The organism is Ruminococcus sp. RTP21484sp1_RTP21281st1_A8_RTP21281_210402, assembly GCF_040914025.1.
GTDB classification, from domain to species: domain Bacteria; phylum Bacillota; class Clostridia; order Lachnospirales; family Lachnospiraceae; genus Blautia_A; species Blautia_A faecis.
The window spans coordinates 64,637-106,486 of the sequence record NZ_JBCPGE010000005.1 but is presented as its reverse complement, the minus strand read 5'-3'; the positions used below and the strand labels follow the sequence as shown (position 1 = coordinate 106,486).

The 41,850-nt window shown below is 37.3% G+C and carries 45 protein-coding genes, 1 tRNA gene and 1 riboswitch (1 of these 47 running past the window's edge); of the genes, 41 read left to right on the top strand and 5 right to left on the bottom strand.

The genetic code is table 11. The features are described 5' to 3' along the window. The 7 genes from leuC to AB5170_RS03715 all read left to right on the top strand — a co-directional run. The coding region (gene leuC, locus AB5170_RS03745) for a 3-isopropylmalate dehydratase large subunit (protein WP_368365042.1) at positions 1 to 1,044 on the top strand (1,044 nt) is incomplete at its 5' end. Between the two features lie 15 nt (positions 1,045 to 1,059). Then, positions 1,060 to 1,548, top strand: a complete 489-nt coding sequence (gene leuD, locus AB5170_RS03740) for a 3-isopropylmalate dehydratase small subunit (RefSeq protein WP_118578464.1) — start codon at positions 1,060 to 1,062, stop codon at positions 1,546 to 1,548. Between the two features lie 345 nt (positions 1,549 to 1,893). After that, positions 1,894 to 1,967 (top strand) — tRNA-Pro (locus AB5170_RS03735). A gap of 514 nt (positions 1,968 to 2,481) precedes the next feature. Next, positions 2,482 to 2,667: a hypothetical protein gene (locus tag AB5170_RS03730; RefSeq protein WP_148462920.1), complete on the top strand. Its 186-nt coding sequence runs from the start codon at positions 2,482 to 2,484 to the stop codon at positions 2,665 to 2,667. A gap of 202 nt (positions 2,668 to 2,869) precedes the next feature. Next, positions 2,870 to 4,225 carry a hypothetical protein gene (locus AB5170_RS03725; RefSeq protein ID WP_173770052.1) on the top strand — a complete coding sequence of 452 codons (1,356 nt, stop codon included), beginning with the start codon at positions 2,870 to 2,872 and terminating at the stop codon, positions 4,223 to 4,225. 12 nt (positions 4,226 to 4,237) lie between these two features. Continuing rightward, complete coding sequence (locus AB5170_RS03720) at positions 4,238 to 4,576, top strand: hypothetical protein (RefSeq protein WP_173770051.1); 339 nt, start codon at positions 4,238 to 4,240, stop codon at positions 4,574 to 4,576. A 455-nt stretch (positions 4,577 to 5,031) separates the two neighbouring features. Continuing rightward, positions 5,032 to 5,496: a hypothetical protein gene (locus tag AB5170_RS03715; RefSeq protein WP_173770050.1), complete on the top strand. Its 465-nt coding sequence runs from the start codon at positions 5,032 to 5,034 to the stop codon at positions 5,494 to 5,496. Positions 5,497 to 6,361: 865 nt separating this feature from the next. On the opposite strand, the gene AB5170_RS03710 is transcribed toward AB5170_RS03715, so the two are convergent. Beyond that, a complete protein-coding gene (locus tag AB5170_RS03710) occupies positions 6,362 to 7,060 on the bottom strand; it encodes a hypothetical protein (protein ID WP_173770049.1) in 699 nt (232 codons plus the stop codon). A gap of 184 nt (positions 7,061 to 7,244) precedes the next feature. After that, positions 7,245 to 7,320, top strand: a riboswitch (cyclic di-GMP riboswitch). A 73-nt stretch (positions 7,321 to 7,393) separates the two neighbouring features. On the opposite strand from AB5170_RS03710, the gene AB5170_RS03705 reads away from it, so the two are divergent. Beyond that, positions 7,394 to 10,027: a leucine-rich repeat protein gene (locus tag AB5170_RS03705; protein ID WP_173770048.1), complete on the top strand. Its 2,634-nt coding sequence runs from the start codon at positions 7,394 to 7,396 to the stop codon at positions 10,025 to 10,027. Positions 10,028 to 10,045: 18 nt separating this feature from the next. Then, positions 10,046 to 11,125 carry an Ig-like domain-containing protein gene (locus AB5170_RS03700; RefSeq protein ID WP_173770047.1) on the top strand — a complete coding sequence of 360 codons (1,080 nt, stop codon included), beginning with the start codon at positions 10,046 to 10,048 and terminating at the stop codon, positions 11,123 to 11,125. Positions 11,126 to 12,454: 1,329 nt separating this feature from the next. Here AB5170_RS03700 and AB5170_RS03695 read toward each other — a convergent pair. Both AB5170_RS03695 and AB5170_RS03690 read right to left on the bottom strand, forming a co-directional pair. Next, positions 12,455 to 13,300, bottom strand: coding sequence for an ArdC family protein (locus AB5170_RS03695; RefSeq protein WP_173770046.1), 846 nt, complete (start codon positions 13,298 to 13,300; stop codon positions 12,455 to 12,457). 143 nt (positions 13,301 to 13,443) lie between these two features. Next, positions 13,444 to 13,656: a helix-turn-helix transcriptional regulator gene (locus AB5170_RS03690; RefSeq protein ID WP_173767152.1), complete on the bottom strand. Its 213-nt coding sequence runs from the start codon at positions 13,654 to 13,656 to the stop codon at positions 13,444 to 13,446. Positions 13,657 to 14,024: 368 nt separating this feature from the next. Between AB5170_RS03690 and AB5170_RS03685 the strand changes: the two genes are divergently transcribed. From AB5170_RS03685 to AB5170_RS03620, 14 genes are all read left to right on the top strand, one after another. Further along, on the top strand, positions 14,025 to 14,303 hold the full coding sequence (locus AB5170_RS03685) for a hypothetical protein (protein WP_148462937.1): 279 nt from the start codon (positions 14,025 to 14,027) through the stop codon (positions 14,301 to 14,303). Between the two features lie 93 nt (positions 14,304 to 14,396). Continuing rightward, positions 14,397 to 14,564 (top strand): hypothetical protein, encoded by a 168-nt coding sequence (locus tag AB5170_RS03680; RefSeq protein WP_173770045.1) that lies wholly within the window; start codon positions 14,397 to 14,399, stop codon positions 14,562 to 14,564. Between the two features lie 65 nt (positions 14,565 to 14,629). Next, a complete protein-coding gene (locus tag AB5170_RS03675) occupies positions 14,630 to 14,950 on the top strand; it encodes a hypothetical protein (protein ID WP_173770044.1) in 321 nt (106 codons plus the stop codon). A gap of 179 nt (positions 14,951 to 15,129) precedes the next feature. After that, on the top strand, positions 15,130 to 15,372 hold the full coding sequence (locus tag AB5170_RS03670; RefSeq protein ID WP_173770043.1) for a hypothetical protein: 243 nt from the start codon (positions 15,130 to 15,132) through the stop codon (positions 15,370 to 15,372). Then, on the top strand, positions 15,369 to 15,530 hold the full coding sequence (locus tag AB5170_RS03665) for a hypothetical protein (RefSeq protein ID WP_173770042.1): 162 nt from the start codon (positions 15,369 to 15,371) through the stop codon (positions 15,528 to 15,530). Before AB5170_RS03670 ends, AB5170_RS03665 begins: the two co-directional genes overlap by 4 nt. A gap of 16 nt (positions 15,531 to 15,546) precedes the next feature. After that, a complete protein-coding gene (locus tag AB5170_RS03660; RefSeq protein WP_173770041.1) occupies positions 15,547 to 15,813 on the top strand; it encodes a hypothetical protein in 267 nt (88 codons plus the stop codon). 16 nt (positions 15,814 to 15,829) lie between these two features. After that, positions 15,830 to 15,985 carry a hypothetical protein gene (locus tag AB5170_RS03655; RefSeq protein WP_173770040.1) on the top strand — a complete coding sequence of 52 codons (156 nt, stop codon included), beginning with the start codon at positions 15,830 to 15,832 and terminating at the stop codon, positions 15,983 to 15,985. 104 nt (positions 15,986 to 16,089) lie between these two features. Next, complete coding sequence (locus AB5170_RS03650) at positions 16,090 to 16,428, top strand: hypothetical protein (protein WP_148462942.1); 339 nt, start codon at positions 16,090 to 16,092, stop codon at positions 16,426 to 16,428. A gap of 9 nt (positions 16,429 to 16,437) precedes the next feature. Beyond that, a complete protein-coding gene (locus AB5170_RS03645; protein WP_148462943.1) occupies positions 16,438 to 16,716 on the top strand; it encodes a hypothetical protein in 279 nt (92 codons plus the stop codon). Continuing rightward, entirely contained in the window at positions 16,713 to 17,225 is a 513-nt protein-coding gene (locus AB5170_RS03640; RefSeq protein ID WP_227199917.1) for an HNH endonuclease, read from the top strand. The genes AB5170_RS03645 and AB5170_RS03640 overlap by 4 nt, the downstream gene beginning before the upstream one ends. Before the next feature lie 12 nt (positions 17,226 to 17,237). Further along, a complete protein-coding gene (locus AB5170_RS03635; RefSeq protein WP_148462944.1) occupies positions 17,238 to 17,465 on the top strand; it encodes a hypothetical protein in 228 nt (75 codons plus the stop codon). An 84-nt stretch (positions 17,466 to 17,549) separates the two neighbouring features. Further along, the gene (locus AB5170_RS03630; RefSeq protein WP_148462945.1) at positions 17,550 to 17,786 is read left to right on the top strand and encodes a hypothetical protein; all 237 of its coding nucleotides are present in this window, start codon (positions 17,550 to 17,552) and stop codon (positions 17,784 to 17,786) included. 104 nt (positions 17,787 to 17,890) lie between these two features. Continuing rightward, positions 17,891 to 18,436, top strand: coding sequence for a Uma2 family endonuclease (locus AB5170_RS03625; RefSeq protein WP_148462946.1), 546 nt, complete (start codon positions 17,891 to 17,893; stop codon positions 18,434 to 18,436). Positions 18,437 to 18,450: 14 nt separating this feature from the next. Then, a complete protein-coding gene (locus AB5170_RS03620) occupies positions 18,451 to 19,257 on the top strand; it encodes a Uma2 family endonuclease (RefSeq protein WP_306797028.1) in 807 nt (268 codons plus the stop codon). 56 nt (positions 19,258 to 19,313) lie between these two features. On the opposite strand, the gene AB5170_RS03615 is transcribed toward AB5170_RS03620, so the two are convergent. Beyond that, positions 19,314 to 20,324, bottom strand: a complete 1,011-nt coding sequence (locus AB5170_RS03615) for a helix-turn-helix domain-containing protein (RefSeq protein ID WP_148462947.1) — start codon at positions 20,322 to 20,324, stop codon at positions 19,314 to 19,316. Positions 20,325 to 20,962: 638 nt separating this feature from the next. Between AB5170_RS03615 and AB5170_RS03610 the strand changes: the two genes are divergently transcribed. The 12 genes from AB5170_RS03610 to AB5170_RS03555 all read left to right on the top strand — a co-directional run bounded on the left by AB5170_RS03610 (position 20,963) and on the right by AB5170_RS03555 (position 28,758). Next, complete coding sequence (locus AB5170_RS03610; RefSeq protein ID WP_148462948.1) at positions 20,963 to 21,226, top strand: hypothetical protein; 264 nt, start codon at positions 20,963 to 20,965, stop codon at positions 21,224 to 21,226. A gap of 77 nt (positions 21,227 to 21,303) precedes the next feature. Next, the gene (locus tag AB5170_RS03605; protein WP_148462949.1) at positions 21,304 to 21,570 is read left to right on the top strand and encodes a hypothetical protein; all 267 of its coding nucleotides are present in this window, start codon (positions 21,304 to 21,306) and stop codon (positions 21,568 to 21,570) included. Then, positions 21,567 to 22,634, top strand: a complete 1,068-nt coding sequence (locus AB5170_RS03600; RefSeq protein WP_148462950.1) for a hypothetical protein — start codon at positions 21,567 to 21,569, stop codon at positions 22,632 to 22,634. Before AB5170_RS03605 ends, AB5170_RS03600 begins: the two co-directional genes overlap by 4 nt. A gap of 65 nt (positions 22,635 to 22,699) precedes the next feature. Then, complete coding sequence (locus AB5170_RS03595; RefSeq protein ID WP_148462951.1) at positions 22,700 to 22,891, top strand: hypothetical protein; 192 nt, start codon at positions 22,700 to 22,702, stop codon at positions 22,889 to 22,891. Positions 22,892 to 22,957: 66 nt separating this feature from the next. Further along, positions 22,958 to 23,227: a hypothetical protein gene (locus AB5170_RS03590; RefSeq protein ID WP_148462952.1), complete on the top strand. Its 270-nt coding sequence runs from the start codon at positions 22,958 to 22,960 to the stop codon at positions 23,225 to 23,227. Between the two features lie 99 nt (positions 23,228 to 23,326). Then, complete coding sequence (locus AB5170_RS03585) at positions 23,327 to 23,731, top strand: hypothetical protein (RefSeq protein WP_148462953.1); 405 nt, start codon at positions 23,327 to 23,329, stop codon at positions 23,729 to 23,731. A gap of 15 nt (positions 23,732 to 23,746) precedes the next feature. Further along, positions 23,747 to 24,619 (top strand): YkyB family protein, encoded by an 873-nt coding sequence (locus AB5170_RS03580; protein ID WP_148462954.1) that lies wholly within the window; start codon positions 23,747 to 23,749, stop codon positions 24,617 to 24,619. A 77-nt stretch (positions 24,620 to 24,696) separates the two neighbouring features. After that, on the top strand, positions 24,697 to 25,365 hold the full coding sequence (locus AB5170_RS03575; RefSeq protein WP_148462955.1) for a hypothetical protein: 669 nt from the start codon (positions 24,697 to 24,699) through the stop codon (positions 25,363 to 25,365). Positions 25,366 to 25,413: 48 nt separating this feature from the next. Then, positions 25,414 to 25,602, top strand: a complete 189-nt coding sequence (locus tag AB5170_RS03570) for a DUF5659 domain-containing protein (RefSeq protein ID WP_148462956.1) — start codon at positions 25,414 to 25,416, stop codon at positions 25,600 to 25,602. 4 nt (positions 25,603 to 25,606) lie between these two features. Next, the gene (locus AB5170_RS03565) at positions 25,607 to 25,759 is read left to right on the top strand and encodes a hypothetical protein (RefSeq protein ID WP_173769084.1); all 153 of its coding nucleotides are present in this window, start codon (positions 25,607 to 25,609) and stop codon (positions 25,757 to 25,759) included. Between the two features lie 149 nt (positions 25,760 to 25,908). Beyond that, on the top strand, positions 25,909 to 27,165 hold the full coding sequence (locus tag AB5170_RS03560) for a DEAD/DEAH box helicase family protein (protein ID WP_148462957.1): 1,257 nt from the start codon (positions 25,909 to 25,911) through the stop codon (positions 27,163 to 27,165). 978 nt (positions 27,166 to 28,143) lie between these two features. After that, positions 28,144 to 28,758 carry a hypothetical protein gene (locus tag AB5170_RS03555; RefSeq protein ID WP_173769085.1) on the top strand — a complete coding sequence of 205 codons (615 nt, stop codon included), beginning with the start codon at positions 28,144 to 28,146 and terminating at the stop codon, positions 28,756 to 28,758. 22 nt (positions 28,759 to 28,780) lie between these two features. Here AB5170_RS03555 and AB5170_RS03550 read toward each other — a convergent pair whose 3' ends face one another. Then, positions 28,781 to 28,945: a hypothetical protein gene (locus AB5170_RS03550; RefSeq protein ID WP_173769086.1), complete on the bottom strand. Its 165-nt coding sequence runs from the start codon at positions 28,943 to 28,945 to the stop codon at positions 28,781 to 28,783. A 476-nt stretch (positions 28,946 to 29,421) separates the two neighbouring features. Here AB5170_RS03550 and AB5170_RS03545 point away from each other — a divergent pair, with 476 nt between their 5' ends. The 6 genes from AB5170_RS03545 to AB5170_RS03520 all read left to right on the top strand — a co-directional run. Further along, positions 29,422 to 30,051: a hypothetical protein gene (locus tag AB5170_RS03545; RefSeq protein WP_173769087.1), complete on the top strand. Its 630-nt coding sequence runs from the start codon at positions 29,422 to 29,424 to the stop codon at positions 30,049 to 30,051. Between the two features lie 1,234 nt (positions 30,052 to 31,285). Further along, entirely contained in the window at positions 31,286 to 31,510 is a 225-nt protein-coding gene (locus AB5170_RS03540; protein ID WP_148462963.1) for a helix-turn-helix transcriptional regulator, read from the top strand. A gap of 1 nt (position 31,511) precedes the next feature. Next, a complete protein-coding gene (locus tag AB5170_RS03535) occupies positions 31,512 to 32,120 on the top strand; it encodes a hypothetical protein (RefSeq protein WP_148462964.1) in 609 nt (202 codons plus the stop codon). Continuing rightward, positions 32,099 to 32,485: a hypothetical protein gene (locus AB5170_RS03530; protein ID WP_148462965.1), complete on the top strand. Its 387-nt coding sequence runs from the start codon at positions 32,099 to 32,101 to the stop codon at positions 32,483 to 32,485. Before AB5170_RS03535 ends, AB5170_RS03530 begins: the two co-directional genes overlap by 22 nt. A gap of 215 nt (positions 32,486 to 32,700) precedes the next feature. Beyond that, positions 32,701 to 34,290 carry a DNA (cytosine-5-)-methyltransferase gene (gene dcm / locus AB5170_RS03525; protein ID WP_148462966.1) on the top strand — a complete coding sequence of 530 codons (1,590 nt, stop codon included), beginning with the start codon at positions 32,701 to 32,703 and terminating at the stop codon, positions 34,288 to 34,290. A 410-nt stretch (positions 34,291 to 34,700) separates the two neighbouring features. Further along, a protein-coding gene (locus AB5170_RS03520) for a phage tail tape measure protein (RefSeq protein ID WP_173769088.1) crosses the window boundary here: on the top strand, positions 34,701 to 41,850 show its 5' portion. The gene runs 2,078 nt beyond the window's last position; the window shows 7,150 of its 9,228 coding nt (coding positions 1-7,150); its start codon is at positions 34,701 to 34,703; its stop codon lies off the right edge, out of view.

Here is a 41,850-nt window from a genome sequence, read left to right as displayed (position 1 = left end):
GCTGAGCACTGTAAATGTGTTCGTGAATTTGCCTGTCGCCACGATATCACCAATTATTTTGATGTAGGACAGATGGGAATTGAGCATGCGCTCCTTCCGGAAAAGGGTCTTACAGTTGCAGGCGATGTGATTATCGGAGCTGATTCACACACCTGTACATATGGAGCTCTTGGAGCTTTTTCCACTGGTGTCGGAAGTACTGATATGGCAGCTGGCATGGCTACAGGAAAAGCATGGTTTAAGGTACCGTCTGCCATTAAATTTAACATCGTTGGCAAACCGAAAAAATGGGTAAGCGGTAAGGATGTGATCTTACATATCATTGGAATGATCGGCGTGGACGGAGCTCTTTATAAATCTATGGAGTTCGTGGGAGAGGGAATTAAAAACCTGTCTATGGACGACCGTTTTACTATTGCTAATATGGCAATTGAGGCTGGCGGAAAGAATGGGATTTTCCCGGTTGATGATCTTGCAATCGAATATATGAAAGAGCATTCCAAGCGCCCGTATACAGCATACGAGGCTGATGAGGATGCTGTTTATGAAGCTGAGTACACAATTGATCTTAGCACATTGGAACCAACCGTTGCGTTCCCTCATTTACCAGAGAACACTAAGACCATTTCTGAGATTGGAGAGCCGGTTGTTGTAGACCAGTCTGTAATCGGATCCTGTACGAATGGCCGTATTGACGACCTTCGTGTTGCAGCTCAGATTCTGAAGGGACGCAAGGTTAAGAAAGGGCTTCGCTGTATTGTGATTCCTGCGACTCAGGCAATTTATCTGCAGGCAATGGAAGAGGGGCTTCTTAAGATTTTCATTGAGGCTGGAGCAGTTGTAAGTACACCTACCTGTGGACCGTGCCTTGGTGGATACATGGGTATTCTGGCCGCTGGTGAGCGCTGCATTTCTACTACTAACCGCAACTTTGTAGGACGTATGGGACATGTGGAGTCTGAAGTTTACCTGGCAAGCCCGGCAGTAGCTGCAGCAAGTGCAGTAACCGGTTATATTTGTGCACCGGAAGAATTAGGATTATAAGGAGGAGTACTTATCATGCAGGCAAAAGGCAGAGCTTTTAAATATGGAGATAATGTTGATACAGATGTTATTATTCCGGCACGTTATCTGAATTCTTCAGACCCGGCAGAACTGGCAACTCATTGCATGGAGGATATTGATAATACTTTTGTAAAAAGAGTACAGAAGGGTGATATTATTGTAGCAACTAAGAATTTTGGCTGCGGTTCTTCCCGTGAACATGCGCCGATCGCTATTAAGGCAGCTGGTGTCAGCTGTGTTATCGCAGAGACATTTGCCAGAATTTTTTACAGAAATGCAATCAACATTGGACTTCCGATCATTGAGTGTCCGGAAGCAAGCAAGGGCATTGATGAGGGGGATGAGGTAGAGGTGGATTTTGATTCTGGTATGATCTACAATCGCACCAAAGGAACTGAATTTAAAGGGCAGGCCTTCCCGGAATTTATGCAGAAGATCATTAAGGCGGAAGGACTTGTTAATTATATTAATGCACAGCATTAATATAATTGTTAACAGGCAAAGTAAAATATCCTGTTAAAGGGCAAATTGCCCAATCAATAGAAATTTGTCCAAGCATAAAAACTGACCTTGATGGACTGGGAAAACCAGCTGTCAAGGTCTTTTGGCATATGGGAGAAATATGGACGAAAACTTTGATTTCTGTGATTTTTCTCAATAAAATTGTAGTTTTACCTACGTTCAAGGTTCTTTCATAATTGGATAGGGGCGTTATACATGGGTTACCCGTCTGCTCCGTTCACAGTAACACTTACAGACGATTTTAATTTGTTTTTTGAAAAAACTGTTGATTTTTATTATAACATTTGGTACAATATCAACTGTTCGCGGGGTATGGCGTAGCTTGGTAGCGCGCACGGCTGGGGGCCGTGAGGTCGCAGGTTCAAATCCTGTTGCCCCGATTAATGCAGTAAAATCAAGGGTTTGCGGACTTTCTGTTTTAATGAAAAATAGAAAGGTAATCAAAAAGGCAATCAAAAGTAAAAAAAGGTAATCATTTCTTATAAGTGACAAAATATATTTATAGGAGGATGAGCCTGCAAATGTGGTAAATTTAATAAGATTTCACAGAAAATTCACAAAATCACAGAGATTTTATCTGTGGTTATTTTTTTTGTTTAAAATTAAATATGAATACCTGAATAAGTCCATGAGTTTTTGATGTGTTACTCGTGGGCTTATTTTAGTGTTCATTTATGAGCACAAATATGTGTCATCCTCTTTTATTAGCCTATGCACAGTAAATAACGCTGTGTATGGGCTAAATTTCGTTTATTTCATTTCAGACAACAATTTCCCTACTATTAGAATTAAAATCGAAATTTGAGCCGTATAATGCGTTTTAAAGCATTGCTATAGAGCGAAATGTAAAATCGTGATTTTATGGGACAATTTCAGAAAGGAATAAGACCAGATATGGATAAAAATGTAATACGCCGGGGCGAAATCGTATCAGACTCTGGTAAGCTGTATTCTGTGATTGGTGTACTGGGAACAGTGATGTACATTCAAGAGACAGATGCAGGAAATAAAAAGGTGGACTATCAGCTGAAAGAGATAGAGCCACTGTTTAGAAAAATTGAATATGTGAAAAAGGCTTAGAGGGGTCTTTATTTTGGAGATACCTTACAAAGGGTGTCGAGGAAATAGACTTCCTTGTAATGCAAGAAATCGCAAGCCCTTAATTGGGGTATGTGTTTTTATATTATGTATCAGTGCCACCTGGCAGCACTCATAAATAAAGTCAGGGCAGAAGGGCAGTCAAGATATGACTGTCTTTTTTGCTTAGAACGAAAGGAGACTTATGTTAGATGATAAGACAGTTACAGAACATAATATTGAAGATAAGAGCGTACAGGAGGTTACAGCAGAAGCTACTAAGGTTTGCTGCCAGTGTGGGAAAGAATTACCTTTAAGCAGATTCCGTATGGAGATCAGACCAAATGGTAAGAAAGCATACAGATCAAAGTGTAAGTATTGTACTTGGTTGGATCACAGGGAGAAGAAATTACAGAAGAAAACAGTAACAGATACCTTTGATCCCAATATGGTTATATTACAGAAACGGCAGTATAAGCAGATTAAGCCTGAAAGAATTCTTGATTTATCTCAGACTGGGCTTGATATTGAATTACTGGGCGAGAATGAAATATTTGTAAAATTACTGAATTGTAAGGACACCTGGCTTTCCTACTATGGAAGAATGATACGAAAAAGTAAAGGTAAGTATAATTTGCTTAATGGTATCACGTATAAAAGAAGTAAAGATGGTGGTTTGGTATATTCTTTCAGCAAGAACATATTCAAAGACGGTAAATGGCAATTTCAACAAGTATTTATAGGTGCAGAACGTCTGATTGTTGATACTTTTATAGAAAATCCTGATTGCGTGAACAATACTTATATTTGGCATAGGGGCAATGATAAGTCAAATCTTTATTATAAAGACCTTTATCCACTTACCAGAGAGCAGAATGCACAGGTACGAGATCATTATAAAAGAACAGGTGATGATTCGGAAGAGTATATTGTACAGGTAATGAACGATATTCGATATAAAAATAAGGAATGGTCTGCTAAAAGGTATAAGCCGACTGTATGTGGAGTTGGTTATTGGGGCTGTGAAGATGTGGACACGGATTCTACAGCATATAATAAATGGCATGGTATGTTACACCGTTGCTATAGCACTAAAGTACATGAAAAATATCCTGAATATATAGGATGCATAGTTTCAGAAGAGTGGAAAAACTTCAGTAATTTTAGGTACTGGTATGAGAAGAATAATTATGGAGGCAGTAATCTGAATCTTGATAAGGATATTCTTTATAAAGGTAATAAGATATACAGCCCTGATACTTGTTGCTTGGTTCCAGGATTTATCAATACACTGTTTACGAATAGAAAAGCGAACAGAGGTGAACTTCCTTTAGGAGTATATAAAGAAGAAAAGAATGGAAAGACTTGTTATCGAGCAGGTATGGAGGTAAATGGACAGAGTATTAAACTTGGTACTTTCAAAACACCGGAAGAAGCATTCCAGAAGTATAAAGAGTACAAGGAACAATATATCAAGGACACTGCAAAGAGATACAAGGACAAGATTCCATACAGTGTGTATGAAGCTATGATGAACTGGAAAGTTGAGATAACAGATTGAGAGGGAGATATTATGGAACAAAATGATGAATTACAGGGCTGTGTATTTGCAGTACCGTCCAAGACACCCTGGATTACAAGTAAGCCACTTGTACATAAGAAAAATCAACATTCTGAAGAGTATTTGCGGATGAAACGAATTTTTAGAGAAAATGACTTTTCTGTGTATACCGATCCGGAAACAGGAGAAATTGTTTGCAAGGTGATTCCTAAAGACATGGATGCAGAGCGGAAGAAAGCCGAACGTGCAGCGCAGCTTACAGCTCTTGCGGATCTCATGGATTCCAATGGTTACACAATTGATGAGCTGAAGGAGCTTATATCAATGCCGAAGCCAACTATAGAAGAGTAACACACTATAAAAGCCTGGGCGAGTGCCTGGGCTTTTAACATTTCAATCTCACACAAAATCCACAAAATAGAGTTTACATATGCTTGAATTGGAAGCCTTTGGAATTATAAGCTTTAAAGGTTACATTGTATCATGCTAGGCTTAAGGATATATGGGGTCATAAATTATATGGGTCGTATGTATGATCCATGATATATGATCCAAGACTATATGCGCACTCTCTTTTATGGATTTTTTGGAAATATGCTTTAGGTGTCTGGGGTTACCGGAGCGTTGAAACTGGGTATAGAATAATAATAGGGTAGTTATGCAGGAAGCTGTGTAATTGCCCTATTTTTTCGCCTTTTGTGGATTGACTTCTGCATTGACCGGACGTAATATAAATCTTATAAAAGTCCTTTCAACAGGACTGATGATACATGCAAACGAAGTACCTTAAAAGGAGGCTGAAGCAGATGAAGAAATCAACATGGAAAGAAAGATTCAGTAAATTTATCCTCGCAGTGTTTGTAGTTGGTATCATATTTAGTTGCTCCAATATAGAGCAAGTACAAGCTGCATCAAAGAAGGGCACTTATTATTATGGAACTGTGCTTAACCGTACAAAGGGCGGTAAGAAATATGGTTCCTGGCAGCCTGGAACTAAAAAAGTGAAATACACCAGTAAGTCTATTACATTTTATGGCTCATTTATGAAGAGCAACAAAGCATCATTGAAATTTAACAAGAAAAACTTTGTGAAGTACGGTAAGAAGACGTTCAAATTAACATCTAAGACCAAATATTATTGGACAGATGAATATGGTAGAATACCTGCAAAAAAATATGAAGCTTTGAAATGCTGTAAGAAATTGAATGGTCTTATGGTGACTCTTAAAGTAACAAATGGAAAAGTTGTATCATTAACGTTCTATTCATAAGATATGAATGAAGAGGGATCAGAAATGGTCTCTCTTTTTTCGCCCTGCTGCCAGATTGGGAAATAATTTCTACGGTATATACAGCGGTGGATTTGATCGGGGCATGTAAAAATTCCAGAGTTTATAAGTACCCCCCCTGGGTAGCAGTAGTAGTTGTTTTATGGCTAGTAAAAAGTACCCCCTCCCCTTTAAATATATTGTTAAAAAAATAACAATATATTCACATTTTGAAGCGTTGAGATAGCAGTATTTATAAGGGATTGCATGTACTTGCAAGTGTTTCAAGGTATCGACCATGATATCGTATAAATCCTTATTTTTAAAGGGTTTGTGTAGGAATAGATTGTTAAATAAATAACAAAAATTGTACAAAATTTCACTGCTAAAATTCCGTAAACCCTTATAAACATTGACTTTTTTCGATACGGTTCGACTTTATTTTGACTCTCTGAGAAGCCAGTAAATATAAGGATTTGAAAGGGGCGATTTTTATACTGTATCGCCTTTGATTTATCGTGGCTCTGTGTGGCTGATATATAATATTCCTGGGAAGCTTGATCCAGGCAGAGTATCAACATTAGGAATTGCAGTAATTATTTCTTTGTTGGCTTCTTTCTTTTGTAAAATGGACAACGAGAAGAATCTATACATATTTTGCTGTCAAGTTTGCAAGATTTTTTATCTACTATATAATTTTCACAGTTGATCCCAGTCTTCCAGTTTTTCGTGTTTTATAGAAGTTGCATCCACTATCAGGCACATGCAAAACACTTTTCCTACCATCATACATGCGAGGCTTCTTCTTTTGGTAAACGGAATTGCTTTTCACGGTTGGAACCTCCATTATGTATTTTTATAACAGGTATTAATATTCGTTGTTTTCTTTCAGATGTTCAAAACAGTAATGTGTTCCACCATAACAAGGGGCACCGCATCTCCAGCAAGTGCTGTATTTTTGAGGAGATATAGTATATCTATTTTTTTTTCTGGATCGATGGATTTTCATTTTGGTAAAAGCATATTTAGGAGAAGTTGTTAATGTTCTTCCAACCGGTGAAGATGTATTGTTGCTTACGCTGTTATTCTTCTTTTTGTGCCTTTTTTTGCTTGGAGACAAATTTGGTTTAGGGGCAACGTTTGGCACAATTTTAGCATTCGGGTGACGTTCAAAAATATTAGAGCTTTTATGCGTAATAGCTGAAGGCTTAATACGAGCTAACTTTTTGGCCGTTTCAAGTTGTACTATGGGTTTCGTTGGATCAATTTTTTTTAGGTGTTCGACATTTGGACATTTCTTTTTACGCTTAATAATTGTTATTGGTTTATTTTCTTTTGCTTTAGATACAAGTGTAGTGTTGGAGCCTTCGCAGTAGGCAATATTTTCACCCTTTTTTGGGAACTGTTCAAATTTTAAAGAACACACAAAACAATTTTGATTGTATTTATGACAAAATCTTGTACTTTCTGTAAGCTGCTCGCAGGTAATACGATATTCTCGAAAAAAGCGTTTGGTTTCGCCATTTATATTTTGCTCAAATATTTTGGAGATTGTTATTTCGCCCATATAAGATGCTCCTTTTCATTAATAACGTTACCACAATCTATTTTCCTCAAGTATAACACCACCATCCCCAAAATACCATAAAAATTTATGAAAAACATCCAATATAAGACCAAACTGTACCATGTATTTGTTGACTTTCCCATACCATAAGCGTATAATTTTGCTTATATAAATCAAGCAAAAACCGAATATCAGGCAAAGTAGTCGAAAGGCTACGGCGCAAAGCTATAGGGCCTGTAAAATGGTAGCCAGTTGCAATTGAACGTGAAAAGCATTACTTGCCTGAAGTGTATTCCGGTGAGTAGTGCTTTTATTTTTAGGAGGAAAAGAAGTATGAGGAAGAAAAGGATTTTAGCAGTATTGTTATCATCTGCAATAGTATTTTCCGGAATGTCTGGTAATGTATTTGCAGCGGAAGAGATTGTGCAGGAAGATGGATTCTCTGATGGGGAAGAGATTACAGAAGATGTAACTGAAGAATCTGTTGAAGACGTGAAAGAATCTGTACCGGAAATAGATCAAGGCTCAGAGGATTTTGTAGGATTTTCAGATGGTGAGAGTGAAGATTTTGTTAATGAAGAAGAGATAGAAGATGAAACTGATCCAGAAACTCAGGTATTTGTTGATGACAAGAATACTGTGACTGAAGATACCGATCAAAGTAATATTAAATGGAAAATTGTTGATTCTAATGAGGATGGAATGGATGATACATTAGTTATTAGCGGCAATGGTGATATGGAAAATTATAATGGGGCGAAATATACGCCATGGTTTCCATATGCTAATAATATTTCAAGTGTAATAATCGAAAATGGTGTGACAAGTGTTGGAATGTGTTCTTTTGAAGATTTTAAAAATCTAGAGAATGTTAGTTTTGGAAATTCTATAAAGCTAATAGGACAGAGTGCTTTTGAAAATTGTGTTAACATTAAGAAAGTTACGATTCCAGATGGAGTGATAAAAATAAATGGATTTGCCTTTGAAGGTTGTAGTTCTTTGGAAAAGATTGCTATTCCAGATACTATAACAGACATCGGGATGCGAGCTTTTTATAATTGTAAGAAATTAACATATGTTAAAATGTCAAAAAATCTTGTTAATTTAGGAGAAAGAGCGTTTTATAATTGCACTGGATTGAAAAATATTTATCTTCCATTGACACTGGAAAAAATTGGTAAAAGGTGCTTTTTCCGTTACATATCAAATACAGAGGAGATATATATTGACGCAATTCATTATGAAGGAACGTTAGTTGATTGGAAAAAAATTAATGGATTCAATGATTCTGATAGATGGGGATCATTAACAGAAGAGGTTCACTATGTAGCACATCACATAACTAAACCAGCAACTTGTTTAAAATCAGGGTTTGAAGAGTATTGGAGTTGCAATTCTTGTGGTGGAAAAGCATATACTGATGAAATGTGTACTCAAAAATTAGACAGTATTCCGGTAATACCTGCACTGGGACATGATTTAGATAGTGGCATAATAACACTGGAGCCAACTTGCATTTCTGAAGGAGTTGCGACATATTCGTGCCAAAGAGAAGGGTGTGACTATACAGAAACAAAATCTGTGCCAAAATCACAGAATCATGTATACAACCAGCCAACATATGAATGGAGTAAGGATAATTCTCAATGTACTGCAAAAGAAGTGTGTTCTTTGTGCGGAAATGAAAACACTGAAGTTGCAAAATCAAAAATAAATATTATTGAAGAAGCAACTTGTTCAGAGAATGGAAAAGCGCAATATATTGTTGAGTTTAAAAATACAGATTTTAAAACAAAAAATAAAACAGATATTATTCCAATGTTAGAGCATAATAATATTGAAGTAAAGTATAGAAAAGAAGCAACTTGTGATGAAGAAGGATATACTGGCGATACCTATTGTAAAGATTGTGGAAAATATTTAAGCTCTGGAGATATTATTGACGCTTTAGGACACAAATGGAATAATGGTGTAATAAAAACGAAAGCAACTTGCACAGATAGTGGAGAAAAAATTTATACATGTTTTAGATGTAATAATATTAAAAGCGAAGAAATTCCAGCATTGGGTCATTCTTGGAATGGTGGAATAATAACAAAAGAAGCAACTTGTACCGAAGATGGAGAAAGAACATATACTTGTGCAAGATGTAACGATAATAAAGTAGAAGAAATACCAGCAACAGGACACAAAATTGTAATTGATAAAATGGTTTCTGCAACTTGTACGAAGCCAGGAAAGATAGAAGGAAGCCACTGTTCAGTATGTGAAGAAGTATTAGTAGAACAGAAAACAATACCAGCAACAGGACACTCATGGAGCGAGTGGCAAGTTGTACGTGAAGCAACGGTGACAAATGCAGGTGAAAAACAGCGTACTTGTACAAAATGTGGTGAGCTTGAAAAACAGAGTATTGCAAAAATAATTCCAGCAAGTACACCTACACCAGCTCCAACAAAGGCACCACAGCCAACAGTTGCATCACAGCCAACAAATACTCCAGCTCCAACTGTAGCACCAACAAAACCATCAACCATAACAGTTACGAAGGGTAAAACAACATCAGTTAAATCAGATTCATCTTGGAAGAACGTAAAATACTCTACATCCAATAAAAAAGTAGCAACAGTAGATAAAAAGGGTAAAGTAAAAGCGGTAGCTGCTGGAACTGTTAAGATTACTGTTAAGTCAGGATCTCAAAAAGCTGTCTATACAATTGTTGTACCGGGCACAACAGCTATCAAGGGTGTAAAATCTTCTGTATCAGTGAAAAAGGGCAAGAGTTATACTTTGAAACCGAAGCTGAGTTACACAGAAAAAGCAGATAAAGTTACCTATAAATCTTCAAACAAGAAGATTGCTACTGTTTCGAAAAAAGGTGTTATAAAAGGCAAGAAAAAAGGTACTGCAACAATTACAATCAAGTCTGGTAAAATAACCAAGAAGTGCAAAGTAAAAGTTAAGTAATGTATGGAGGAAAAACGCATGGAAAAGAAGCAAGGATTTCTGAAGAAGTTTTTGGTGGTAATGATCGCAGTATTCTCATTGACTTTATTATCACCAGAAGTAGCAACACAGTTAGGAACAATGCAAACAGTACAGGCTGCAGTAAAAATTAGTTCCAAGTCTTTGATAATGGTAAAAGGTCAGAAAAAGACTTTGAAATTAAAAGGGACAAAGAAAAAAGCAAAATGGAGCAGTAGTAAAAAATCTGTGGCAACTGTATCTTCTAAGGGTGTGGTTGTTGGCAAGAAAAAAGGTATAACAGTGATTACTGCAAAGGTTGGAAGTAAAAAGTACACTTGCAAAGTCACTGTTGAAACGCCAAAGCTCAATAAAAAGTCTGTTACAATAAATGTGGGTAAGACATACCAGCTGCAATTGACAGGAACTAGACAAAAGATAAGTTGGTCAAGTAATAATCAAAATATTGTAACAGTTTCTAATAGTGGCGTAGTATTAGGTAAAAAGGCAGGAAAGGCAACAATTTCTGCTAAAATTGGGGGAAAGGTATATTGTTGTACAATTACAGTAAAAAGCAATCCAACTGTAAATATAAATTTGGGAGAATTAACTGGAAGAATAGAAAATGTCAAAAGAAAACCTGACTATCAGGCTGAGGTAATTTTAATACCACTTAATGGTTCTGCTAAAGAATTGTATTTGACTGATACATGGGATTGGGCTGTTGCAGATTTAGGAGAATATAATAAATATAACATATATGCAGGAGATGTATATGTAGCAGGAACTTATACAATAAAAAATATTAATCCTGGTAAATATGTATGCTTAATTAAGTCAGATTATTATGATGGAAATAATGATACTGAAGATCCAGATCTATTCGACAGTTTTTTTGAAGAATGTTTATCTAAACAAAACATTAATTATTTACGCGAATATGTAAGCGGTTATGTATATAACATTTATCCTGAAATAGTAATTAATCCAAATAAAACAACAAAATTGGATGAGTATTTCTGGTATTATGATGCAATTCAGGATGATGACGATTTAGATGATGATGATTTGGATTATGATATAGATAATAAGTATGACTAAAAATATTAATTATATTCTATAAGAGATTGTTTATATCTAAAAGGGATGTAACCTCACACCGAGGCTGCATCCCTATTTTTTCGCTTCCAGAATCACCATAAAATTCGACTTTTATCTGCTTCGGATTCTGCTGCTATTTTTGTGCATAAAGAAATCCCCAGACTGCCTATATCTGGGGAAATCCGTGTTGTTACTCCTATACCGGTACGGAAAGGAGGTGTTCCGTTTGGATTTATTCTTTCATTCCTTTATAAGAATAGCACATACAGTTCTAAGAATCAATATAAGAAATGACGTTCCTAGTCCGTTATATCGTATCGGGCTATTTTTCCAGTCAGTGTGCAATTAAACCACATTCACCCCTTCAGACAAAACCGAAACGGCGCAAAGATTAAAAGTACCCCCACCCTACCTATACCATACTAAAATACTATGATATATCGGCAGCAACGCACACAAGCCCAATAACCACACAATCAAAGAACCATACACGACCAACAACATATATCAGGAAAAAGTGTTCTGCATAGCTTCAGGACTGGCAGACATAGAAAAAGACATTCCCACAGCTTACCCAGATATAACCCAGACTGTACAATATCAGCCCAGATCACCACAAACCAGATAACCATACATCCCACAGCAGACAAGAACCATATAACGTTATCATGTCAGAGCGGATCACAGTACAAGTCCCAGATTTTCACATAGTAAATCAATCCACCCAAACAATCACAGCCCAACACACCCACACAGCCCGATTATTACACAACCACATTCCCATTTTAGGAATCTGTGTCAATCTGATATAACATTCTGCACTACTCAGTAATAAGCTCTACAATCAAACAAGATCCCACTCTTAGCAGAATACCACATATCAAATCATCATATCGCACCACAGCCCCTTTTTCATTCACTAGGATTTTCTCAGTGAGTACCAGACAACCTGATATAACAATTCGTTCTGTCAGATCACATTATCAGACACAGCCCACGCCAGGTACACAGAACACCACACACCAGATCACAGCCCGACACAATAAAAAGCCCATAGGACAATATAAGCCTATGGACTGTATAACTCATGGATCATTATAGATAACACCGTGTCATTGTATTGTATATCTCTTGTTATGGTCTGCATTATATCAACAGTATATACCATAGCACTACACCACATTCACAGCAGATACCACAATCATTTTCTTCTGATCCGACACAGCGCAAGCATAACAGACCAGAAATGAACCATAGCCAACACAACCGGAAGCAACACCGGAAGCCATAACGCAAAAAAAGAAGCGGTATATTGCAACCGCCTCTTTATTACTCTATGCCTAATATGTAATTGACTGCTTTTTCTGCTTTACTACTTGCAGATACGATAAACTTGTTATCGTTCCTGAGAACCTGAAGCCAACTTTCAATGTATGAAGCACTGTTTTGAAATGTTCCTTTTGTTTCAATTCCCAGATGATTTATAAGGAATGCACTTCCAAGCTCTGCAACTAATTCTTCTTTGCTGTAGATTTCAGAACCAAATGGAGCGAGTTCTTTTATATCTCTATCAAGTCTTTTCTGAGCGCCTGTTGAATGTGTAATTTCATGGAATGCTACCTGATAGAATGAATTAATGTTCTTGTATTGTTCCTTAAGTGGTACAACTACTGTATCGGTCATAGGTCTATAAAAGGCTTTATCACTTATACACTCTTTGAATGTGATATGCTCCCGATCCACATAATTTTTTATAATTCTGTCTGCTTCCTCTATAGGTTCAATCTCTGTATTGAGCTTTTCTTTCAGTGGCTCAACGCCTTCAACTTGTGAGATGTGGAATACATTGTAATATCTGAGAAGTGGGAGCTTCTTCTTTTCAATCTCGCCTTTATCGTTTTTCTCTTCTACATCAATGATCTTCCAGAAGACTACTATTTCAGATTTAGCACCTTTTTTGATGTGACCGCCTAAATTTTTCCATTGATGAAAAGTGGCGTACTCTCCGGATTTTTCCAATATAGCTTGATTTATAAGGCTGTAAGGCTTTTTGCTAACTCTGTTGAATGCACCAGACCGAACACCAGTCCAAGGCTTTTGCCATGGAATTGTTCCCTGTTCTAACTGTTTAATGATTCTTTCTGTTACCATTTCGTATACGTTTAAGCTTGCCATATGCTTGACCTCCTATTGTGTGGTGCTGTAGTTCCTTTGTTGAGATCAATTATACACTCAATACGAGTGCATGTATATTGGCAATGGTTCACAAAATAAACACTTAAAAACAGTACATAATATACACAAGAAACAAGTGCATGTTATTCTGTGATATCTTCAATATATTCTAAAATATCACCGGGCTGACACTGCAATAATTTACATATAGTATTTAATGTTTCTTTACTGGCAATTTCACCATTTCTGATTTTCTGAATTTGTGCTTCGCCCATGATTTTGTCTTTTCTTAGCTTATAGGAAGTATATCCTTTTTCTTTTAATTCTTCTAATATATCAATCTTATATTTTAACATTGTAGAAACCTCCGTTTTTCTTATATTCTATCACAAATCTACACTTAGAACAAGTGTTTTGTTTTGCGTTGAAAACAACATACACTTATAACAAGTGCACAATATGCACAAAAAACAAGTGTATATTTTGGCTGATCCGTCAATAGACATACACCTAAAACAAGTGTATTATTAAGCCATAAACAAAACAGCAACACACAAACGAAGAACAACGGCGAAGGGTGAAAACGAAGTAGCACAAGCACACCGGAGACACCTACATAATACCGAAAAGAGATAAGCAAAGATGCCTAGCAGTCGAGATTGGTTTAAAGCTCACCGGAGCTGAGTTCTTCCAATAAGAATAAAAGGACATGGAGGAAAAACATATGTGTACAACAATGAACGAATTAGAAAAAGTCGTAGCTGATTACAGATCACTTAAAGCAATGAAAGAAGAGCTTGACGCACAGTTAAAAGACGCAGAGCGTGAGATGATTTCTTACTTAGACAATAACAACAAACTTTCAGAATCCGGTAAAGATTTCACTATAAAAGTTTCAACTTGCGAGCGCCGAACACTGGACAGTAAACAGCTTGAAGCAGACCTCGGAAGTCTTGCAGATTACCAGAGAGTAAGCCAGTACAGAAGACTATACGTCAGATAAGTGGTCACAGCCACTATAAACAGGGCTTCAGGCTGTGAGCGTTGACCGTCAGAAATGGCGGTCAGGTAGTCAGACAGAAGGAGGAACAACAACATGAAAGAAACAAGATATATCAGCTACGAGGAGCCATTAAAAGGCAGAAGTTTTACAATTAATCAACTTCACGAAGTGTACAGAGATCTTGCAGACAAAAAAGAATATCCAGATTTTGACTGTTGGTTTACAGATATGTTGAAATCGGGAGTGTTTGAAACAATTTAATAGTAGAACAAGAGGCTGTCAATCGGGCAGTCCCGACAATATAAAATCACAGGAGGAAAACAACAATGATGTATTGCGAGTTTATTGACATTTCCGAATACGGAGAAAACTATATCACATTCACAGAGTATCACGATTATATTGAGCCTATTTACATGGATGCAGACTTATCCAAACAGGACTTTGTGGCATTACTGAAGGAGACTATACACCAGATGGTTGAGCCAGTAGTACAGCGAGCAATCCATAATATACCTTTACCGGATAAGTTAGCAATCGCCTTTAGTGACGAAGAGCCGGTTGAGCTTCTGGATCGTATTGCAAAGATTGACTTTGAAGCGCGAAAACTTGTGTATCAGTATTTGAAGCTGATGTTGACAATCTAGTATTAAATAGCTGTCCTATCGGCTTATCGGGGAGAAAGGTGTAGCCCATGTACAGAGTATCATTTAGTAAGCCTGGTTGTGAATATACCAGATCTTTTGACACAGCCACAGAGCGTGATAAGTTCACTGAGAGTATGAGAAAAGCTGGATATCATGTTACGACTTGGGAGGTGTAGCACATGAAGGACGCAATAAAGACCTTGTATGAACACTGGATAAACGTACATACAACCACACCAGCAGAGAAGTCAGCTTTTGAAGTAATCAATGAAGCTGCTAAAGGTCAAGCAGAACATGATCCGTTGTACGCAGCCATTGTGGATTATTCAGAAGTAATCCAGTATGAGGCTTTTAAAGAGGGTGTGCTTACAGCCTTGAGCTTATTGCACCCATTACCAGAACAGGGGGACAATAATATATGAAGGAATACGGTTTATCTGATGAAGAATTAAAAGCACTTGGAGAAAAAACAGTAGCGAGCGGAAAAAATCTATTGTTGGGTGGAAAGTCAGAGCCTAAGCAAGAACCGCAGGAAATGTGGGATGGAGATTTTGATTTCTTGATGGACTTCTGGTTTTAGAAAGGGGGGCAGAGCAATGACAGACTTAGGAAATAAAGTAATGGAATCCATGTTTGACGCATGGTGTGATGATAGATGCAAAGAAATCACGCCAGATCACAATGATTACAGTCATAATTTGGATGATGTTGTGCAATACATATGTGAGCTAACCGGAGCTTCCAGAGAGCAGAAATACCGCATTGAACATGAGCTTGAAGATCTTGTAAATCGGACAGAGAAGAACACTTTTGCAGATGGCTTTTACATAGCTATGGCGGTAGCAACAGGAAAATTATTTTAATAGCGAGGTGGTAGATATGACGCAGAATGTAAATATTGCAGTAAAAACAGAGTCAGGACAGGTAAAGAAGATAAGCCATGGTGTGATCTTCCAGCCTGAGACACAGTTTAAGGGTGGATCTGTTAAATGGTTTGATGATTCTAAGCTTATTAAGCCAGAATACAGAAAATAGAACAGTCGTTTGAGCGACTATAAATAGGACTTTAGGCTCAAAGCGTTCCCATCTACATAAGGTGGGAGGTAGTCGGCTAATACATAAGTAGGAGGGAATTAAAGATGGAAGCGGTAAGAGAACCCGAAGTAATCCGGTTATACAGAGAAGATGAAGTTGTTGAGCTTGTTGCAAATTATCTTCTGTCAAATAAGAAGCATGAGCAAGAGAGACAGCGTAAACAGAAAGTAAAGCAGATTGTAAGCAGACAACGTAAACGTCAGCTATTAAGGGAATTGTTGATCTCATTTCTGAAGCAGATCATAGCTATTGTTTTTATTGCACTGTTTCCGTGGGTTATCTGCAAAGTAACCGGCGATTCAGAATATTACAATATGTATTTGATGGCTGCGCCGATTGCGCTAGGAATGATTTATCAGTTAATCAAGGGAAGTTGGAGGTAATAAGGCAAAATGAGAAGATTACATTGTGTATTTCAGGACGGATTGATTCTTGGAATCTGGATGTGTCCTGATGAAAGATTCTATTACCATATTGCAGAGGCAGACGCAACAGAACCACTCACAAAAGAAGAGATATGGGAAATGCTTGATTATGCAGTGGCATTCCACAAGGGAACTGGTACAGTCAACTATTTCTGGGATATGATGGCAGAATTGGTTAAGCCTGAAGATTTACAGATATTAAAGGAACGAGCAGAAGCAATTGTTGAAGGGGGAGCAGACAAATGATAGTTATTACAAATGGAACAGAGTACATATATTTAGACGAAGAGCACCAGATCCAGAAGACAACAGATATAAGTAAAGCAAAGACATTTACATTCAAGGGATGCAGTATTTTCATAAGGGAAAACGTCAAGGCAACCAAGGGCTTTTATGCCTATGACACGGAAACACAGCGTATCTGTTACAGACGAAAGAAGAAAAAGTGTTTCCCAAAGACCACAAGAATGATGATTTACAATCAGGCAGACGGACGTTGTGTATTATGCGGAAGAAAAATCAAATATGAAGATATGACTATAGACCATATCAGACCTACGTCATTGGGTGGATCAGATTCAGTGGAAAATCTTCAGTGCACATGTCGAACATGCAACACCTTCAAAGACAAGATGCTCCCGGACACATTCTTTGATCGGATCAACGAAATCTATCTGTATCAGATGCAGAGAAAGTATGGCAAGAAACTTAAATGGAAACTGGCGAATAAATTAATTAAGAGTATGGCACGGTAGGAGGACAAGACAATGTGGACGAGAGAGATTTTAGATTATATAGAATACAATAAATGGAAAGATGAGCTTGTACCTGAGAGACTGAAGTGCTTCTTCACAACCTGGGCGTATGAGTATAGAATCGGGAAAGATCAGGACGAATGCGAAAGCTTACTGAAGAGAATCTATGAGAATGCAGAGGTAGCAGGATTTATGGACTACGAAGAGTTCAAGGAATACATGCTTCAGTTTGTGAAGTAGGATTGCACAGGGGAGTAGAAATTATCGACTCCCCTATTGAACTAACAGACAGGTAGCAGGACATAATAAAGGAGCAGAAGCACAATGAGCGGAAAACTTGATAGACGAGATGAAGTCCGGTTTATTGCCTGTCTGGAAGCAAACCATTATATTCCAGATAATAAAAAAGGCAGTGGCGGTAGCCATTACAAGTACATATCAACCCTGACTGGATATCATGTAGAGATCAAGCATAAGCAGAATATTATGATAACCAAAAGGCTGATAAGGGAAGTAAGACAAGATTTAGAGCGGAACGGCTACAGCTGTATTCCATACTGATCCACTGCTGCCTGGGCGAAATTCATTGATAATACAATGGAAAACAGCTATAATGGGAGTAGATTAAAATAAATGTTGGAGGACAAAAAGGAAGGTGACTGTAAATGCCAGCTTTAAAGGAAAATAAAAAGTATACTATAGAGGATATCATGGCATTGCCAGAGAATGAACATGCAGAACTGATTGACGGTCAGATTTATTATCAGGCAGCTCCAAGCCGTAAACATCAGGATATATCAGGTGAACTGTATGCAACTATCCATGATTATATCAAGAGAAATGGTGGACAATGTAAGGTATATCATGCTCCATTTGCAGTATTACTTAATGATGATGATTCTGTTTATATTGAGCCTGATATTTCGGTAATCTGTGACCGTAACAAATTATCAGATCGTGGCTGTGAGGGTGCGCCCGATTGGATCATTGAGATAGTTTCACCAGGAAGCCGCCGTATGGACTACATGATTAAATTGTTTAAATATCGTACAGCAGGAGTCCGTGAGTATTGGATTGTGGACTATGCAAAAGACATGGTAATGGTATATAACTTCGAGCAGAACGAAATGGAAACCTATACCATGGCAGATAAAGTACCAGTAGGTATTTATGATAATCTGGTAATTGATTTTGCGGAAATGGATATATAAGGGAGTTGGTTTGTATGATGTACCCATATATTACATTGCCAGATGAAACAGAGATTGTACATTCGCAGATTGTAACTGAATCTGGAAAACAGAAAGTAATTGTTAATTTTGAACGTCCGACAGAAACAGGATTTGACTCTGCTAGGTGTGAGATTCCAGGGAATACGTGGATTTCTGTTGTAGGATATTCTTCTGAGGAGATCAGAAGATTTGAGGAATTTCTACAAGACAATGTGGAGAATATTATGGAGAAAGCAAAAGCTAAACAGAAATCTTACTGCGACAGCAACATCAAAGAAGAGAAGATAAATGGTGTGACTTACACAATTCCAAAATCTGAAGCATACCAACATGGTATTGTAGCCGGGAACATTAGCACAATAATACACTATGGACTTTCAAAAGGAAGCTTGGTCTTTACTGGCAATTTGGATTACCGATATCATCCAGCCGTAAATGATGATTATGTTGTCCCTGATGTGCTTGTGGTACATGACCGTAAAAACCTTAGAGACACATATTATTGTGGAATCCCAAAGTTTGTTGTGGAGATTGTAAGTCCGGCTACAGTTCTACACGATCGGAAGGACAAGCTGAAGATTTATCAGGAAGCAGATGTTCAAGAATATTGGATTATATCATCAATGGAACGGTCTGTTGAGATTTATTATCTGGTAGCAGGACGGTATGTGTTACAAGATTGTTATATTCTTCAGGATGATTCGGAAGAAGATTATTACAATGCAGATCAGGTGATTACATTGAGGGAATTTCCGAATATCAGTCTGACGCTGGCAGAGATTTTTGAGAATAGGGATTGAGCATAAAAAGAGGGCTGCCGGGATGATCGGTAGCCCATAGTGGGTAAATGTAAATATTAAACAGGATCGTTTATTTTGGAGACATTTTCTAAGACTTCTTTAGCAGAATTGTATAAATCTTTAGGAATATATTTCTCAACATTAGGGAGTGCTAATTCCTCTTGTCTGTCGGATAGCCAATAATAGCATATAGTAATTAGATGGCTAAAAGCTCTTCCGGTGTTGATTTCTGGGAGGTATGGTATGCCATCACCAAGTGTATGAGGTTGAATTTCATTGATTAGATAGACAACAGAAGAATAAAACAAATTGCGGAGACTTTCTAAGTTAGGATCTTGCATATCTTTTAAGTTTGAGATAACTCCTAAAATTGATTTTAAATTATCCAAAGCAATTTTTCCTGTTTTTTTATTTCTTTCTATTTGTTTTTTCTCTTCGTCCAAATAAACAGCAACAGTTTCAAGACTGTTATTTTTTACTACTAAATCGTTGAATTTTGCAGCAAGTTGGAGTAAATCACTGAGAACAGAATTAAATTCTTCTGGGTGCATAATACTTGTACAATATGTTGGCAAATATAAGGTAGAAAAAGCAAGTTCAGGATTGACAACGATAGAGCGCTGAAAATGCAAAAGAGAAGTTAGTATTGCCTGTTGATGATGTGTATTTGCCCAATTAAATTGTTGGGTAATTCGATTTCGTATATCCTTCAGTAAGTCATCTAATTCTGATTCCAGATATAAAAAGTCCAACATATCTTCATATTGATCTTCAATATCAATTAGTTCATACCAATTTTTTATTTTTCCAGCAATAGGTTGATTGATAATTCTTTCCACATAGTCAAGTATATTTTCCTCGTCATCATCATCTAACAGAATTTTGTAAATAGAAATTAAATCCTCTTTGCTAATCTTTTTAGTTTTACCACTTTCAATATTGGCAAGCCAATACTTAGAATGTCCACTTTCTTCAGAGAGATCAGAAGCTGTATATTCGATTTCTTTTCGTTCTTCTATAATATTATTGCGTAACTGGTCAGTAATAGTAATTTTTTCTGTAGCCATGTTATCCCTCCATTCAATATTTAATATTACAATAGAAGTACAAGAAAGTCAATTAAATGTGTATTAGTATAAAAATTACTAAAATGTACAAAATACTATTGACATATCAGTTTGTACGTGATATGATGCTAACCATAGAAACAAAAAAAGATCAATGCACGCCAATGCACTGATCTTCACATGAAACGATACGCCAATACCGTTTCATATAATATGCACAGATCATCATAAATGAAGAATCCATACATAACCTTCGACAAGTTAAGTATAGTCTATTTTTCATTTCGTGACAATCCGAAACGTTTGTTCGGATATTCTGTCATATTACCCAATACATAAAAACCTATATTAGATAGGAAGAAACATAATCAAGAAACACAATCAAGCAACGCAATCAATATCGCACCATGACAACTTTATACCTGCATCTTTACCACAGCCCACAGGACTATTTTTATTTCTTTCAGTGAGACTGCTTTATTTTTTGCACCCTTTTTTAGGAAAACAGCAATGTGCATTTTACAGAATGTAATTCCTAAGAAATTGGAAGTAAGGAATGAACCAGATCACCATATTTTTTTACACAGTGGGTTACAGCTGAGATAAAGGTAGACAAAAACTTAATAGGGAGGAACTTTATGGAACTATCGAGATCAGATTTTCAAATCCTGAACGTGCTGAAAGAACACCAATGTACGAACTATCAGGAAAGCATGACACTACAGGAGATTATACCAGAGCTACCATTTTCCAGAGTGACCGCTTACAAGCGCCTGAAGAACCTTTGTGACATGGGATATACCGCAAAGGGCTGTCAGGCAGAGCAAGCCGACACTTATTACATCCTGGAAAAAGGCATTCGTGTAGCGGACATAAAAGACATAACAGAGTTGGAGTCGTGATATGTTGGTGTAATGTTTACGCAATGCCAAGATACATAAAAGTCAATATGAAGATATAGGAAGGATAGATTGTATATATGACAAATAAATTAAACAGATCAGATTACCTCATTCTGGACACACTACATGGTTCCAATATGACAGATCAATTTCATAGTATGACAATTGAAGAGATCATGGAAGAGACAGGAAATGTTCTTGGAGTTCGAATGACAGTATACCGCATGGTAACTAAGCTGGTGAAGCTTGGCTATCTTGAAAAAGGTGTTATGGACAACCATGCAAACACCTATTATTTAACAAATGATGGTCGCAAATTATTCAAGGAGGATAAAGCAGAATGAAGATCAGAGAGAATTGTTACATGTTAGGACTGGGAAGCACAGGCGGAAAAATCTACAAAGAATTTGTACAGCGTCATTACAAAGGTGCGGCGGCAAATGGCAGCGAACAGGATCACAAAGCCCTGGGAGATGTACCCAATAAATATATCTTACAAGGTTTTGACGGATTCGGTGGACACCGGGAAAGAGCTATGGATTGTCTGGCTGGAAACGAAGATTTCATCAAATTTGTTGAAGGAATCAAAGAAGACATTGTGTTTATTCTCTTTGCCGGAGGCGGTTCTACTGGATCAGGCTGTGCGCCAATTGTTGCAGAAATGCTCCTGGAAGAAAAAGACGAAGAGGGTAATCCGGTGAAGACCGTGTGTCCGGTGATTGCGTTACCTGCATCTGGTGAATCCTTGGCAAAACATAAGAACGCTTATGAGACAGTGCAGGAGCTTCAGGAAATAGAAGGTTTGGGAGCAACATTCTTCTTAAATAATGACAGCAACGAGAATTACGATTATATCAATAAGAATTTTGCAAGTATGCTGGATGAATTTCTTTCAAATGAGAGTTACGGCAGACAGAACAATTTTGATGAATCAGAGCGTCTGGAAATGTTGAAAGACAGCGGAGCAATGGTCCTGAGCGTAACAGGAGATGGAACAGATAGCAAGATCAAGCTTGAAAAGCTGACTAAGAGTGGAATCTTTGCACCAATCGAGGATAACTACATCTGTGAGAATATCGGTATCATTCATTCTAAAAATGATAAGTCAGATATTGACTCTGAGGATGTAATTGCAGAAGTAGGAAAGCCAGATAATGTATTTGAGGGCTTCAATGGCAGGAAGACAATCATTGCTGCAAGTGGCTTGGATTATCCGGTATCTCATGTAAAGAAGCTTGGCGAATTGGCTGTAAAAGCTAATGCGGAACGTATGAGAAATAAGAAAAGCACCAGAGCAAAGCTTGGTTCACTGGAATTACCGGAAGTAGATATAACAGAGCAGAAAGAAGAACCTACAAAGAAGAGAATGACAAAGTTGGAACTTCTGAAAAAGAGAAGAGGACAGTAAAGGTTAAGTACATCTTATGTTATGTCAGAGAAAAGTCATGTATCAATAGTGAGGATATGAAGTATATGGAAAAGCAGCGTAATGACTTAGCCGTGTTACAGAAGAATGGTTTAATCCATCTGATCGGCAAGTCTGAAAATAGAATACCAGAACCAAAATTTAAAGGTGGTACTGTACCATGGTTTGACGACACAAAATTACTGAAAACCAACCGAGCAGGAAAATCAGCCAGAGGTTACGAAGTAATCAGTAAATAACCGGATTCAGGCAGTGGATACAAAAAGCTGCTGCCTGATCCACCAAAAGATAAGGAGAATATGAGTATGGGATATTACGTTTTAGACGAAATTGAAAAAGGCGATTACAAATTTTCATTAGATACATTCCTGGGTGATCCAGCTGCAAATATTTGTTGCTGGGTGTACTACAAAGGTAAGCCGTTAAATATTGAGGGTACAAACGACCAGGTTCATAAAGTATTCCCACAAGATCATGGTAGCGTAAACAGGAGTCACTTGTATAACTTTATCAATAAATTTATCAAAGACGAAGCATACAGAAATCAGTATGTGGTAAAAGGACGAACCAGATAATTTTCTTAGAATAAATTAGAAGCAAAATGAGAAGTAACAAGTGAACAGAAGTAAGGCAGTAGAAAATTGGCCGTCAATGATAAAAAGGAGAAAACGGATATGAGTAATAAATTAGTGAAGAAAAGCAACCTTGGAGACCTTAGTTATAGTGATCTGGGACTGGATGTTAGCTTCCAGATCCTTGAAGCACCTTATCTTGAAGACGGCACAAAGATGCTTTTTAAGATTGATGATGTTGAAAATTTCTGTGCATATAACTTAAATGATTTTGCAGATTTTGGCAGCATTTTACTATTGAGACAAAATGACACATTCTTCTTTGCGTGTATTGATAAAGCAAAGAATGACATTGCTTATATCAATGAAAAGACGCATCCTCAAATGTACAAGGAAATTGGAGATATTGTATTTGAAATGGCAATGGACACATATGGACATTATTTCTCTGGAATTGTTGTTCTGGTAGAAGTTGAACCAAATACATATAAAATGATTGAGAAATAGAAGGAGAGCTAAGATATGCAGAGTATTGAAGAGAAAATTTATGAGGTGTTTTGGGACAAGAATATTGCCAGAATGATTAATAGGGCTGATCTTTTTTCTTTCTTGAAACAGTATGTTAATCCCGGGCTTTTAACCAGATCCAGCAAATCTGAGCTTGTACACGATCTGAAGGAATATATGACTACTGCTAATCTGGAATTTATTGCAGAACGAATGGAGAGTTTTGGCTTACCAATGGTGGACACTGTGAGCGTATTAGACACAACATCTTATGCGGTGAAGAAACTTGTAGACAATGATACATTGCGTATTGTTGGAACCTTTAAAGGTGGAAATCAGCGTATTCCATACAAATTATGCAGTGTCCTGGATATTCTGGATATTTCCCATGCCGGACTTTTGGAGAAGAAACAGCAGCCTGTTTTACCAGCAACAGACGAGAATATTGCCAGTGCCCTATACACTATAAATAAATCTGCAAAAGTGTCCAGAGATACAAAGAACCGTAGTTATTATAACAGGAAATTTCAGTGTTGCGGAGCTGCTAAGACAAGAATGCTCAATTTATATCATCTGAAGGATGCTGTGCTGAAAAAACTTCAGGAAGAAGACCGGGTGGAATATCTTGGAGTCAATCGACAGGTATTTGATTATGGACCAGACAGTTTCCTGCGTTTGTATCGTATTGGTGATTTTACATTTCATATTCCGTGCCAAAAGGATGAAGTAAACGAGTTGGAAATTTTAGATGAAGAAATTGACGGTGAAATCAGTGCTGAGAAGACAAGAAATGTAGATATAAATTTTAGACAGGCAATGTTGCTGTTGGAAAATTACAGTGGAGTAAAAGCAGCAGGTACATACAATAAGAAACCTGAGTTTTATTAGAATGACTTTCTGTACAAATAAGAAGTATTACACGGCGGTAGACCTACCACAATCTACCGCCAGGAAGGAGAGTGTGCATGAAACCACCAAAAGAATACCTGAAGAATCTGAAGCACCATACGATCACAGAAAAGATGTTATCCGATTGCATTTATAGCATAAATAACAGAGCACTCAACAGTCGTGATAACGAATACAAGTATACACATTACATCCCTAATACATACGGCAACGCCAATAAGTACCACAAAAAGAAACTGGAATACTACCAGATGAAGAAAGTCCTGTTATCAATCCTGGAACCAGCTCATATCCAAAAGGGTGAAGTTCTGCAGCGAAAGCGTACATATGACTATGAGGAAGGTTACGAAGATATATTAAAATCTGGAAACTACGTCAACAACAGTGGCTTCTACGATCCAGACAGAAAGGAACACGTTGAGTTCGTGGTGCAGATGATTCCAGAGACAGTCTATTATTTGACATACACACTAAGTAACCGGACATTTCGTGTACCACTGGAAGAATCTGAGATTAAACAGTATCCAGATTTAGAAGTAGTAGATGTAGGACGGATAACGCCAGTATACGGAGATATTACCGCAGATATGTTATCGGTTCAGTTTGTGGAGAAGATTCTGCTGCTGATAAAGAACAGAAACTACACGCTGATTTTTGAGAATAACACAGAGCAGGAAACAGAAGTAAAAGATGAACTGGCAGCAGAACCGGTTAGTGTTGAATGAAACGGCGGCCATGCTGGAAGAATAATTAAGAATGAGAGGAAAACAAACATGTATAAAGGACCAAAGACAACAATGTATATTGTACGTTCACTGAATATGGTGAACTGGCTGTGTAGCCATGGCTTCAAAATTTTAAAAGTGGAAGATTCTGAGAAAGATGAAAAATTGAAGGTGTTCTTTTTTGAAGAATCTCCGGCCTTACATCACACAATGATGATGTACCGAAAGGAAGTGTGATTGTATGGCAAACGGCAAAGCAGCAATTAGTCAGTATTTCTCAAACCTTATTGGAGAAGCGCTAAAACAGTATGATTGCTTTTATATAGATAAGTATGAAAGGCTGGATAAACAGAATATTTCTACAGAACATATAGATTCAGCTTTTCTTATATAAAGCAATTTAGAACGTTCTTTCCGGTGGTTTCAGATAATCCAATCACCGGAAGGAATTCTAAGAATAAATCAACAGTTAAATAAGAAGTAACATATGGAGGAAGATAAGAATGAAATCAAAATATTTTAAATCATTGGAGGAAATAATTCATGAACACAGAAGAAAGAACAATTACAATCGTAGACGATATCATGGGATCTGGCAAAAGCACCTGGGCGATCAATTACATTAATGACAATCCGGACAGGAAGTTCCTTTGTATTGTACCGCTCCTGTCAGAATGCGAGAGATTCAAGGATGGCACAGACATTGATATTGTTGATCCGGAGAAATGGGGTTCCAAATGGAAACATTTCAGATGGCTTGTAGAGAATGAAAAGAATATTGTCACAACGCATTCGCTCATTCAGAAGATGGACCTGGATATGCTGGAACTGCTGAAGAGTAAGGACTATGTTCTGATGATTGATGAATGCCTGGATGTACTTGATACCTATAAGATAACCAAGGATGATATGAAGATTATTTTTGAGCAGAAGCTTGTCTCTCTGGATGATAAGGGCTTTCTAATCTGGAATGATGACAAGAAGTATAAAGGTGTATTCGGAGACATCAAGCGCTTGTGCAGTTTCAAGTCACTTATGGGATTTAAGAAAGAAGACAGCGAAGAACTAGCAAGAATCATCATGTGGAATTTTCCAGTAGACTTCTTTAAGTGCTTTGAAGAGAGCTACATCTTTACATATCTGTGGGAAGGTAGCATTCAGAAGTCATACTTTGATATTCACGGCATTCATTACGAGAAGTATATGCTGGACTATGACAGAAAGTTGATTAAGCATAATAAAGAACTGGAATATGAGAAGCGTAGAAAAGTGGTTGATCTGATAAACATTTATGAGGGCAAATTTAACAAAATTGGTATGAAGATTGGAAAGACTAATCCTCTATCAAAGAACTGGTACGAAAGTAAGAGGAAAAGCAATCTGTTTATGCTGGAACAGTTAAAGGCAAATACAGAGAATTTCTTCAGAACAGTTTCTAAGACCAATTCAGAAGATAATATGTATACCGTGTTCAAGTCATATACCAAATATATTAAAGGTAAAGGGTATTCGAAAGGTTTTGTCCCATGTAATGCCAGAGGAACGAATGAGTTCAAGGACAAGAAAGCGCTGGCATATCTGGTAAACTTTTTTATGTCACCGGAGATTAGACAATTTGTTAATCATTATGATCTTATCTTTGATGAAGATATGTGTTCCTTATCAGCATTGTTACAATGGATGTGGAGAAGTCAGATTCGTAATGGTAAACCGATTGATATTTATATTCCAAGTGAGCGTATGAGAGAGCTATTAAATAATTGGATTCAAAATTGTTATGTCACTGAAAAGGCAGCATAAAATAAAAATGTGCAAAATGAGCATCAAAAACTGCACATTTTGATTTTTAAACCCTTTATTTTACTGGGATTCCGAGCCTCTTTTGTAAAGAATAAAGATGGAAAAATAATATATAGATAGAATATTCAAAAACATCAAAAATGTTAATATTGTTATAATTACATGATGAATCAACAAACAATCAATTTCGAACGAACCAGCTGTGAAGCGTTAGCGAACAGATGGTGAAGTGATGACAAGCATCTTTAGATGCGCGGCAGTAATCTGGTGGAACACCAGGCAAGTAAGATAAAAATCACTTAACTTATCTGTCGTTCCGACAGGGGCTGACGCATTCACTTCGCTAAAGCTACGTTCATTTGTCATCACTTCACAATTTTTCGCTAACGCTTCAAAATTGTTCGTTCTAATCAGATAATGTAATAATATTTATCGTTTGTGAGAAGAAAGATATATATAACACAATATGATCTGGATTGGTTGCCTGGTTCAAAAGGGTTCTCTGAAATGTAGATACCTACACCAGGTATACAAGATTAACTGTTGCAAGGAGTAACGAAACGTGACACCCATACATGTTGATTGCTTTGATAAGGGAGTCAATTCAGTGGACACCCATGTATTAATCTTCCAGGACGGATCAGGCGGTAGCAGCTGTTTCTATAGCAATGACTATTTTGCATGAAATCGAGGGTAAAACGGATGATGATTTTCCAGATTGACAATTTAGCATTGCTTGATATCTGGGTGAAATTATCTCTATATAGATGGAGATATGTGCTTACTGAGAGAGTAAGATTTTTGAGCTGTTGACAGAATCATGTTGGACTTTACTGTGCAATTTTCGCTGTGAGATTTTGCAGAATAAATGAAAAACTGAATAAGAAGAATTGTATGTAACTGGATGAATGATCTTTACTAGGAAATTCCCAGTGAAAAATAAACCACAAAAATTTAAGATCAAAGGAGAGTAACATTATGGCAAACAAAAACTTACAAGGAACAATCGAGTATTACATCAAGGGGCAGTACGGACTTATTAAAGGTGAAGACGGTAAAGAGTATTGCTTCGGTAGAAAGGCGGTAACTGCAAGAGCGAAACTTTTCAATGGTGATGTTGTGAGATTCACAGTAGATCAAAAGCACCATATTCTTGCTTCAAAGGTTACATCTTACGTAGCTGTAAGATCAAAAATCAGGAAAGCATTGGCAAACAAAGGATATAGCTTCCAGAGTGAAAAAGGCGGTAAGTGGAGCATCATTGTAAAGAATGGTGATCGGAAGATGGTTCTGGAAGAATACGGACATATGACTTTACCAGAAGTTGCAGAATGGGTGAAAAGTGCTAAGAAACTTACTACGGAGGATATTGATAAGATGTTTGTAAAGAATGATATGAAGAGCAATGTAAATAAAGAGAAGAGCAATGTGAAGAATGATGACTGTAAGATTGGTGGACACGTTGTACCGGATAATATGGCAAAGAATTTTGGTGCTGTTGAGGTAGATGGTGCTGTAGATGTGCCAGATCATACTTGGGATGAAGAGGCAGAAATGGAGAAGGACACAGATAGATTCCATGTCCTTGCTTGATGATTGACTAACCTTTTATTTGCTACATCAGCTTTTGGTATTGCTCGTCAATATGCTCTGAACTGATTTCTGGATCATCCTGTTCCAAAGTAGCATTCAGGCAGAGTTGATTGTATACAGCAATAGCTTTAAGCTGATCGGCAGGAAGGTTAAGTGCTTCTTCATCTGCGATTTCAATGAATCTCATATTTAGTTTTCCTCATCCATTATTTTGTGTTGATGCTTACACATATTATACGAATGAGACTCGTTGAAATCACACGAAAATTGAAAAAAGTTCGAATTTTTTTGAAAATAAATCATTTTTTTAATGAGAAGTGGTTTATAAGGATAGGACGAATAAGAGATAGAGCAGTAGTGTTGGTTACAATTCCGGTATCTACAAGATCCTCTAATTCAGGAATCATTTCTGTAAGGGCTTTGTAGTTTTGGAGAGTTTGAACAGTAAATCCCATTTCCGCTGCCAAGTCGGATTGGGATTTTGCCAAAACCGAATTATTCGGCTTTGCCTCTTGGTATTGATTTCCATGATCACCACCGTGTTCGATTCCATAAATCCGTTCCAGTTCTTTAATTCTTAGACCAACTTTTTTAGCACTACCACCTATATCTCCACGCTGGCGGATGTTGGTTTCGATTACTATTTATAAGGAGAAAATTTATATGAAAGAAAATGATAATAATTCACTTGCAGAAACATTGGTAAATTACGAAATGCTCATTGAAATGATTCCTGAGTTGGGAGAAGTTGTCTATACAGGTATGGTAACGTTGGATGCAGCAAAAGCGGTATTCCAGGAGTTATCAGAGGTAAACCAAATTGATTTTGTGGAATCTTTGGACTGTGTGAAGCGGATGTTGCAACAACGTGATAGTAGAATCAAAGAGATGGAGAATGATATAGCTGCAAAGACTGTTGTGGAAACTCCGGCTGATTATATTCCATTGCAGAAAGCTAACAGAGACATGGAACGTCAGAATGAATTTTTAGAAGCAAGGATCAGAAAATTGGATAAGGAAAACGGACAGTTGAAACGTCAGCTTGCAGAGCTTCAGAGAAAGCAAGATCCAGAACAGGAACGTTTGAAGAAGATCCATGAGGCTGTGCAGCTGTTCAGTGTAAAGACAGAAATCTATCTGAAGGACATGGACAAATATGCTTGGTTACTAGATGATTTGCAGAATATTCCGGAAGAGGATTTTAAAGAATATGTTAGATCAATTAAGGTTGTAAAGAGTTGGGCGGTTAGCATGGACCAGAAAGTTGACGGATTGATGGACAAAGTTGGGTGATCTGTGCCGGTGACACTCCGGGAGGATGAAATTTTTCCTCTTAGGGGTGTTTTGACCGGATTTTTCTAAAAATTGGCAAAATTCTCAAAATGGCAAATCGTAGAATGCAGGAAAAATAAGGGTTTTTCGGGGGGCGATTTTCCAATAAAACTAATATTTTATGGTGATGGTTTTGAGGAAAACTTATAGGTGCATATCGGGGATTTTTGTGCGGTAAGAAGCCCAGAGGAAAATGTCCCCTGGGCTATTGCTTTATCTTTAGACCGAATGCTTACTTGATATTCTAATCGTCTTGGATCACAGATAATATATAGGAAATCCTGCTGCCAAATATCTTCCGGTAATGGGGAACGAAAAAAGTATTACGCTGGCAGCAGGTTTTGACGTTAAAAGTTTTTGGACAGGCGAAAACATCAAGAATTATATGGGATTTAGATATATTGAATATCATTTGCATATAGAGGGAATTACTCTTTTGGGTAAAAAGATTAACGGTTAAGTAATTTTTTGAGTGGATAAATGCTGATATTTACTGTGTTTTCAGCGCTGGAACAATTTCTGCGTATAGGGGAAAATTAATATTTGGACATTATGAAATTTTGACAGGCGAAAAACGCAGTATTTTCAAGGCAGTACGGATTTTGAATATCGTCTGGTATATAGAGGGAATAAAAATGGTATTGAGTAAGAATGCAAAATTGGCGAATAAGCAAAAATCGACCTTTGATAAAGTCAATAAAAATAAGGTTTTTTCAAAGGTGCAACAATTACCACGTATAGAAGAGATTACCAAAATGAGTAAAAAACGGAGTCATTAGCAAATTTTAATGTCCAACAAACCCAGTAAACATAAGGCATTGTGAAATTAGAATAAATTCCACTTATAGGGGGAAATATCAAAACCTAGCATTATGGTGCAACAAGAACTTTTGGACAAATCATTGATTTTGCCAACGAATATAAGTGTTTACCGAAGGCCTAATAACTTCCCATATATGGAGAGAACGAAAATGTGATTCTTGCTTACTGCATTCGGCACTTTTTGACACGTGGCAACACCATATAAAATAAGGAATTGTAACACATTAAACAATTTCTCTACTATGGAAGGGATTACCAAAATAAGTAATCTGTAAGAAAACTAAATATTGAAAAGCTATTAAGAGCGTGCCGGTGATCTGGTGCGTTCTTTTATTATGCGAAAAATTATATTAACGAAAGGAGCAACATAATTATGAAGTTATTTGAAATTGTAAAAAAGTACCTCGAAACTAACGGTATTTCTATTCGTTATTTTTCTGACTGCATTGGTGTGAGTCCGAATGTAGGCGGTAAATGGCTACGTGGAGATATTAAGAAACTCCCGGCTGAGAAGATGGAAAAAATATATGCCTTCCTGAATGAAGAATACCATACAACGGTTGATGAAATGAAACTAACAGATAAGGAGAACAAGTAACATGAACAACAATTTTGAAATTAATGACTGGGTGAAAATCACCATGAAGAACAAATCAGTAATCTGCGGTCAGATTGCAGCATTTGGAAAAAAGCTTGTAGAAGGTGAAGAGCATGATTTCTACCAGGTACGTGTATTGGATGATCGTGAGACTACAGTATTTGATGTGCAGATGCAAGCTATTGAAAAGATGTACACGAATGTGGAATTGCAGGACTGGGTTATAGAAATTGCTGCTAAATATGGAATATATGTAGGTGATAATTTGGATCTGAGAAGAAAATTAGCAAATAGCGTGATTGGACTTGCCGGACACTGGGCTGAACTTTCTGAAGATGAGAAAAAAATATTCGGCTATTTTGCGGCTAATCCATCAATGGTTATGGCAATTATGGGAATGGCTAATACATATATGTCTTGCTATATGAGTACACAGGCTGATTTTATAGAATATGTAGAAAAACAAGCCGAAAAAGATAAAGCTGAACAGGACAAGGGTATAGCTGGTTTTATGGAAAAATACTATCCAAAAAGTGATAATTCCCCTTTGTCTGGGTATGGATTATCTGGTTATGGAGGAGAAACATCATGGCAACGTATAAATCACTAGAATCTCTGAAAGCTGCAATCCTTAAAGAAGTCCGTTCCGCTGTAGATGCAGCCGCGCAGGAATCCAAGAATGTTCTTCAGAAGAATGTGGATGAATTTTACTCTATTCCGGAAGGGCGTTATCACAGAATTGGAATGCTTCAGGCAGCGCCACAACTTGACTCTGTGTTTGAGACTAAGAATGGAGCTATGGCGCAGATTTCTATTAATACTGGTACACAGTACGATCCTGCTGGAAGAGACACGGAGACAATCTATGGTTATGCTGAGGCTGATGGTCTGATTGGTAAGGGATATTTCTGGGAAAGAAGCAAGGAAGAAATTCCGAAGATACTTGAAGAAGAAATTGAGAAGAGATTAGGGTAAGGAGTTTAAAATTCTATTATATTAGAAGACATTATTTCTATTTTAGGTTAATCTAAAAAATTCGTAGCTATTTTATATCATGTGGGAAGGTTCTCTTCCAACAAAAAATCAAAAAATAAATTTAGATCCTGGGACGCCGGGATTTAACTAAAATGAAAGGTAATTGGTAAATTCTAGAATAAAGTGATTACGTAATCCCCATAAGGTAATGGGAATTGAATAATAATAAATTATGTGAAAATAAAAAATGGGAGCTTGTAAATTTTTGTGAATTTGATAAGTATGCAGAAAAATCATATTGTGCTATTCATAATGTAGATTCATCAAAAAATCTTGGAGATATAACTAAAGTTGATGAAGAGAATTTATCTCCATTCAATATGATTTGTGGTGGAAGCCCTTGCCAGGATTTTAGTGTAGCTGGTAAACAAAAAGGATCTATATGGACTTGTAAGGATTGTAGTCATGAATATAATCCACTAACTGTCCATTGGTCCGAGCGTGATAAATGTCCTCATTGTGGAAGTACAAATCTTGAAAAAACTCGCTCATCACTTCTTGTGGAATATCTAAGAGTTATTCGATCAAACAAACCCAATTTTGGTATTTATGAAAATGTAAAAAACATTGTTGGTAAACAATTTAAAGAAACAACATTTAAGTTATTTACTGATGAATTAGAAGAATATGGTTATAACGTATACTGGAAAGTGCTCAACGCAAAGCATTATGGAATCCCTCAGAATAGAGAAAGAGTATATCTTATTTTTATTAAGAAAGAACTGGATAATGGGGAGTTTAAATTTCCAGTGCCATTTGACAATGGTACACGTTTAAAAGATATTCTCGAAAATAAAGTAGATGAAAAGTATTATATTTCAGAGGAAAAGGTTAAGAAATTTATAAAGAATATTCATACATACGAATCTAATACTTCTAATGAGCAGCATTTTATTGGAAATATAAATCGTCCAGATTTAGGAACAGGATATGCTGGTGGTGTATGGGACAAAAATAATATAAGTCATACATTAACAACAATGCAAGGTGGAGGTAGACAACCGCATATAATGACAGGAATTGTATCTAACTGTGGTGAAAAATTTGAAAAAGAAATTGATGTTGCAAACACATTACTTGCAAGAGATTATAAAGGTTTTGGAAATCAAGGTATGAATGCAGTTGTTGAAATTCCACAGGCAACTAAAAAAGGGTATATAGAATGCGAAGTAGGTGGTGTTGCAGATTTATCTTATCCGGATTCGAAAACAAGAAGAGGTAGAGTACAAGAGTGTGGAAATATATCACCTACAATTACTGCGACAGAAACTGGCGTATGTAAGATTGAATACGATGATAAAATTATTTGTGCAAGTCGAGGAAGAAATCCAGAAAATCCATCAGATTGCACTCCTGGAGCACCGACTGAACAGAGATTGGAATTTAACCATAATGGTTGTAAAAATACATTGACTTCTGTACAAAAAGACAATTATGTTTTTGAAACTAATAATATTAGAATTAGAAAATTAACACCAAGAGAATGTTTTAGGCTTATGGGATTTTCTGATAATGCGTTTAATACAGCAGAAGAGGTGGTTAGTAACACTCAGTTATATAAACAGGCAGGAAACTCTATTGTGGTAGATGTTTTATATTATATTTTTATTGAATTATATAAAGTTATGCCATATTTGTTTGATGATTTGAGATTAAGCAGTTTCTTTTCCGGCATTGGAGCTTTTGAATGTGCATTAGATAGATTGTATGAAAGTATTAATAAAATTGAGAAGAGACTTGGATAAGATGAAAATTGCAATTATTGACGCTGATCTGATTGGAAGATCAAAGCATAGATTTCCGAACCTGGAAATGAAGCTACTGCAAGGTATCTGGCTGAGTTTGAAAAGAGATATCCGCAGATAGCAGAAAAATATTTCGATATAAAATGGAATAAATAAAAAATATAAAAAATACTCAAATAAATATATCTATAAACACATCAAAAAGCCATATATTATCGGCAAAATTCATACATTTATTTAAAAAATAAATATATATAAAAATATAATAATACTCATTTATTTATATTTATTATCTTATAAAACCCAATGATTTTATAACAAAATAGCATAAATATATATTTATATATCTTTTATTATTATGAAAAATATAAATATATTTACAATAAACAGAATAAAGGAGGATGCAAAAGATGAGTGATTTTGTAATGCAAATTGGAGCTGACCTGGATTTATCTAAAGTCCAGGAACAGCTTGATTCTATAAAAAAACAAAAAGTAACTCTTGATATTGATATTAAAGGTAATGATGATGCACACAATCTGGCAAAGAGCATTGAAAAAGGATTGAAAGCCACAAAAATTGATACATCAGGATTGAGTAAACAGTTAGCAGACGCATTTAATATTACGGACAAATCGGTAGTGAATAAGATTAAGAGCCAGATTAACAGCGTAATGTCTGAGCTTGGAAAAACATGGAACGGTAAGGAGTTCAATTTACAGGGTGGCAAGGGCAAAGCTTTTATATCTGGGCTGAGTGATCTTGCGAATAGTGTTTCTCAGAATGCCAATATTATTCAGGGAAAAATGGGGATTTATGATCAGTTCTACAGCTATTTCAAAGACAAGAAGATATATGTATCAGATGATTTGAAGAAAGCATTGAGCGGTGATGATTATAAGGAATTATTGAACAATAATATAGGTCACATTGTCAGGGATGCAAGCAAGGGCGTAAGCATTGATTCTATCTGGGGCGAAATGACAAGCATGTTCCCGGAACATTTTGCGGATAATATTACCAACCAGGCGGACCAGATTAAAAGAGCCTTTGAAGTATTAACGCAAGCACGACAGGATATGGTACAGACGATATCTGCACAGGACATGACACCGGAACAGTTTTCTGGTATTAAAGCAGACGCATTCGATGAAGTTATATCTATGGCTAATCAAATGAGGGAAAGACTTCAGCAGAATATTGAGACTGCTTCAGAAGGTGTGAAGAATACATACGATCTTGATGTGGATATTAATACAGAGAAAATTGTATCTGATATCCGGAATGCTATTCTGTCTGCTACCTCTGGTGCTGAAGATGCAGTTCAGATTAATGTGAAGATCAATGATGAAGAGTTGCTATCACAGATGAGGTCTGCAATCAGTCAATTAGCAACTGGGGACGAGCCAGTACAGGTAGACATTCAAGTAAATAAGCAGAGTTTGGAAGCTGATCTGGAAGTTGCACTGAAAGATGTAGAGTTACCTATTAAGTTCAAGATTGATTCAGAACAGATGGCAGCTGATATCCAGGCGGCTGTTAATCAGATCACAGACGTTGAAATCAACTTGAGGGTTAATACGGATAGTCTGCGAAGCTCTGTTGAGGGTGCTGTGAACAATGGTGGAAGTAATGTCCCGACGGTTGATACATCTGGAATGAGCGAATTACAGAATATTCTTAATGGTCTTAATAACGCAGGTGTCCAGGGACAGAGTGTGTTCCAGAGTTTTGGCAATACACTGAAAGACGCTTTTAGCACATTTACCGCAGCAAATTTGTTGACTGATGCTATTTATAAAGTTGGTGACGCTGCCAGAGATGCAGTGAGTACGGTCAAAGAATTGGACGATGCCACAATAGCTTTGCAGCTTGCCACGGGAGCTAATTATAATACAGTTCATGGTATGATGAATGATTATAATGCACTGGCAAAAGAGTTGGGATCACTTACTACACAAGTTAGTGAGGGTGCAGATGCCTGGTTGAGACAGGGAAAAAGCATTGAGGAAGTAAATAACCTTGTAAAATCATCAATGGTTCTTTCTAAAGTCGGTGATATGTCCTCTGAAGATGCAACCAAGTATCTTACCGCAAGTTTGAATGGATATAAATTACAGGCTGATGCAGCTGAGTCGGTAGTTGATAAGATTTCGTCAGTTGACCTCGTTTCGGCTACAGATTCAGCCGGTCTAGCTGAAGCAATGTCTCGTGTTGCTGTTACTGCGGATCAAGCCGGAATCTCTATGGACCGTCTATTGAGTTATGTGGCAACTATCGGTGAAGTCACACAGCAAAGTATGTCTACTGTGGGAACTGCTATGAAGTCTATTCTAACTCGTATGACTAATATAAAAGCCGGGAAGTTGGAACTGGTAGACGAGGACGGAACTACTGAGAAGCTGTCTGATGTTGAAGCTACACTTGCAAACGTGGGAATTAATCTTAGAAAAACAATGACGGAGTATAACAGTGCTTCAGACGTATTAGATGCACTTGCTTCCAAGTGGGATACATTGAATCAGGCACAGCAAAACGCCATTGCGATTTCTTTTAGTGGCCAACGCATGCAGAATCAATTTAGAGTCCTCATGGAGAATTATGACCGTGTACAGAAGTACACAGACGTTGCTGCAAATTCAGAAGGCAGTGGTGAGCAAAAGTTTGATCTCTACTTGGAAGGACTTGAAGCAAAAACCAATTCCTTAAAGGCTTCCCTGGAATCATTATCTTCCAGTGTGATTTCTCGTGACCTATATGCTGGATTCTTGGATGGATCAAAAGCAGTTGTAGACTTCACGGAGAAAACAGGACTTCTCAAAGGAGCATTGGCAGGACTTGGAACAGCTGGTGCGACCTATGCTCTTAGTCAGTTAGTAAGTATGGCTACCGGTGCAACAAAAGAATTTTCCAATTTGTCAAATGCTCTGAAGATGGTTAAAGCAGCGGAGTCCACAGGAACATTTGACACTTCTAATATGGCAAGTCTAATTAATCTCACGAAAGGTCTTTCAAAATCTCAGACCAAACTTGTATTATCCAGTACAGCATTATCAGATGCACAGAGAGTAGCAGTGCTGATGGGGCAAGGCATGACTGAAGCACAGGCGAGTGCTGCGGTTGCTTCTATGGGATTAGCAAGTGCTGAAACGACTGCTACCGGAGCAACAGTTTCATTGAGTTCTGCGCTTTCTGGGTTAATGTCAACGTTGTTAGCAAATCCTCTGATCTTAATTGCTGCAAGTGTAACAGCTGCCGTATCCGCTTTTTCCGCATACAAAAGATCAATTGAAGAAGCAGTGGACAAAGCGCAAGAAGCTGGAAACGCTTGGGAGGATAATAATACCTCATTGCAGAGCAACATTGATAAGATTACGGAATTACGCACAGCATTGGATAATGGCACACTGACTGAAGAGGAAGCTTATCAGGCGAAATCTGATCTGTTGGAAATCCAGGATTCCTTAACAGAGAGCTACGGTAATCAGGCACAGGGCATAGATTTAGTGAATGGTTCATTGGATCAGCAGATTTCCAAACTGAAGGAGTTATCTACTGAAGAATCCAAACGTTTCCTGAATGAGAATAAAAAGGGTATTGATGAAGCTGAAAAGCAGATGGAGAAGAATAGACATACATTCTTAGGACAGTATTTTGACGATGGAACCAGTCAAGCTACAGCAATAAATGCAGCTGTAAAGAAATTGCAAGATAAATACGGTGCCGAGGTTTTTGACCTGCAAAAGGGTTTTGATGATATGGGTACTGTAAATATTCAGTTCAATGCTGATGCAAGTACCGCTAGCGAAGCTTTAAATGATTTTATGAATGAGATGAATACGATTCAGGAACAGTATGGTGAAAATGATGTTTTGAACGGGTTATTATCTAATGCTTCAAGTGGTTTAGAATCAGCAAATGAGGTGTTGACAGAATATCAGGACTTATACAACCAGGCGAAACAAGCTGAGTTATTTTCCGATAAACAACAATACTCTGGGAAGACTGCGTTGGAATGGTTAAATAAATACGAAGGCGCTATAAATAAATACAATGATGCAATATCAAATGGAAATGCAGACGAGATTGCAGATGCAAAGCAATATTATGATGATATCAACAAGAGTGTTCAGGTTCTTATGAACACAGATGCCTCTAAGTATTCCTCACAATTTAAGGAGATTGGAGATCAGCTAAACACGGCTGCCATAAAAGCCAATGAGTTCAACCAGGCTTTATCCGGTGAGGGTGAAAATGGATTCCAGAAACATTTACAATCTGTAGCTGAAGAGATCAAGAAGTTAAATATGGATGATTCAGACTTTAAGGCTGCTGTTGGTTCAGGTGATGTGGATTCCATTAATTATCTTGTAGAAGCTGCTAAAAATGCAGGAATCATTACTGGAAAATCTGCTAGTGAGATTCAACCTTTAATTACGGCATTGGGAAATCTGGGTTATATCAGCAATATGTCCGCAGATGGATTGGACAATGTAGCTGATAGTGCAAGCAATGTGGATATGTCCTTCTCTGATCTTGCGAAAGAGGACAGTTCAAGCTTATTGCAAGAAATCAGTGCTGTACAAGGGGCATTAGATTCTCAGGCTATTGGCGTATCAGTCAGCTATGATGATTTTAACTCTGACGCTCTGGCTGATTATAGATCGGCTTTGGAATTCGTTAATGGAAGTTTGGTACTTAGCGAAGAGAATGTTAAAAAATTAACAAAAGCAAAAGTGGAAGAACAGGTTGCTACCAATAACACAGCAAAAGCACAGAAACAGCAAGAATACTTAGAAAATGCCAAGCAGATTGAAGCTTTGCGCCAGAAACTCATTGACAATACAGACGCAACAGGTAAGAGCGCAGAGAGCATTCAGGAACAGATTGACGGATTACTTGCAAGCAATGATGCAATTGTGGAGCAGTGCGGACAACTTGATTTATTAAATTCTTCATTGATGGAGTCCATAGGAATTTATCAGCAGTGGAAAGACGCACAGAATGCTTCTGAATCAGGTAATATGTTTGACGATGCAATTACGGCATCTAAACAGATAGATGATGTTTTGAATAACACAGATTCAGATATCTATGGAAGAGTTGGACGTAAAGATTATCAAGCTTCTTTGGATTTTCTTATTCCTGATACGGTCGATAGCACAGATGAAAATGCAATCAATTCCTACTTGAGCAGTATTGACAATCTGTTTACTCACAATGAAAATGGGGAAAGAGCTGGACTTAATATAGAAGAGTTTTGTCAGCAAGCAATGAATAAAGGTCTTATGGTACTTGATGAAGCAGGTGAAAACTACCAGGTAGCAGGTGGCAAGACTATGGAAGATTTTGCTGAAGGAATGAACTTATCTATGCCTATGGTTCAAGCAATGTTCGGTGAGATGCAGGAATTTGGAGCAAATTTTGACTGGTCGGACGAGGGTATTCAATCCATGGGTGATATTGCCATGGCTGCTACAGAAGCTTCAGAAGCATTACGAAGTGTAGCTGGGAATGAAGACCTAAAAATCAATCTTGATGTATCTGATCTGGAAACGACAGAAGAAAAATGTTCTGCATTGGATGATACTATATCAGAGATGAACAGTGTTAAAGCAAAGGTCGGTGTAGATTCATCAGAAGTCGATCAGGCAAATACCATAATTCAGTATTGTGTAGCTCAGAAACAAGAGTTGGAAGCACCAGCTGTAATGAATGTTGATGTAAGCCAGGTTTCCGGTAAGATTGGAGAAGCTGTTGGATTACTTCAAGAGTTCCAGACAGCGCAGAACACATTGCAGATGCAGGAGACACTTGGAATGGACACGTCAGAAGCCCAGGCAAATGTGGAAGCTGTAGCGGATAAGATTAAAGGGCTTGATACAAATGTAAAAGCTACATTGTCTATAGATGATTCTTCGATAGATACAATCCAGGACAGCATTAGTAATAAGCTTACAAATGAAGTCATGGTAAAGGCTGGAATTGATGATTCTGCTATTATTGGATTCCAAGAAACCAAACATGATGCAAAAGGTGAAGTTGATTGGGATAACGATACGACAAAAGTTGATGCTTACGCCGCTGCTCAAAAGAAAAGTGACGGTACGGTGTTGTGGAGTAATGATATTTCACAGGTAAAAACTCAATTTCAGGCTGTAGGACACATTAATTGGGGAAACACTTCTGCTCCTACTAATGGAGCTAATAGCGTGAATGGGACAGCTCACGTATCTGGAACTGCTAAAGTTACAGGTGATTGGGGCAATAAGCGTCCTGGAACTACTCTTGTGGGCGAATTAGGTCGTGAAATGTGCGTAAATCCTCATACCGGAAAATGGTATACAGTTGGAGATAACGGAGCCGAATTTGTGAATATTCCACAAGGAGCAATTGTATTTAATCATGTACAGACTGAAGAACTTTTGAGTAACGGTTTCACAGCTTCAAGAGCAGTCGCATTAGCGTCCGGTACAAGTCCTGATATATCCGGTAAAGCTTTTGTATCTGGAAATGCCATGGTAACAGGTGGAATCAGTGTGAAACAGGCTCAGAAGTCAGTTATATCTGGTGGTAATACAGCCAAGGCTACCAATGCTACAAATGCAGATACCAAGGCTACTCAAAGCCATACCAAAGCAACAAATGATTCCACAAAAGCCACCAAGAAATCTAAGAAAACTCTTGATTGGGTAGCTGAACGGCTTAAAACATGGGAGAAGAAAGTTAAGAAATTCTCCGACCAGGTTACAGACTTTATTTCTTCAGCATTCAAGACTTCATTGTTGAAGAAGCAAATGAAAACCATGAGCAAAGAAATCTCTTCCAATAGCAAAGGTGAGCTTGCTTATATGAAAAAGGCTAACTCTGTAGCCAAGAACTACACATATTATGATAGTGATGGCGACGAGATAAATGTATCTATTCCAAAGAAGTATCAGAGATTGGTGCAATCTGGTGCTTACCGTGTTGAGGACATGGACACTTCAACAGACGAAGGAAAAGCTTTAGCAGAAGCAATTGAGCAGTATCAATCATGGTATGAAAAAGCTCAAGATTGCAAGCAAGCTGTAGTGGATTTACGAAATGAACAACAAAAGCTTTTTGAACAGTGGGCGAATATGCCAACTGAAGCAGCCGAGAAAAAGATTGATAGATTGACTACAGGATATAACGGTATAAATGCAGTATCTTCCAGGCTTACAGCTGCAACAAAAGGTGGTTCAACTCAAGCAGCTCTTGCTGAGACAATGAAATCTGATCTGACAGATGCCGAGAATCAGAAGAAAGCGGATAATAAAACATTAAAGGCTGCAAAAACGGCTAATAAGAAAGCGTCTACAGCAAAGAAGAAAGCAAATAATAAAGTGAAATCCACTGCAAAATCCTTATTGAAAACAAATCTTACTGATGAACAGAAGAAACAGGTTCAAGCTGGTAAGAAAATTGATTCTACTGGTATGTCAGGTTCCCAGAAGAAAAAAGCTGACGCTTATAATAAGGCTGTGACAAACAAGACCAAAGCGAATAAGAAAGCCACATCTGCAAAATCTAAATTAT

What these genes read in the sequence shown, in the direction of transcription:
- leuD (WP_118578464.1), top strand. Translation starts at nt 1,060, where the DNA reads ATGCAGGCAAAAGGCAGAGCTTTTAAATATGGAGATAATGTTGATACA.
- AB5170_RS03730 (WP_148462920.1), top strand. Translation starts at nt 2,482, where the DNA reads ATGGATAAAAATGTAATACGCCGGGGCGAAATCGTATCAGACTCTGGT.
- AB5170_RS03725 (WP_173770052.1), top strand. Translation starts at nt 2,870, where the DNA reads ATGTTAGATGATAAGACAGTTACAGAACATAATATTGAAGATAAGAGC.
- AB5170_RS03720 (WP_173770051.1), top strand. Translation starts at nt 4,238, where the DNA reads ATGGAACAAAATGATGAATTACAGGGCTGTGTATTTGCAGTACCGTCC.
- AB5170_RS03715 (WP_173770050.1), top strand. Translation starts at nt 5,032, where the DNA reads ATGAAGAAATCAACATGGAAAGAAAGATTCAGTAAATTTATCCTCGCA.
- AB5170_RS03710 (WP_173770049.1), bottom strand. Translation starts at nt 7,060, where the DNA reads ATGGGCGAAATAACAATCTCCAAAATATTTGAGCAAAATATAAATGGC.
- AB5170_RS03705 (WP_173770048.1), top strand. Translation starts at nt 7,394, where the DNA reads ATGAGGAAGAAAAGGATTTTAGCAGTATTGTTATCATCTGCAATAGTA.
- AB5170_RS03700 (WP_173770047.1), top strand. Translation starts at nt 10,046, where the DNA reads ATGGAAAAGAAGCAAGGATTTCTGAAGAAGTTTTTGGTGGTAATGATC.
- AB5170_RS03695 (WP_173770046.1), bottom strand. Translation starts at nt 13,300, where the DNA reads ATGGCAAGCTTAAACGTATACGAAATGGTAACAGAAAGAATCATTAAA.
- AB5170_RS03690 (WP_173767152.1), bottom strand. Translation starts at nt 13,656, where the DNA reads ATGTTAAAATATAAGATTGATATATTAGAAGAATTAAAAGAAAAAGGA.
- AB5170_RS03685 (WP_148462937.1), top strand. Translation starts at nt 14,025, where the DNA reads ATGTGTACAACAATGAACGAATTAGAAAAAGTCGTAGCTGATTACAGA.
- AB5170_RS03680 (WP_173770045.1), top strand. Translation starts at nt 14,397, where the DNA reads ATGAAAGAAACAAGATATATCAGCTACGAGGAGCCATTAAAAGGCAGA.
- AB5170_RS03675 (WP_173770044.1), top strand. Translation starts at nt 14,630, where the DNA reads ATGATGTATTGCGAGTTTATTGACATTTCCGAATACGGAGAAAACTAT.
- AB5170_RS03670 (WP_173770043.1), top strand. Translation starts at nt 15,130, where the DNA reads ATGAAGGACGCAATAAAGACCTTGTATGAACACTGGATAAACGTACAT.
- AB5170_RS03665 (WP_173770042.1), top strand. Translation starts at nt 15,369, where the DNA reads ATGAAGGAATACGGTTTATCTGATGAAGAATTAAAAGCACTTGGAGAA.
- AB5170_RS03660 (WP_173770041.1), top strand. Translation starts at nt 15,547, where the DNA reads ATGACAGACTTAGGAAATAAAGTAATGGAATCCATGTTTGACGCATGG.
- AB5170_RS03655 (WP_173770040.1), top strand. Translation starts at nt 15,830, where the DNA reads ATGACGCAGAATGTAAATATTGCAGTAAAAACAGAGTCAGGACAGGTA.
- AB5170_RS03650 (WP_148462942.1), top strand. Translation starts at nt 16,090, where the DNA reads ATGGAAGCGGTAAGAGAACCCGAAGTAATCCGGTTATACAGAGAAGAT.
- AB5170_RS03645 (WP_148462943.1), top strand. Translation starts at nt 16,438, where the DNA reads ATGAGAAGATTACATTGTGTATTTCAGGACGGATTGATTCTTGGAATC.
- AB5170_RS03640 (WP_227199917.1), top strand. Translation starts at nt 16,713, where the DNA reads ATGATAGTTATTACAAATGGAACAGAGTACATATATTTAGACGAAGAG.
- AB5170_RS03635 (WP_148462944.1), top strand. Translation starts at nt 17,238, where the DNA reads ATGTGGACGAGAGAGATTTTAGATTATATAGAATACAATAAATGGAAA.
- AB5170_RS03630 (WP_148462945.1), top strand. Translation starts at nt 17,550, where the DNA reads ATGAGCGGAAAACTTGATAGACGAGATGAAGTCCGGTTTATTGCCTGT.
- AB5170_RS03625 (WP_148462946.1), top strand. Translation starts at nt 17,891, where the DNA reads ATGCCAGCTTTAAAGGAAAATAAAAAGTATACTATAGAGGATATCATG.
- AB5170_RS03620 (WP_306797028.1), top strand. Translation starts at nt 18,451, where the DNA reads ATGATGTACCCATATATTACATTGCCAGATGAAACAGAGATTGTACAT.
- AB5170_RS03615 (WP_148462947.1), bottom strand. Translation starts at nt 20,324, where the DNA reads ATGGCTACAGAAAAAATTACTATTACTGACCAGTTACGCAATAATATT.
- AB5170_RS03610 (WP_148462948.1), top strand. Translation starts at nt 20,963, where the DNA reads ATGGAACTATCGAGATCAGATTTTCAAATCCTGAACGTGCTGAAAGAA.
- AB5170_RS03605 (WP_148462949.1), top strand. Translation starts at nt 21,304, where the DNA reads ATGACAAATAAATTAAACAGATCAGATTACCTCATTCTGGACACACTA.
- AB5170_RS03600 (WP_148462950.1), top strand. Translation starts at nt 21,567, where the DNA reads ATGAAGATCAGAGAGAATTGTTACATGTTAGGACTGGGAAGCACAGGC.
- AB5170_RS03595 (WP_148462951.1), top strand. Translation starts at nt 22,700, where the DNA reads ATGGAAAAGCAGCGTAATGACTTAGCCGTGTTACAGAAGAATGGTTTA.
- AB5170_RS03590 (WP_148462952.1), top strand. Translation starts at nt 22,958, where the DNA reads ATGGGATATTACGTTTTAGACGAAATTGAAAAAGGCGATTACAAATTT.
- AB5170_RS03585 (WP_148462953.1), top strand. Translation starts at nt 23,327, where the DNA reads ATGAGTAATAAATTAGTGAAGAAAAGCAACCTTGGAGACCTTAGTTAT.
- AB5170_RS03580 (WP_148462954.1), top strand. Translation starts at nt 23,747, where the DNA reads ATGCAGAGTATTGAAGAGAAAATTTATGAGGTGTTTTGGGACAAGAAT.
- AB5170_RS03575 (WP_148462955.1), top strand. Translation starts at nt 24,697, where the DNA reads ATGAAACCACCAAAAGAATACCTGAAGAATCTGAAGCACCATACGATC.
- AB5170_RS03570 (WP_148462956.1), top strand. Translation starts at nt 25,414, where the DNA reads ATGTATAAAGGACCAAAGACAACAATGTATATTGTACGTTCACTGAAT.
- AB5170_RS03565 (WP_173769084.1), top strand. Translation starts at nt 25,607, where the DNA reads ATGGCAAACGGCAAAGCAGCAATTAGTCAGTATTTCTCAAACCTTATT.
- AB5170_RS03560 (WP_148462957.1), top strand. Translation starts at nt 25,909, where the DNA reads ATGAACACAGAAGAAAGAACAATTACAATCGTAGACGATATCATGGGA.
- AB5170_RS03555 (WP_173769085.1), top strand. Translation starts at nt 28,144, where the DNA reads ATGGCAAACAAAAACTTACAAGGAACAATCGAGTATTACATCAAGGGG.
- AB5170_RS03550 (WP_173769086.1), bottom strand. Translation starts at nt 28,945, where the DNA reads ATGAGATTCATTGAAATCGCAGATGAAGAAGCACTTAACCTTCCTGCC.
- AB5170_RS03545 (WP_173769087.1), top strand. Translation starts at nt 29,422, where the DNA reads ATGAAAGAAAATGATAATAATTCACTTGCAGAAACATTGGTAAATTAC.
- AB5170_RS03540 (WP_148462963.1), top strand. Translation starts at nt 31,286, where the DNA reads ATGAAGTTATTTGAAATTGTAAAAAAGTACCTCGAAACTAACGGTATT.
- AB5170_RS03535 (WP_148462964.1), top strand. Translation starts at nt 31,512, where the DNA reads ATGAACAACAATTTTGAAATTAATGACTGGGTGAAAATCACCATGAAG.
- AB5170_RS03530 (WP_148462965.1), top strand. Translation starts at nt 32,099, where the DNA reads ATGGCAACGTATAAATCACTAGAATCTCTGAAAGCTGCAATCCTTAAA.